We start from the raw sequence: 57,671 nt of genomic DNA, 5'->3' as shown, positions 1-57,671 counted from the left end.
GCCGGCCCGGAAGACCTCGGCGAGGTAGCCGCCGTAGACGAGGACCAGGGCGAGCCCGCCGAGCACCAGCACCGGAGGCGTGCCCTGGAGCCGCAGGCCGGGCACGCCGAGGGTGAAGACGTACAGGACGATGATCAGCGGCAGGCCCCGGAACGTGTACGTGTAGCCGGTGGCCAGGGCCCGGACCGGGAAGAACACCGGCCCGCGTAGGGTCCGCAGCAGCGACACCGCCAGCCCGACGGCGAGCGCGCCCAGGGCGCAGAAGACCAGCAGCCGGACGTTGAGCCAGAGCCCCGCGGCCACCTCCGGCAGCGCGGCGCGGGCGATGCCGGCGTCGAGAAAGGACTGCCGGACGCGGTGCCAGCCGGGCGCGCCGGTCACCGCGATCACCAGCAGGGTGCCGAGGACACCGGTCGAGGCGGCGGCGACCAGCACCGAGCGGACCGTCTGCCGTCGTCGGTAGGCGGCCCGCTGACGCGCGACCGGGGAGGGGTGGTGGTGAGTCGGCCTCACGTGAGCTCGGTGGCGCCGGCCACCTCGGCGAGCCAGGTCTTCTCCAGTTCGGCGAGGGTGCCGTTCTCCCGCAGGGCGTCGACGGCCATGCTGACGCAGCCGGTCAGCGGCGAGTCCTTGTCCAGGACGAGGCCGAACGCCTCCGGCAGCCCGACCTGGGGGAGCTGACCGACGACCGTCGTGTCCGTGAGCTCGCTGGTGATGGAGAAGGCGGTGGGCAGGTCCACCACCAGTCCGTCGAGCTGGCCGTTCTGCAGGGCCTTCTTGGCGTCGTCGTTGCTGTTGTAGACCTGCGGCTTGACCGTGGGCTGGATGATGTCGGTGATCGCCTGGTAGCTCGTGGTGCCCACCTGTGCGCCGAGCTTGGCGTCCTTCAGGGCGGCGAGCGTGGTCTTGCCGGCGATCTTCGAGTCCTTCCCGGCGACGACGGCCTGCCGCACGAGGTAGTACGGCGCGGAGAAGTCGACCACCCGCTGGCGCTCCTGCGTGATCGAGAACTGGTTGATGTCGAAGTCGAACTCCTTCGGCCCCGGCGCGATGGCGTTCTCGAACCGCACCCGGATCCACTGCACGTCGATCCGGGCGAACCCGAGCTGCTCCGCCACCTCGTACGCGACCGCCGACTCGAAGCCCTTGCCGCTGGCCGGCAGGTTGTCGCTGAACCATGGTTCGTACGCGGGCTCGTCGGTGGCGACGGTCAGTTTCCCGGGTGTCTTGGTCTTCAGCTTGTCCTTGGTGCAGGCGTTGTCCTGCACCGGCGTCGGGGCGGGCTGTTGGACGGGCGCGCAGCCGGCCAGGGCCGCGAGCAGAACGGTGGCGGTCGCGAGCGCGACCGACGTCGATCGACGAACCATGGTCGACAGCATAGGCACCCGTCGACGTCGGCCATAGATTTCCGTCGTGTGGATAGGGATTTTCGTCGGCCTGCGGCGATCCGTCGGGACGGTGGGGATTGGTCGGGTATCAGCCGGTCGAGTGGTGTCCGACCGTCGACGGCGGTACACCGGAGACGACGGACGCCGACCGGTACGCGGATCGGAGGCGGCGGCCGGTAAACCGGAGCCGGGGGTGGCGCGTCACCACTGCGTGACGACGCACCTGGTCTCCGACCCGCCCGGCGGGAGGACCATGACGTATCCGGAACCGCGGGAGTGGGCGGCGGACGAGGCGGTCACCCACCTCTTCGTCGCCCACTACCGACCGCTGGTGCGGCTCGCCACGCTGCTGCTGCACGACCAGGGCGCCGCCGAGGAGATCGTGCAGGACGGCTACGTCGCCCTGCACGGCCGCTGGGCGCGGCTGCGCGACGCCGACAAGGCGCTCTGCTACCTGCGGACCAGCGTGGTCAACCGGTGCCGGTCGGCGTTGCGGCACCGCCGGGTGGTCGAGGCGCATCTCGCGACGGCCCGGCCGCGAGCCGACGTACCGAGCGCGGAGATCGGCGCGCTCGACCTGCTCCGGCAGGACGCGGTGATCACCGCGCTGCGGGCGCTGCCGACCCGGCAACGGGAGGCGGTCGTGCTGCGGTACTACGCGGAGCTCTCCGAGGCCGAGACCGCCGCGCTGATGGGGGTCAGCCGGGGCGCGGTCAAGAGCCATACCTTCCGCGGCCTGGCCGCGCTGAAGCAGAGCCTGGAGGCGCAGCGATGAGCGACGAGTGGAACCCGCCGGTCGGCGACGCCACGATGAACCCTCCGAGGGGCGGTGATCGCACGGTGAACGCTCCGCGGGGCGGCGACCCGACGGCCGGCGCTCCGGCCGGCGCGGTCGGGGGAGGGCACGCCGGCGGTCGGCGGCCGGGCGGGGAGACACCACCGCCGACGGACGAGGACGTGCTGCGGCGGGTGCTCGCGGCGTACGCCGAGCGGATCGAACCCCGGCCGGACGCACTGCCGGAGATCCGGCGTCGCATCCGCGGTGGCACGAGAGCCACCAGGCGCCGGCGTGTGCCGCTGGCCGGGCGCTGGTGCGGCTGGTCGCCGGCGGCCGCCGGCCTGGTGACGGTCGCCGTGCTGACCGTGGCCGCCGTGGCGGTCGGGGTAGCCGGTGGCCCGCCCGCGCCGTCCGAGGTGGGTCCGCCCGCCGCCGACGCGCTGCCCTCGCCGGCGGTGAGCCCGTCCGACTCCGCCGGGCCGCGGGTGGTGCCCGCTCCGGCACCCTCGGTCGTGGCCCCCACCCGGCCCGGCGGCACCGGTGCCCCGGACCGCCGGGCCGACCTCGCCGTCTACTACCTCGGCGGCCCGGTTGGACGACCCCGGCTCTACCGCGAGTTCCATCGGCTCTGGCTGCATGACGGGTCCGCCGCGGACCGGATCACCGCGGCGGTACGGAACATGCTCGACGGCCCGACGGGGATGGATCCCGACTACCGCAGCTCCTGGCCGGTCGGGACCGAGCTGCGCGGGGTGAGCGTCAGCCGGGGCATCGCCACCATCGACCTCGGCGGGGTGACCCGCCACGACGTCGACGAGGTCGGGGCACGGCTCGCCGTTCAGCAGCTGGTCTGGACCGTCACCGCCGTCCCCGGCGTCTCCGGGGTCCGACTCCGGCTCGACGGTGCCCCGGCCGACCGGCTCTGGGACCGGGTGGAGGTCTCCGGAGTGCTCCGCCGGGCGCCGGCGGCGGAGGTGCTCGCCCCGGTCTGGCTCGTCTCGCCGCAGCACGGGGATACCGTGTCGGGCACCTTCGAGGTCCACGTGGCGGGGATCCTGCCCGAGGCGACCGCCCGGCTCCGGATCGCGCAGGGCGGCCGTACGGTGCGGGACCAGGTGGTCACGCTGTCGGTCGCCGGGCCGGCCCAGGGGGAGCGACGGCTGACCGTCACCCTGCCGCCCGGGCGGTACACGCTGACGGCGTACGCGATCTCGCCGGCCGACGGCGGCGAGCGGCACCTCGACGACCACCTCGTGACGGTGCGGTGATCCCCGCGACGTACGGACGGCGCCGAGTTGGCCCGCGGTCCACCTGGTGGGCGGCGTCCGGACCCGGCGCCCGGGACCGGGCCGGTGGCTTGCGACAATCCGATGTCGTGAAGACGTTCGAGGAGCTGTTCGCCGAGCTTCAGGCCAAGGCCGCGGCCGGTACCCCCGGTTCGGCGACGGTGGCCGCGCTGGAGCGTGGCGTGCACGCGATCGGCAAGAAGGTCGTCGAGGAGGCGGCCGAGGCGTGGATGGCCGCCGAGCACGAGGGGCCGGAACGGGCCGCCGAGGAGATCTCCCAGCTGCTCTACCAGGCGCAGGTGCTGATGCTCGCCACCGGCCTGGAGCTCAAGGACGTCTACCGACATCTGTGAGTGCCCCGCCGTGTCCCGTCCGCGACGCGGGCGTCAGGTTGATTCGCCGACCGTGGCCGAAACCGTTTGGCCGACAGTCCTGCCACTGACCGCGAGGAGCACTCAGCATGCTGCGTATCGCCATTCCCAACAAGGGCACCCTCTCCGGGCCGGCCGCCCAGATGCTGCGCGAGGCGGGCTACCGCCAGCGCGGCGACGACCGTGATCTGCTCTGCCGAGACGAGGCCAACGACGTCGAGTTCTTCTACCTCCGTCCCCGGGACATCGCCACCTACGTCGGCTCCGGTGACCTTGATCTCGGCATCACCGGCCGGGACCTGCTGGTCGACTCGGGCAGCCCGGCCGAGGAGGTCCTCGACCTCGACTTCGGGGCGGCGACGTTCCGGTTCGCCGCCCGGCCCGACACGGTGGCGACGGTGGACGAGATCGCCGGACGGCGGATCGCCACCGCGTACCCGGGCGTCGTCGAGCGGTACCTGGCCGAACACGGGATCTCCGCGACCGTGATCCGGCTCGACGGCGCGGTCGAGAACGCGGTACGCCTCGGCGTCGCCGACGTGGTCGCCGACGTCGTCTCCACCGGGGCCACGCTGCGGCAGGCCGGCCTGGCGATCGTCGGCGAACCGATCCTGTGCTCGTCCGCGCTGCTGATCCGGCGTACCGGCGCGCCGGGCAACGTCCAGGTCGACCAGCTCGTGCGGCGCCTACAGGGAGTGCTGGTCGCCCGCCGTTACGTGATGCTCGCCTACGACGTACGGGCGGACCTGCTGGAGAAGGCGACCGCGCTGACCCCGGGCATCGAGTCGCCGACCATCTCCCCGCTGCACCGGGAGGGCTGGGTCGCGGTGCAGGCGATGGTGCTGCGGCGCGACGTACACCGGATCATGGACGAGCTGTACGACGTCGGAGCCCGCGCCATCCTGGTCACCGACATCCACGCCTGCCGGCTCTGACCCCGACGGCAGCCTGCCGCCGTTCGGGCCGCCCGGGGTGTGACACCGGACGGCCCGGCGACGCTACCGAGGTGGCGGCCGGGACGGCGTATCCCTCGGTTCCCTATCGTCGAGGTCGGCGTCCCGGCTCGTCATCTCCGCAAAGAGACGACCGGGTCGGCGTACCCTGCCGGGGTGCGCATCGAGCTGGTGACCATCGTCGTCGACGAGTACGACCCGGCGATCGAGTTCTTCACCCGCGCGCTCGGCTTCGAGCTGGTGGAGGACTCGCCCTCGGTGACCAACGACGGCCGCCCGAAACGATGGGTCGTCCTTCGGCCGCCCGGCGCCCAGACCGGCATCCTGCTGGCCCGGGCTGACGGCGAACGGCAGGCGGCCAGCGTCGGTCGCCAGGTCGCCGACCGGGTCGGCTTCTTCCTGCGGGTGGACGACTTCGACGCCGCGTACCGGCGGATGCGCGAGTTCGGGGTCGAGTTCGTGAGCGCGCCGCGGACCGAGCCCTACGGGCGGGTCGTGGTCTTCCGTGACATCGCCGGCAACCGTTGGGACCTGCTCGGACCCCGCCTGACTCGACCCACCACGGGCCGTACCGGACCATCACCTGCGCCGCGCCGGGTCGCCGCCTCCCGGGCGTGGACCGGGGCGGTCAGGAGAGCCCGGCGCGCGCCCGCCGGTTGTACCGGTCGACGCCCGTCGCGGCGAGCAGTGGTCCCGTGACCAGGTAGGCGAGCCAGGTGAGGGGCAGCGTCACCAGGCCGACGGCCAGGAACACCAGCGCCAGGTTGATCCAGAACAGGACCCAGAACGACAGCATCAGCGTGAGCCCGGCGGCGATCCGGCCGGCGTAGAGGTTGCCGACGCCGAAGATGCCGAACAGCCCGAGGATCAGTTCCAGCAGCACCGCGGCGACAGTGGACTTCTGCGGTACGTCGACCCCGACCGGGACCGGCACCGGGTACGGGCCGGCGGGCGGGTACGGGCCGGCGGGCGGGTACGGCCCGGCGGGCGGGTAGGGACCAGCCGGGTACGTGCGGACCACCTCGGGCTCGGCCGAGACCGGCGCCGGCAGGTTCAGCGGAAGGGTGGGCGGCAGCTCCCGGTACGTCGTCTCGTCGGCGCCGTCCCACCGCGGTGGAGAGGGGTTCGTCACGGCCCCAGTGTGAGACCTGCCGCGTCCTCGCTGGTAACCGACCCCTCAGACCAGGGTGGAGCCACCGTCCTGCGGGGTCCGTCTCGGACCCGTGGTGCGGCGCGCGCCCGGCACCGGGAAACCGGCGTGCGTCCGTCCCGGTCGTGGCGACCGCCACTGCCCGCACCCCGGGGTCCGGTCTCGTGTGTGTTGTCGCCCGCCGCGGGTCATTCCGGGGGCGTAGCACCGGATCGCCCGACAGCGGGTGGAGGGCATGGCGAAGTGGTGGGTGTCAGACCGCGTCGGGCCGAGCCAGCGGCCGGTCGAGAGGTGCGGGGTAGGCGCTGCACAGTGCTCCATGTCACGATGAGCACGGCAGAGGGCTCGTTGATACGTCGTGACGGACGCCCGCCGACCATGGCGAGGCGACGGCCGCGTCGGGTGCGACAGGTCTGCGTCCGGCGTACGGGATCGGCGAGTCGGACGTGAGTACGATCACGACATAGAGCCGGTCCAGACCAGAGGGAGACGCCGTGGCGATGACCTGTGGCGCGTGCGGCACCGAGGACGACAGCGGCAGCGCGTACTGTCTCAACCCGGGATGTGGCGCCCGGCTGGCCCCGTCCGAGGAGCTGACGACCCCGCCCGACGCCGCTGCCGACGGCGAGACCGGGACCGTCGCGGCCCCGGCCGTTGCTGACTCGGCCGACGCGCAGACGCCCCCGGACACCGGCGCTGCGGCTGCCCCCGGATCATCGGCCGGTGCCCCGGCGCCAGCCGCCGAGGTCGGTGTCGAGCCGAAGCCTGGTGGGTCCCCGGCGGTACCGACCCGGAAGGCCGGGGAGACGAATCCCGTTACCGCGCCGGCCGCGACGTCCGTCACGACCTCCCCGGCCTCGGGCGGCGAGCGAGCGGCGCCGGCGCCCTCCTCGGCGCCAACGTCTGCGGCCACCTCCGCCTCCGATCCGGCGTCCGCCTCGGCGTCGACGTCCACCTCCACCTCGGCGTCGGGGTCCGCGGCCCCCGCCGCCGGCGTCGCGGCCGGTGGGCGCGCCCTGCTCCGTTCGCTTTCGTCCGCGCTCCGACCCGTCCGGGTCGTGCGCGGTCCCCGGGACGACGCCGACGCGAAGCCGCCCGCACACCCCGGCGCGGAGGCGGCCTCGTCGTCCACGTCGTCGCCTCCCGGCATCCGGTCCCGCTGGTTGCCGGTCGCGGCGGTGCTGGTTCTCATCGCCGCGGTCGGGGTCGCCGTGCCCTGGATGGTGGAGGACGACCCCGGGCGACCCGACCAGCCGGTGCAGGCGATGGTGCCGGCGCCGTCGCTCGCCCCGCTGCCGGCGCCGTCGGTCGCGCCGCTGCCGGCCACCCCCTCGGCGGCACCGACGACGCCCGGAAGGACGACGCCGAGCCGTACCAAGCCGAATCCGCCCGGCGACGCGGGCGCGCCGCGACGGCCGCAGTCGGCACCGCGGACCACGAAGCCCGCCTCGGCACCCCGGCGCACCACCGCGTCGCCCAAGCCCTCCCTGTCGGTTTCGACCAGCGGCAGCCACTGCACGGGCTGGCGCGCGGGTCACGGGTGGACGATCCACGTCGCCGTGACCGTCCACAACGGACGGGGCAGGTCCGCGACCGGAACCCACGGCTACGACCGGAACGTCGGCGGCACCGGGACCTACCGGCTCTCCGGCGGGGGTACGTCGTTCTCCGGCGAACTGCCGCCCGACCTGGGGGACAACCCCGAGCTGACCCAGGCGTCGGTGACCTGGAGCGTGACCGTGCAACTCGAGGGCGGCGGCACGCTCACCAAGTCGGGTACGGCCTACCGACCCTCCTCCTGCTGAGTTCGCGGCCGGGGCGGTCACCGCTCCGGCCGCGAACGGCCGGGCGTTCTACCGCAATCCGGACCGGATCCTTGCCATATCCATAGGCGCCTTCCTATTCTCGCAGTGGAAAGCGCTTTCCCCTCCGTCGTCCGGCGGAGGTGATCATCACTGGTGCCCGCGGCGACCCCGCCCGGGACCGCTCCCGATCCGGCGTGGGCGGGCGTTCACACCCGGGATGTCGAGGCGCCGCGGAACGAAGGGTGTCCGCCGTGACGAGCCGTCGGGCGGCCCGCCGCCGTTCCCGCGTCGCGGCTTCTCGTCGCTTCGCTCGCCCCGGTGTCCGGCCACTCCCACCGGCCTCGTCGGGCCTCGCCCGGCAGCACGGCCGGTGGAGCGGGGCGGAACGCGGTCACGGTGCACTGACCGTACGGCCGACGTGGGACGGGCACGGGCGGTGGCACCCCCGCCGACCCGATTCCGCCCGGCCGGCGCTCCCGAGCCGAGCGGCGACCGGTCCCGCCGGGACAGGCCGGCGGCGCGCCGGACCGCGGGACGACCACAACCGCGACGACATGCGCAGACGAAGGTGAGGCGAGGATGAGACGACCAATCGCGTGGGGACTCCCGGCGGCGCTGGTTACCGCGGCCGTGGCGGTCGCGGCCGGTGCGGTGCTGCCGACGTCCCGGGCGTCCGCAGCGTCCGGTAGCGCCACCGGCTACGCGACCCTCAACGGTGGGACCACCGGCGGTGCGGGCGGGCAGACGGTGCGGGCCACCACGGGAACCGCGATCCACGCGGCCCTGTGCAACCGGCCCAGCAGCAGTACCCCGATCATCATCGAGGTCGAGGGGACCATCAACCACGGCAACACCACCAAGGTGTCGGGCGCGAGCTGCAACACCGCCGCCGACAAGATCGAACTCAAGGAGATCAGCAACGTCACGATCATCGGGGTCGGCAGCGGGGCCGTCTTCGACCAGTTGGGCATCCACATCCGCGACGCCAGCAACATCATCATCCAGAACGTGACCGTCCGGAACGTCAAGAAGTCGGGCTCGCCCACCTCGAACGGCGGTGACGCCATCGGCATGGAGAGCAACGTCCGGAACGTCTGGGTCGACCACGTCACGCTGGAGGCCTCGGGTGGTGAGTCGGAGGGGTTCGACGGCCTGTTCGACCTGAAGAACAACACCCAGTACGTGACGCTGTCCTACAGCATCCTGCGAAACTCGGGTCGCGGTGGGCTGGTCGGGTCCAGCGAGAGCGACCTCTCGAACGGCTACATCACGTTCCACCACAACCTGTACGAGAACATCGACTCCCGTACGCCTCTCCTGCGCGGCGGCATCGCCCACATCTACAACAACCACTACGTGAGCCTCCACGAGTCCGGAATCAACTCCCGGGCCGGGGCCCGCGCCAAGGTGGAGAACAACTACTTCCGAAACTCCAAGGACGTCCTGGGCACCTTCTACACCGACGAGGCCGGCTACTGGGAGGTCAACGGCAACATCTTCGACAACGTGACCTGGTCCAGCCCCGGCAGCGAGAACAACCCCGCCGGCCCCAACCCGCGGTCCAACACCAGCGTCGGCATCCCGTACTCCTACCGGCTCGACGGGGCCGGTTGCGTGCCGGAGGTCGTCCGCCAGACGGCCGGCGCCAACACCGGGCTGCGGGTGTCGGACGGCAACTGCGCGCCGCAGACGCCGACGGCGACCCCGACCCGGCCCACGACAGGGCCGACGACCCCCACCCCGGGGCCGACCCAGCCCGGTGGAACCAACCTCAGCATCGGGGCCGGGGCCGACGGCTCCAGCAAGGCCAGCGGAACGAGCTATGGCAACGTCCGGGACGGCGACCTGAGCACCTACTGGTCGCCGGTCGGCTCGACCGGGGACATCTCGATCAAGTGGGGTTCCGCGACCACGGTGTCCCGGATCGTCATCCGGGAGGCGGCCGGGGCGGTAGGAAACATCGGCTCGTGGCAGGTCATCAACCACGACACGGGTGCGGTCCTGACCTCCGGTAGCGGGGCGGGCACCATCACCTTCGCCCCGGTCTCGCTCAGGAAGATCACCTTCAGGATCGGCAGCGCGACCGGCACCCCGCGGGTCGCCGAGTTCGAAACCTACGCCGGATAGCGGGAGGATCCGCCGCGGTGCGGGCGTAACCCGTCGACAGCGCGGCCACCCCCGGCCAACCGGCGGACGTCGTCCGGGATTCGGCTCCGCCGACCTCGCCCGCTCGACCGGTCGGCCGGACGAGGCCCGCGGGCGCGAGGGAGCGCGCCACGCGGGCCTCGTCGTCGGCGGGGACCCCGTCCGTCAGGGACTGGTGCAACTGGTCGCGGCCGGCGGTGTGTTGCTGCCCGTCCAGCTGGCGAGGAACCCGAAGGTCGTGGTGCCGTTCGCGGGCAGCGAGCCGTTGTAGGGCGCGTTCCGGACCGTCACGTCAGCGCCGGTGGTGGTGAGCGTGCCGTTCCAGAGCTGGCTGATCCGCTGGCCGGCCGGGAAGGTCCACCGGACGGTCCAGCCGTTGATCGGTGTGGGCCCGGCCCGTACCACCACCTCACCCTGGAAGCCGCCGGGCCACTCGCTCACCACCCGGTACGTCGCGTCGCAGGCACGGGCCGGAGAACTGGTCGGCGGTGTCGTGGGCGGTGTCGTCGCGGGTGGGGTCGTCGGAGGGGTGGTCGTGGGTGGGGTCGTCGGGGGCGTGGTGGGCGGCGTGGTCGGGGCGCCGGGGAGACCGAAGGCGTAGAACGTCGTGCTGGTCGGCCCGAGGCGTTCGTAGCCGTTGCCCCAGTACAGCCGCCCGTCGACGATGGCCGGTCCCGCGTTCGAGGCCCCGACGCCCTGGTACTCCCAGAGCAGCTCGCCGGTGGCGGCGTCGAACGCGTACATGTAGCCGTTCAGTGCGCCGTAGTAGACCACGCCGTTGGCCGTGGTGGCCGGACCCACCGCCTGGCCGCCGTGCGGTTCGGGCACCTGCCAGATGATCTCTCCGGTCGCGGCGTTGAGGGCGCCGAAAGAGCGGGGTGCGACGCGGGTGTCGGATCCGTGCGGTCGGCCCGGGTCGGGCGGATCAGGGTCGCTCGCCGACGCCGGTCGCGACCTCCGCCAGTCGCCCGCCGCCGGGCCGGGACGCCAGCGGGGCGGTCGGCAGACCGGCGGTCGCCCGGAGGCCGTCCAGAAACTCCTCGATCGCCTCGCGGGCGCTGTGCCGGGGCGACCAGCCCAACTCCCGCTCGGCCCGCGAGGTGTCCATCACCGGTATCCGGAACACCGCGTCGAGCAGGTGCGGGGCGGCGGGCACCAGGTGCAGGTGCCAGGCGGCGGCCAGGACGGCGCGGACCGGACCGGCGGGCAGCCGTACCGTTCGGGCCCGCAGGCAGTCGGCGAGCAGGCGGGCGTCGACGACCGGCTCCGCGGCGAGGTTGAAGGCGCCGCGGACGTCCCGTACCACCGCCAACCGGTACGCCTCCGCGGCGTCCGCCGCGTGCAGCGCCTGGAACCGCAGACCGGGGAGGTCCGGTACGACCGGCACGATTCCCGGTCGGACCAGCCGCCCGGGCAGCAGCGGACCGGCGAAGAGCCGTCGCTGCTGGCTGGCGGCCTCCCGCTTGAAGATGAACCCGGGGCGGAACCGGACCACCCGGACGTGCGGCTGCTGCTGTTCGAAGGCGTCGAGGGCCCGCTCCAGGTACGCCTTCTCCCGGGTGTAGCCGGCGACCGGCCAGCCGTCCGTCGGCCAACCCTCGTCCACCGGCCGGTCCTTCGGCCCCGGCGAGTACGCCCCGACGCTGGAGGCGTAGACGAACGCCCGTACTCCGGCGCGGGCGACCGCCGCGAAGACCCGCCGGCCGCCGACGACGTTCACCCGCCACGTGGTGAGCGGCTGGTGGGTCGGTTGGAAGAGCCAGGCGAGGTGGACCACGACGTCGGCCCCGTCGAAGATCTCCGCGAGGTCCGACTCCACGATGTCGGCCTCGATCCACTCGGTCTTCGGCACCCGCCAGCGCGGCCGTCGCCGGGCGACCCCGACGATCGTGCCGACCGCCGGATCACCACTCAGCGCCTCGACCAGGCTCGTCCCGACGTTGCCGGTCGCGCCGACCACCACGACCCGCAGACCCGAGCCGGTCCCGCCCACCGCGGTCACCGGTCCGCCCCGTCGTGCCGGTCGCGTCGACCCCGCGTCGTCCTCCGCGCGTCCATGGCGGTGGCCGTTCCCACAAAGCCGCCCGACAAACCGACCGGGACCGGCGTCCGGCCGCCTCGGCCCGGCGTACGCCGCCCGAAAACCACTTGCCGTGCCGGCCCGGGTGCGGCCAGGGTGGGGCCATGACGTTCTGACGGACGACATCCCAGTCCAGCCGAGGCCCCGGCAGCGCCGATCCGCGTCCGGGTGAGCCGTGGCACCCGTCCGTCCCCACCCCTCTACCGGAAAGAGCGTCGTTGTCGCAGCAACACTCTGGGCAGGCGTTCCTGCCCCGGGCCGTCCCCACCACCGGATCGGCCACCGTCACCATCTTTGCCTCCGCCCGTAGCTGGATCGAGTCCGACGCCGTCGCGCAGTGCCACCAGGTGGCGGCCCTCGACGGGATGATCCACGTCGCCGCCATGCCGGACCTGCACCCCGGCAAGGGGGCGCCCATCGGCGCCGCCATGGCGTCGACCGTGCTGTACCCGCACCTCGTGGGGTCCGACATCGGCTGTGGTATCGCCGTGTTTCCGGTCGCGCTCAAACGCGTCGTACCCGAGCAGCTCGCCGCCCGGTTCCCGGACCTCGACCGGGCCCTGGACCCCGAGCGGGACGCCGACGACCCGGCCTGGGCCGTGGTGGACGGCGACATCCCCGCCGGCCACACCGACGGGCTGGGGACGGTGGGCCGGGGCAACCACTTCGTGGAGCTGGCGAGGATCCAGAGCGTCCTCGACCCCGGCCACGCGGCCCGGCTCGGACTCGCCGCCCGGGACGTCGTTCTCATCGTGCACAGCGGCTCCCGGGGCCTGGGCGAACGCATCCTGCGGGAGCACACCGACCGGTACGGCGCCGGCCCGGCCGCCGACCCCGCGGCGTACCTGGCCAGACACGACGCCGCCGTGCGCTGGGGTTCGCTCAACCGGCGGCTGATCGCCGCCCGGGTGCTACACGCGCTCGGGGCCGAGCCCACCGAGCCGGTCGTTGACCGGTGCCACAACCTGGTCGAGATCCGCGACGGGAGGTACCTGCACCGCAAGGGTGCGGCACCCGGGGATGGCGGTGACGTCCTCGTCGCCGGAACCCGGGGGACGTGTTCCTACCTGGTGGCCGCCCACGCCGGGCCGGAGGCCAACTTCTCGGTCGCCCACGGTGCCGGCCGCAAGATGTCCCGCGCCGACGCCCTGCGCCGGGGCCGGGCCAAGCACACGGTCGAGGAGCTGCGGCGGACGCCGCTCGGCTCGATCGTGGTGTGCGGCGAGCGCCAGCTGCTGTTCGAGGAGGCGCCCATGGCGTACAAGCGGATCGAACAGGTGATCGCCGACCTCACCGACCACGGTCTGGCCACCCCGGTCGCCTCGACGGTCCCGCTCGTCACCTACAAGACGGCCGAGCGCGCCGGGGCCGGCTCCGGCGGTACCGGCCGGCGGGAGGCTCCGGCACGCCGCCGGAGCCGGGGGCGGTCGTGAGCGTGACCGGCGGCGAGCGTCACCTGCTCGTCTCGGCCGGGCGTGGCCCCCGGGAGTGCGCCTGGGCCGTCGCGCAGCTGGTGCGCCGGCTGGAGGCCGACGCCGGCCGGCGGGGGATCAGGACCCGCCGGGTCCAGACCGTTCCCGGCGACCGGCCGGGCACCTACCGCTCGGTCCTGCTGGGGATCTCCGGCGCCGGCGCCGAGGAGTTCGTGAGCTCGTGGACCGGGACACTGTGCTGGCAGGCACCCAGCCCCTACCGGGCGCGCGCCGGCCGCAAGAACTGGTACGTCGTCGCCCGGCCGTGCCAGGTCGACCCGCCACGCAGCGGATTCGACGAGGCGGACGTCGAGATCGTCCCGTGCCGGACCGGGGGACCCGGCGGACAGCACCGGAACAAGGTCAGCACCGCCGTCCGGGCGACGCACCGCCCCTCGGGGATCGTCGTCGTGGTCGACGCCGAACGGCGGTTCAGCCAGAACCGTCGCCTCGCGCTGGAGCTGCTGCGACAGCGGCTCGAGCGGAACGACCAGATCGCGAGGCGGGCCGCGGCGACCGCCCGTTGGCGGGTCCACGACGATCTTGTCCGCGGCGATCCCGTCCGGGTCGAACGACCGGGGCTCGGGCCCGGTGCGGCCCGGTCGGGGTAGGCCGGGGGCGTCGCACCCTCCGCGCCGCCGGAGTGTTCGTATACCGTACCGGCGGGCGGTCGTGCGGATAGCCGGGCCGCCGAGTGCACTGGGGGAGGGGACGCGGGATCATGCGTCTGCACGTGGGGTGCGCGATGTGGACGCACCGTTCCTGGCAGGGGCGCCTGGTGCCGCACCCGCTACCGGCGCACGAACGTCTGCGGGCCTACGCGGGGTGGTGCAACGCGGTCGAGGGCAACACCACCTTCTACGCGACACCGTCCCGGGACACCGTCGCCTCCTGGGCACGCCAGACCGATCCGGACTTCCGGTTCGTGATCAAGTTTCCGAAGCTCGTCACCCACGAGCGCCGGCTCGCCGACGTCGACGAGCCGTTGCGGGCCTTCCTGGACGCGATCGAGCCACTCGGTCCGCGGGCGCACGCCCTCTGGATCCAGATGCCGGGATCGTTCACCCCCGCCGAGCTGCCCGCGCTGGCCCGCTTTCTGCGCCGGCTGCCCGGATCCCACCGGTACGCCGTAGAAGTCCGGCACCCCGCGTTCTTCACGGATCCCCGGGCCGCGCGGCTGCTCGAGGGAGTCCTCGCCACGGCGACCGCGGAGTGGGTCCCGTTCGACACGACGGCGTTCTTCCGCAGCCCGCCGACCAGCGACGCCGAACGGGAGGCCTGGACCAGGAAGCCGCGGTTGCCGCTGCGGGCGGTCGCGCTGACCGACCGGCCGATCGTCCGGTACCTCGGCCGCGACGACCCCGCGCGGACGATCGAGGGCTGGCAGCCCTGGATCGAGGTGGTCGCCGGGTGGCTGTGTGAGGGTCGCTCGCCGACCGTGTTCATCCACACGCCGGACAACGCCGAGGCACCCGTGCTCGCCCGCCGCTTCCACGACGACGTCCGGGCCCGGGTGCCCGACCTCGCGGCACTGCCCGAGCCGGCTCCGGTCGAGCCCCTGACCCTCTTCTGACCGCTCGACGCGGCGCCGGCGGCGGCCACTCCACCACCGCGGTCACGGTGTCGAGGCGCCCCGTCGCCGCGTGACACGGTCGCCGCCGCCGACGACGAAGGGCACCCGAGGGGTGGCTCGGGTGCCCTTCGCGCTCGTGCGGTCAGCCGGCGGACCGGCCGGTTGTCACCCGCGGCCCGGCGACCTGACCGTGACGTCGTCCGGTACCACCGTGGTTCCGCGGACGATCGGGCTGGTCATCGTGCTGGTGACGGTGCCCGTACCGGGAAGCAGGCCCCGTACCTTGACGGTGTACGAGACGGAGCCACCCGGGACCGGGTCCGTGCTGGTGACCCGGAGGTCGCCGGTCGGCAGGGTGCCGGCGGGCAGCGAGGCGCCGCCGCTGCCGTCCGCGTTCTCCGCCCCGACCAGGTACGGCTGGTTGTTCGGGGTGGCCGGCAGCGCGGCCGGGTCGTAGGCGAAGACGATGTCCTGGGTACCGTTCAGCCCGATCCAGACCTGGAAGTGCCGGTTGGAGTTGGTGCCCCAGACGTTGACCTGCCACTCCACGACCAGCCAGCGTCGGGTGCCGTCAGTGAGCGTGGCGGCATAGATACCGGGGGCGCCGGTGCCGTCCAGGTCGGTCCAGAACGGCGCCAGGATGTTGTTCGGACGGGCCGGATCTGGCAGGGAACCGGGCAACTGGCAGCAGTTGTTGTCCTCGGCGGTGGCGGGCCCGACGACCAGGTAGCCGTTGGAGTCCACCGAGAGCGAGGTGTACCGCTCCCCGTTGAAGACGAACTCCGGCACGTTGAAGCTGAGCAGATCCTCGTCGCCGACCGCCTGCGGCGGGATGCCGAAGTCGGCGAGTGGGAGCCACTCACCGGCGATGGTGCCGGCACCGAGCGACGGGACCCCCGCCTTGCGGCCGGGGAGCGTGACGCCCTTCCGCTCCGCCTTCAGTGGGTTGGTGACCTTCGCCCCCGAGGCCGACACGATCGGCAGCCGGACCGTCGTGGTGGTGGTCAGGCTCGCCGTCGTCGCCGTGGACGAGTTGTTCTGGGCGGTCACCGTGCAGGTGCTGGTCCCGAGCCAGGACACCGGGTCCGGCGTGCAGGAGGTGGTGAGGCTGACGTCGCCCTGCCGGGGGACGAACGCCACCGGCAGGTGCAGGGTCGGCAGCTTCCTGGTCGCCGGCACCAGCCGGATCTCGCCGAAGTACTGCGCGGTCGGCGCGGTCGACGAGATCTCGATCCGGAGCTTCACCGACCTGCCCGGCTTGACGGTGAACGTACGCGGCGAGACGGTGATCCGGCTTCCGGCCGGCGAGGTGACCTTCACCGTGTACCGCTGGGTCTTGCCGCTGACGTTCGTCGCGGTGCGGACGGTGCTGATCCGGCCCGGCATCACCTTGGCGTCGACCGACGGCAGGTTCAGGTCGATCGCGCGGAGGGGGTCCGCGCCGAGCGCGAGCATCCGGTCGGCGGTCTCGTCGAAGGTCAGGCCGGGCTCGTCGGCCTTGGTCAGGTCGAGGCGACCGCTGCCGTAGTCCAGCGGGTCGGCCGGGGTGGTCTCGTCCTCCTTGACCACGTCGGTCGTCGCCGTGGTCATCATCGCCGACTTGATCTGGCCCGGGCTCCACTCCGGATGCAGCGCCGCCAGCAGCGCGGCGGCGCCGGCGATGTGCGGCGCGGACATCGAGGTGCCGGCGATGGCCTGGTAGTACTGGCCGGCCGGGCCGCCGTCGACCGCGTCCGGCGTCGGCGTGTTGCCGGCGAGGATCTGGACGCCCGGCGCGGTGATGTCCGGCTTGAGGACCAGACCGCCCGGCCCCCGCGACGAGAACGCCGCCATCACGTCACCCTTGCCGCTGTGCGTCTGGCCCGCGGTGAACGACCCGGTCACCTCGGAGTGTTCGGTCATGAAGGCCTTGAACCTGGTGCCGTCGGCCAGGTGCACCGCCGGCAGGAAGTGGTTGTCGGTCTCGACGTCCTGCAGGGTCGGGTTGTAGAGGATCATTCCGACCGCGCCGCCCTGCGCCACGTTGTAGCCCTTCTCGATCCGGCCGTTCACCCCGCGCTGGCACGCCACGATCTTGCCGGTGAACGTCCCGGCCGCCGCGGGGGTCTGGCAGATGGCGCCGCCGGAGTAGCCCGGAACCGACTCTGCCAGCACCACCGGGGTGGCGTCCGGCACGCCGGCGGTGATCGAGGCACCGGTCAGGGTCAGGGTGTCTCCGCCGCTGCGCAGCGTCAGTGTCGAGCTGAACTCGCGGGTCTGGGTGGAGGCCGCGACGGTCGTCACCCACGGAACGTAGTTGTCGACCGTTCCGGCGCCCGGGCCGGAGTTGCCGGCCGAGGCCGCGACGAAGACGCCGGCCGCGTACGCGTCCCAGAACGCCTGCATGCTCGGGTCCGTGGGGCCGCCGCCCCCGCCGCCGATGGAGTAGTTGAGGACGTCGACGCCGTCCTTCACCGCCTGCTGGATCGCGCTGACGATGTCGGAGGTGAAACCGCCCTGCGGGCCGAGCACCTTGTAGACCGAGAGCCAGGCTCCGGGAGCGATCCCGGCCACCGGGCCGCGCTCCACCCCGAAGACCTTCGCCGAGGAGACGACGTTGCCGACCGCGGTCGAGGCGGTGTGCGTGCCGTGACCGCCGCTGTCCCGAGCCGACCGGTAGACGTCGTCACCGGCGACCTGGTCGTACGTGTCGAGGAACCGGGCGCCGCCGATCAGCTTGTTGTTGCACCGGAAGACGTCCACGGCCGGGGTCAGCGGGTTGTCGCCGAAGTCGCAGGTGCGCGGCGTGCCGTCCGGCTTCGGCGGCGGCGCGCCGAGGTTGCCCTGGTCGGCGAAGGAGGGGTGCTCCGGCCAGGCGCCGGTGTCGATGATCCCGACGATGACCCCCTTGCCGGCGTTGCGGGTGCCGCCGAGCCGCGGGTAAACCGAGGTGGCACCGATGAACGCACCGCTGGAGTCGGTGAGAGGCTGGCGCAGGGTGTCCTGCTGGACGGCGACGACGCCGTCCATCTTCAGCAGTTCACCGATCTTGTTGGCCGGCAGGATGGCGGAGACCCCGCCGTACACCGTGCGCAGGCGGTGGCCGACCTTCGCCGTCGGGACCCGCCTGCTCAGGTCCTTGACAAACGCGTTCTCGCGGCTGACCAGGTAGTCGGTGTAGCGTTTCTCGGCCGGGGAGCCGGACAGCTTGCGGCCGGTCGTGCGAGGGCTGGTCGGGGCGTATCCGCTGACGCCGCCGGCGTAGCTGGCCACCGCGTCGTAGTCGAGCTTCACCAGGACCGGGATCGGCGTGGCGTCGGTACGGCCGAGCAGCGCCGGATCGGTGCGGGCGAGGCTGCTGCTCGGGGCCTTCGCACCGCTGACCTTCGCGACGGGGCTGAGCGCGGTGGCGGTGAACGACGGCGGCGGCTCCGCCAGACCCGGGCTGGCGGTGGCGACCAGTGTCAATGGCGGAACCAGGGCTGCCGCCAGTCCCGCACGGAGCCATAGAGGTCGTCTCATGGGGTTTCCTCTCGAGACCTGGGGGTCGAGGCGCATCGTTCCACGCAGTGGATCTCGACGCCAGGTCCGGAGGGACACCCGTCGGCGACGACCAGGCAGTCATTATGAGCGGTACAGAAACCCCGCTCGGCGGTGTGGAACCGGCCGCCGACGACCGGTCGTCGGCGGCCGGTTCGCGGCGGTGCGCTTACTCGCCGTGCGTCGCCAGGTGGACGATCGCGCTGGCCGTCTGGAAGTACTGGCTCCGACCGAGGTCACCGATCGTCTTGATGCCGAGGGCCTCCTTGAGGTGCGTCGCCGCGCGCTCGCTGATTCCGGCGAGGGCGGCGACCGGCGCGTCGACGAGCTCGGCCACGGTCTTGTCCTGGTAATCCTTGTCAACCAGCTTGGCGAGGTTGGCGGTAACCGGCACGAGAACTCCCCATGTCTCCCGGCTCGGCGGGATGCCGAGCGCGGCGTCAGTGTTCCATATTGGACTGACGTCGCCGAGCGCCGCCCGGTCTCCGTCCGGGCGTGCCGCCGCTCCGTCCGGACGCCGCGCCGGGGTCGGGTGTGCCACGTCCTCCCCGGGCCGACCCCGTACGGTTGCCGGGGCCGCCGCCGACGGGCGTTCCGCCCCGGTCGGATGGCCGTGCCGGGATGCCGGCCGACCCTGCGCCGGCCGCGCCCCGGGCGCCATGGCGCGATCTTGGTCACAGACAACCGCCGCCGGCGACGGTGGAGGTGGCACGGTGGATCGCGGGCCGGCCGAGCGGGGCCGCCCTCTGCGGGCGTGCGGACGGAGTGGAGCGGTGGGACGGGAGCCGGGGCGGCGGATGGGAAAGGTGTTGCCAGGCTGGCTGGCGATCGCGCTGACGGTCATCGGCGGCGTGGGCTCGGCCGCCCAGAACCTGGCCAACGCCGAGTTGGGGGAGCGAACCGGTCACCCGGTGGTGGGCGGGCTGGTGAACAACACCGGCGGGCTCCTGCTGGTTCTGGTCGGGCTGGTGGCCCTGCCCTCGATGCGGACCGGGCTGCGGGCGCTGTGGCGGGCTCGGCTGCCGTGGTGGACGTACCTGGGCGGGCTCTGCGGCACCTTCTTCATTGCCGCCGGCACGTACGTGGTACCGGTGCTCGGGGTCGCGGTCTTCACCATCGCCCAGGTCGCCGGGAACAGCGCCGGCGGGCTCGCGGTCGACCGGACCCGGCTCGCCCCGGCAGGCCGGCTCGGGCTGACCGGGCCCCGGCTCACCGGGGCGCTGCTCGGCATCGGCGCGGTGGCGTTGGCGCAGCTCGGGCGGCCGGTCGGCGACCTGGCACTGGGCCTGGTGCTGGTGGGCGTGGTCGGCGGGGCGCTGATCGCCGTTCAGGGGGCGTTGAACGGGCGGCTCTCGGCGACCGGCAACCCGGCCGCCGCCACCGCCACCAACTTCGTGGTCAGCGCCAGCTCGATGGCTGCCCTGGCCGCCGTCACCGGGGTACTGGGCCGGCTCGGCCGGGTTGACTGGCCCGCCGACTGGTACCTCTACGTCGGCGGCGCGCTCGGGGTGGGGATCACCGTCGTGGTGCTGCTCGGGATCCGCTCCGTGGGGCTGCTGCGTACCGGGCTGGCCCTGGTCGCCGGCCAGCTCGGCGGAGCGCTCCTGCTCGACCTACGGCCGGGCGGTCCGGGGGCGAGTCTGGCCGTGCTGGCCGGGGCACTTCTCACCCTCCTGGCCGTCGTGATCTCGGGTCGGGCCGCCCGCGGCGCCCCCGCCGCCACCTGAGCCGCATCCCCGCGGGGCGCCACCCGAGCCGCGGCGCCGCGTCCCGGCCGCCATCCGACCCGTGCCACCGCGGCGCCGCGCCCGCCCCGGTGAGGTGGCGCCGTCGCCAGGTGGCAGACTGGGCGTCGTGACCGACTCCGTCGTGGTCCGCGAGCCCGCCGTACGGGTCCGGCCGCACCGCATCCGGGTGCTCTGCTGGATCGCGGCGCCCGTGCTGGTGCTGCTGTTCACCCTGCTCAGCATCGGCCTGCACGGCTCGACCGGTTCGGGCCAGGCGACGTTTCAGCGGGGCGACCAGTTCGCCATGGCCGGGCTGGGTGTGCTCGGCGCCGCCGTCGTACTGATCTTCACCCGTCCCCGGGTCGAGGCGGACAGCCGTGGGATCCGGGTGCGCAACCTCGTCGGCGGCTATGAGCTGCCCTGGGACGCGGTGCGGGGGATCCGGTTCAACCGGGGCTCCGCCTGGGCCAGCGTGGAGCTGGACGACGATGAGCTGCTGCCGATTCTCGCTCTCCAGGTGGTGGACCGGGAGCGGGCCGTCAACGGGGTGCGCGCGCTCCGCGCGTTGCACGCCGCCCACCAGCGGTCGTCGGGCGGCTCCGCATAGGTCGCCCGAGCGGACCCGATCCGACCCGTCCGGTGGTCCGCGCCCCGGGCTGCCCGTTTTGGCATCGTGCGGGCTGACCTGCTAGTCTTCATCAGTCGACCACTGCTCTCGGGCTGCGCCCGTCGCCGAACGCGACAAACGCACCCGGGCAGTCATCAAGCGGAGCGCCTGCTCCCACCCGAGTCGCTGCGAGATGGCGGCCGGGTCCGGTCACCGGTTCGGTTCCGCCGGGCCGGAGCGTGGTTCTTCGGGATCACCCTGACCGGTCGAGCAGGCCCCGGCGGATGCCGGGGCCTTCTGCTTGTGGTCGACGCACGAAGGACCGGCCGCCGCTGACGCGGGGCCGGTGAAGGATCACCACGAGGAGGCCTCATCAGCGTCGAGCCACGCGTGAACGAGCAGATCCGGGCACGTGAGGTCCGACTGGTCGGCCCTGAGGGCGAGCAGGTGGGCATCGTCCCGCTCGAGCGCGCCCTGCAGCTGGCCGCGGACGTCGACCTGGACCTGGTCGAGGTTGCGCCCATGGCGCGCCCGCCGGTGTGCAAGCTCATGGACTTCGGCAAGTACAAGTACGAGAGCGCACTCAAGGCGCGCGAAGCGCGGCGTAACCAGCAACAGACCGTCATCAAGGAGATGAAGCTCCGCCCGAAGATCGACCCGCACGACTACGAGACCAAGAAGGGCCACGTGGTGCGGTTCCTCAAGGCGGGCGACAAGGTCAAGGTGACGATCATGTTCCGGGGTCGCGAGCAGAGTCGACCGGAGCTGGGCTATCGGCTCCTGCGCCGGCTCGAGTCCGAGATCTCGGACCTGGGGTACGTCGAGGCCGCTCCGAAACAGGACGGTCGTAACATGATCATGGTCCTGGCTCCGCATCGGGCCACCAAGGCCGCTGCTTCGGCGGCGAGGTCGGGTTCGGCGCGCGAGCGGGAGGCTGGTGCCGCCGAGGCACCGCCGGCCAAGGGCGCATCGCCAAACGCGGCCGGATCCGCCGGGACCGCCGGCGAGTAACAGGGGAGAGACGCACCACAATGCCGAAGATGAAGAGCCACACCGGGATGGGCAAGCGGGTCAAGGTGACCGGCCGTGGCAAGATCGTTGCCCAGCAGGTCGGGCTGCGCCACAACCTGGAGAAGAAGGCCTCCACCCGGACTCGCCGGCTCACCGGCACGGTCGAGGTGGCCAAGGCCGACTACAAGCGGATCAAGAAGCTGCTGGCCCGCTGACGCGCGCCTGATCTGAGAAGGAGTAGTTGAGATGGCACGCGTCAAGCGGGCAGTAAACGCTCAGAAGAAGCGCCGTACCGTGCTGGAGGCCGCCAGCGGTTACCGGGGCCAGCGCTCCCGGCTCTACCGCAAGGCCAAGGAGCAGGTGCTGCACTCGATGCAGTACGCCTACCGGGACCGGCGTGACCGCAAGGGCGACTTCCGGCAGCTGTGGATCACCCGGATCAACGCGGGCGCCCGGGCCAACGGGATGACCTACAACCGGCTCATCCAGGGCCTCAAGCTCGCCGGGGTGGAGGTCGACCGCAAGATCCTGGCCGACCTCGCGGTCAACGACCCGACCGCCTTCGCGGGCATCGTCAAGGTCGCCCGCGCCGCCGTGGCGGCCGAGGGCACCGGCGGCGCCTCGGCGCAGGCCGCCTGACCTTGCACCATCCGATCGAGGCGTCCCACGTGCCGGTCCATCCGCGGGTGGGGCGCCTCGACCGTGTCTGCACCAGGGAGCATTCGCTGTTCACCCCCCGTACCCCGCGGGTCGTCGCGGCCCGGCGGCTGCACCGTCGCCGGGAGCGGGACCAGACCGGCCGGTTTCTCGCCGAGGGGCCGCAGGCGATCCGGGAGGCGCTGGCCAGCCCCGGCGTGGTGGTCGAGCTCTTCGGCACCCCCACCGGCCTGGGCCGGTACGCCGACCTGGCGGCGACCGCCGCGGGCGCCGGGATCCCGGTCTCCGCGCTGACCGACGAGGCACTCGCCGGGCTCACCGAGACCGTCACCCCGCAGGGGATCGTCGCCGTCTGCCACCGGGTCGACGTCCCGCTCGCCGAGGCGGTACGCCGCCGACCCGAGCTGGTCGCCGTGCTCGCCGAGATCCGGGACCCGGGTAACGCCGGCACGGTGCTGCGGACCGCGGACGCGGCCGGGGCGCAGGCGGTCATCTTCGCCGGCGAGGCGGTCGACCCGTACAACGGCAAGTGCGTGCGCGCCTCCGCGGGGAGCCTGTTCCATCTCGACGTGGTCCGAGCCCCCGACCCGGCCGAGGTGGTGGCGGTGCTCCGCGCCGCCGGCCTCACCGTGCTGGCCGCCTCCGGCTACGGCGAGACCGACCTGGACGACCTCACCGACCGCGGAGGCCTGGCCGGCCCCACCGCCTGGCTCTTCGGCTCCGAGGCACACGGGCTGCCGGCCGAGCTGGCCGAGGCGGCCGACGCCCGGGTCCGGGTGCCGCTGCACGGGCGTGCCGAGAGCCTCAACCTGGCTGCCGCCGCGGCGGTTTGCCTGTACGCTTCCGCCAGAGCATTGCGTTCCGGGCGGCGCCCCGTCCCGGAGACGCGGACCACGACCGGGGAGATGTCGACCTGATGACCGGGTGCGGTGCGTCGGACGTGCGACACGCGCGACGCCACTCGTTTAGCCAGCCCGCCGGTGTCGGCGGGCGGCAGGGCTGACCCACACCTCCCTGCGGACCTTCCCACCGGCGGGCTGCGGCCGAGCCGCCCGTCCGTAGACTCTGATGGCCGCCCGTGAGGGCCGCCCACCGGCCTGTCCGTACCGTCGCCGCTGCCGGGTGTTCCGTACCGGCCGGGTCGCCGTGCCGCCGCGGCACCGTACCGCGTGACCCGGGGACCGGACCGGCCGCCGGGGCAGCCCGCAGGGGCATCCACCGCGACGCGGCCGGAGATCCGACGCGCCAGGCCGCGGGGACCGCCCGCGACGCAGAGGGAGTAGCTGCACGCCATGACCTATCGCAACGACCCGTACGACCCTAAACAGGTCGCCCTGCTCGCCCCGGAGGCGCTGGCGGCGGCGGTCACCGACGCGAAGGCCGCGTTCGACGCCGCGGCCGATCCCGAGGCCCTCGCCGAACTGCGCCGGCGGCATCTCGGCGACCGGGCACCGGTCTCGCTGGCCCGCCGGGAGATCGGCGCCCTGCCGCCGGCGGCCAGGGCCGACGCCGGCAGGCGGGTCAACGAGGCCCGCCGGGAGATCGAGGCCGCGTACGCCGAACGGCTCGCACTGGTGCAGGCGGCCCAGGCCGAGCGGATCCTCGCCGAGGAGCGGGTGGACGTCACCCTCCCGTACGACCGGCGGCCGCGCGGGGCCCGGCACCCGGTGAGTACGCTCGCCGAGCGCATCGGCGACCTCTTCGTCGGCATGGGGTACGAGATCGCCGAGGGTCCCGAGGTCGAGTTGGAGTGGACCAACTTCGACGCCCTGAACATCGGCCCGGACCACCCGGCCCGGGGCACCATGGACACCTTCTACCTGGACGTGCCGGGGATCGTGCTCCGTACCCACACCTCGCCGGTGCAGGCCCGGACGATGCTCGCCCGCAAGCCGCCGATCTACGTGGTCTGCCCGGGCCGGGTCTACCGCACCGACGAACTGGACGCCACCCACAGCCCGGTCTTCCACCAGGTGGAGGGGCTGGTCGTGGACGAGGGCATCACCATGGCCCACCTGCGCGGCACCCTGGATCACTTCGCCAAGGCACTGTTCGGGGCCGAGGCGCGGACCCGGTTCCGGCCGCACTACTTCCCGTTCACCGAGCCGTCCGCCGAGTTCGACATCTGGTTCCCCCAGCACCGCGACGGACCGCGCTGGGTCGAGTGGGGCGGCTGCGGCATGGTGAACCCCCGGGTGCTCACCGCCTGCGGCATCGACCCGGACGTCTACTCCGGGTTCGCCTTCGGCATCGGAATCGACCGGAGCCTGATGTTCCGGCACGGGATCGGCGACATGCGCGACATGGCCGAGGGGGACGTGCGGTTCACCCGTGCGTTCGGGGTCGAGGTGTAGCGGAGATGCGCGACGGCGTAACGGACGCGGTGGACGACGGAACGGATGCGGTGGTCTGAGTCATGCGAATTCCCCTTTCCTGGCTGCGGGAGTACGTCGAGCTCCCGGCCGAGCTGAGCATCGAGGAGCTGGACCGGGCACTGGTCAACCTCGGCATCGAGGTCGAGTCCATCGTGGACCTCCGGGAGACGGTCACCGGGTCGCTGGTGGTCGGCGAGGTTCTCGAGATCGAGGAGCTGACCGGGTTCAAGAAGCCGATCCGGTTCTGCCGGGTCGACGTCGGAGCCGCCAACGGCACCGGTGAACCGCAGGAGATCATCTGTGGGGCGACCAACTTCGCGCCCGGCGACCGGGTGGTGGTGATCCTTCCCGGTGGGGTTCTCCCGGGCGGCTTCGCGATCTCCGCCCGGAAGACGTACGGGCGGATCTCCCACGGGATGATCTGCTCGGCCCGGGAACTCGGCATCGGTGACGACCACTCCGGGATCCTGGTGCTGACCGAGGACGTCCCGGCCAAGCCGGGCGACGACGCGCGCCCGGTGATCGGGCTCGACGACGTGGTGGTCGAGGTCGAGATCACCCCGGACCGGGGGTACGCGATGTCGGTCCGCGGGCTGGCCCGGGAGCTGTCGCACGCCTTCGACGTACCGTTCCGTGATCCGGCCCAGCTGCCGGCGCCGGGGGCGACCGCCACGCCGGCGTACCCGGTGCGGGTGGTCGACACGGTCGGCTGCGACCGGTTCGCGGCCCGGGTGGTCCGGGGTATCGACCCGCTCGCCGAGTCTCCGCGGTGGATGCGGCAGCGGCTCACGGTCGCCGGCATCCGGAGCATCTCGCTCGCCGTCGACATCACCAACTACCTGATGCTGGAACTCGGTCAGCCGATGCACGCGTACGACCTGGACGCGCTCCGGGGCGAGCTGGTGGTGCGCCGCGCGGTGGCCGGGGAACGGCTGACCACGCTGGACGGGGTGGTACGGGAGCTGCATCCCGAGGACCTGGTCATCTGCGACGCCGGGCTGCCCGACTCGCTCGCCGGCCCCGACGGCGGGGTGCCGATCTCGCTCGCGGCGGTGATGGGGGGCGAGAGCAGCGAGGTCGTCGCCACCACCACGAACGTGCTCTTCGAGGCGGCGCACTGGGATCCGGTGACGGTCGGCCGGACCGCCCGGCGGCACCGGTTGTTCAGCGAGGCGGCGAAGCGCTGGGAACGGGGCGTCGACCCGGCGCTGCCGCTGGTCGCGCTGGAGCGTGCGGTGACGCTGATGACCACGTACGGCGGCGGCACCGTCGGGGACGAGGTGCTGGACATCGACCACACGACGCCCCCGGGTCGGATCGTGATCGACGCGGACCTACCGGCCCGACGGGTCGGCGTGGCGTACGAGCCGGAGCGGGTGGTCGAGCTGCTGGAACGGGTCGGGTGCGCGGTGTCCCGGACGGACGCGCGGAGTGCCGCCGCCAGCCTCGCCGGTGGGCGGCACGCCAGCGGGCCGCCGACCCTGGTGGTGACCCCACCGACCTGGCGGCCGGACCTCACCGACCCGGCCGACCTGATCGAGGAGGTCGTCCGGCTGGACGGCTACGACCGGGTACCGTCGGTCCTGCCGCTCGCCCCGCCCGGGCGCGGACTCACCCCGACGCAGCGGCGACGCCGCTCGGTCAGCCGCGCGCTGGCCGAGAACGGCTTCGTGGAGGTGCTGACGCACCCGTTCGTGGCGGCCGAGATCTTCGACCGGCTCGGCCTGCCGGCCGACGATCCGCGGCGTCGGACGATGCGGGTCGCCAACCCCCTCTCCGACACCGATCCGCTGATGCGGACCATGCTGCTCCCGACCCTGCTTGGCGCGCTGCGCCGCAACGTCAGCCGCGGCCAGCGGGATCTCGCGCTCTACGAGATCGGCCTCGTCTTCCTGCCCCGGCCGGAGGCGGGGGAGCCTCCGAAGATGGGGGTGGCCCACCGGCCGAGCGACGCCGAGTTCGCCGCCGCCGACTCGGTCCTGCCGGAGCAGCCCTGGCACGTCGCCGCCGTCCTCACCGGCGAGGTCGAGCCGACCGGGTGGTGGGGGCCGGGCCGGCCGGCGGGCTGGGCCGACGCGATCGAGGCGGGACGGGTGGTGCTCGCCACCGCCGGCATCCCCGAGCAGCGGATCGTCGTGCGCCAGGCCGCGTACGCCCCCTGGCATCCGGGCCGCTGCGCCGAGTTCCTCGTCGACGGCGTCACGGTCGGGTACGCCGGCGAGCTGCACCCGGCGGCGTTGTCGGCGCTGGAGCTGCCGGCCCGTACCAGCGCGATGGAGATCGACCTGGACGCGTTGCCCGTCGCGCCGGTGGTGCCGGCGCCCCAGATCTCCGGATATCCGCCGGCGCTGATCGACGTGGCGCTGGTCGTGGATGCGGGGGTCCCGGCGGACGAGGTTCGACGGGCTCTCACGGACGGCGCCGGCGAGCTGCTGGAATCGGTCCGGCTCTTCGACGTCTACGAGTCGGCGCAGCTGGGTGAGGGGCGGAAGTCGCTGGCGTACAAGCTGGTCTTCCGGGCCCCGGATCGCACCCTGACCGGCGAGGAGGCGGTCGCGGCCCGAGACGCCGCAGTGGCCGAGGCCGCCCGCCGCTGTGGCGCGGTCCTCCGCGGCGCCTGACGGCCGGCGCTCACCTGGGGCCGAGGGTCGGCCCGCGGGTCCGGGTACCGGCCACCGATTCCGCCGGGAACGGCGACGGCCGCCGCACACCTGTGCGGCGGCCGTCGCCGTCGAGCGTGCTATGCCGGTGTGACGTGGGTGCCGCCCGAGTGCCGTCGCCTGTCCGGTGTCTGGACCCGCCGACCGTCGGGCGCCCACCACGCGGCTGCCGGTTTGTGCGGTCATGATAGGAAGAACGATCATGAGTCCGCATCCACTTCGGATCTCCAGCCCGACGAGGTGGCTCCGGACCTGGGGGCCGGTAGCGGCGCTGCTGGTGGTCGTCGCGGTGGCCAGCATGATCATCGTCACCGGGCTGCGCTCGTCGCCCACCCCGCCGGCCCGGCCGCTCCTGGTCTCCAGCGGGGACTGGGCCCCGTTCGTCGGCCCGGAGCTGCCCGACGGAGGGCCGGTCACCAAGTTGGTCGTGGAGGTCCTGAGCCGGTCCGGCTATCGCCCCGAGATCTCGTACACCTCGTGGACGCTGGCGGAGGAACGGGTCCGGTCCGGCGCGTCGCTCGGCATGTTCCCGATGGTGGCCAGCGCATCCCGGCGTGCCGACCTGCTGCTCTCCGATCCCCTCATCGACTTCGAGTACGTGCTGTTCTACCACCGCCGTGCCGGTGCCCCGGCGGTCTCCACCCCGGCCGACCTCGCCGCACTGCGGGTCGGCGGTATCGCCGGCTACGACTACTGGGCGGAGCTGGACGCGGCGGTCGGCGAGCTCGTCGAGTTTCCGTCGACGGCCGACGGTTTCCAGGCCCTGGCCGACGGCCGCGTCGACCTCCTCGCCGAGGGGCTGCTCTCCGGCCGGGCGGCGCTGGCCGATCCGACGTTCGCGGGGGACGCCGCCGACTTCGGCTACCTGCCCGGCGACAACCCGCTGGTGCATTCCGTGCAGGGACTCCACTTCATGATGGCGGACACCCCCGAGGCCGCCATCGTGATGCGGAAGTTCAACCGGGCGCTGGCCGAGATGCGCCGGACGGACGAGTACGCGGACCTCGTCGCCGACCTGGTGCCCGCCGCGAGCCGAGAGGTCACCCTCACCCCGGTCGGCGACACCGGTCTGGTGGAGTTGCGGGACGCGGCGGGCCGGTTGGTGCTGCTCGCTCCGCGCGGCACCCGGGCCCAGGTGCTCGCCTGGCCGGACGCGTTCCTCGACGCGGCCAAGGAGCCGACCGGACGGATCCTCGTCCGGGTGAAGGTGTCCAACGGGCCGGCTCAGGGCCGGGTGCTGTACGTCGACGCCCGGGCGCTGCTGCTGACCGAGGAGGGATCGTGACCGGATCGGGTGGCATCCGCGACCGGTTCGGTCGGTCCGGCGGTGGCGGCGTCCGGGGTATCCGGGAGGTGGCGTGACGCAGCTTCGGATCCTCGCCCCGGTGGTGGTGGACTACTACGCCGTGCCGGGGGCGTCCCTGCGTGACCCGGTGTCCCACGCCCGCTTCTGGCGCGAACGGCAACCCGAGCTGGACGACCTGCTCCGACGGCTGGACCCCGCGACGACGGCGTCACCCGCCGAGGCACCGCCGGCCGGGGGACCGGGATCGGCGCCACCGCCCGACCCGGGACCGCCGCCCGCGATCGAGCTGAAGCACACCCGCCCCCGCAGTTCGCTGAACCTCTACCGAACGATCAGCTACCACGGGGACGAGCGGACCCTGCACGTGCTGACCGGCACGCTGCGCCCGGCACACCTGCCGGACGAGTTCACCGGGGCCACCGACGCGTTGCACACCGGCGTCACCGAGATCAGCTTCCGCCTCTACGACCACGGTCTGATGCTGCTGGAGATGCTGTCCGATGTCGACGGATGGCTCGCCGGGCACGCGGGGGAGCTGACCACCCGGCTCGACGAACTGCAGGCCGCGGCGGTGGCGATGGGTGAGCGGGTTGCCCGGGAGGTCGTCCGACGCTACCTGGATCCGGTGCTGGCCCTGCTTCGCGCCGCCGACCCGGACGAGCGGGTGCTGCTCGCGGCCACCCCCGCCGACGACCCGGTCCGGGCCGAGTTCGGCGAGGTGCTCTGGGTCACCCGCAGCCTGCTGGTGAATCCCGAGGCGCCGGACGCCGCCGAGATGATCCGGCACTGGGTCAAGGACGTGACGGTCAGGGACGGCGACCGGCCACCCGCCGAGCGGCTGATCGAGGGCGAACTGAGCCACCTCGTGCGCTGGCTGAACTACATCTTCCTCGACCGGACCGGCGCCGGGGGTCGGATGCTTCCCGGCGACCCGTTCCGCGACCAGTGGGAGGCACTGCGCTACGCCCAGGTGTTCTACGGGGTCCTGGAGCGGATCGACACCCGGCTGTCCACGATCCTCGCCGACACGGCCGCGGCGCGTTCCCGGTGGGAACTGGAGCAGCTGAGGGGAGAACTGACCCGGCTGAGCCAGCGTGCCGAGCTCATCATCATGGAGCGCCAGAACGTCTCGAAGTACCTCAAGCGCGGGGTACGGGTGGAGATGGACGCGATCCTCGACTTCTGGGACTGCGAGCGGCTGCTGGAGCAGCCGGTGCTGTTCAAGGTCGAGCTCTGCAGCCGGCGGCTGGCCGAGCTGGCCGCACGGCGTACCGCACGGTCGGCCATGTTCACCGACCTCATCCTGCTCGGTATCGCGATGACCTCGATCCTCGGCACCGCGTTGGCGGTGACCGAGTTCGGGCGGTCAGTGGCGACCGACCCGGAGATGTCCGTCTACGACCTGGGCCGCTCCTCCATCGTGGAGTGGGTCGCCGCGCAGCCGGCGGACGCGGTCGTGATCAGCTCCGGCGTGCTCTCCGTGCTGTTGGTCGTCATCTACCTCTTCTTCCGCCGGGACCGCAGCACGTGACGGGACGGCGCGACGGATGAGACAGGCGCTCCGTAGCCGATCCATCCGGGTCTTCACCCTCGCGCAGTTCCTGCTCGAGGTGCAGTTCTGGTTTCCGGTCTGGCTGATCTACCTCCGGGATCTGGGCTTTCCGCTCACCACGGCGGTGCTCGCCGACGCGGTGTTCCGGATCGTGGCGGTGGTCTGTGAGTTCCCCGCGGGGGTGGTGGCCGACCTGCTCGGCCGGCGCCGTACCTACCTGGTGCTGGCCGGCGGGTCGGTGCTGACGTTCGTCACCATCACCCAGATCCGCGGTGTCGGGCTCCTCTTCGCCGCCTGGGTGCTCTGGGGCGTGCTCTGGGCGTTCACCTCCGGCGCGGCGAGCACCTACCTCTACGAACTCTGCCAACAGGACGAACTGGAGATCAGTCCGGCCCGCGCCTTCGGGCTGGTCCGCGCGGTCGGCAGTGTCTCCGTGCTGCTCTCGCTGCTGGCCGCCGGATACCTGTACGAGGTGGATCCGCGGCTGCCGTTCGCGGTCACCGCCGGTCTGGCCGGGGTGGCCTTCCTGCTCGCGCTCACCCTGCCCGAGATCCGCGGATCCCGGGTGGTCTCCAGCCTCTCGGGGATCCTGCGCGACGTGCGGGGCGCGATCGCGGACATCCGGGTGCGCCGCGCGGTCTGGCTGGGGATCCTGCTGCTGCTCTTCGGCTGGAGCGCACGGATCCTGTTCCAGCCGCTGGCCCTGGAACTGGGGCTGTCCACCCGGGCCACCGGCTGGATGTACGGCGCGTTCGCGGCCGCCTCGGTGCTGGGCGGCCTGGCCGCCGGGTACGTCGGCCGGCGCCGCGGGGCGGCGTTGGCCACCGCGTTCGGCCTGATCCTCGGCTCCCTGGTCGCCGTCAGCCAGGTGGCCTGGCTCGGACCGTTCGTCTTCCTGCCGGTGATGGGCTTCGGGTACGCGCTCGGCACCACCGTCCTGGAGGTCCTGACCAACGAGGTCACCCCACGACCGGTGCGCGCCGCGATCGTCGGTGTGGTCACCTGCCTGGGCGGAATCGGCATCGCGGTCGCCCGGCCCGGGCTCGGGATGCTGGCGGACGTGCGGTCCACCCCGTTCGCGGCCGGGGTGTGGGCCGGGGTCGGGGTGGTCCTGGTCGGATTGGCGGTGCGGACGATCCGGCGGCTTCAGCCCGCCACGTCCGGCGGTCGGGCCGTTACGCTCGACTGAGCGGCGGTCGCGGCCGGTGCCGGGCAGCGGCGCCGGGGACCGCGCCGAAGGTCCGCACGGCGTCGGCGGGTCGGGAGTGCGGGTGGAGAGACGCGGAACGGTGCTCATCGACCTCGGTGAGGATCACGGTCGGTTGGCGGACGAGCCGGCGCCGTCGCCCGGATCGCGGCGGGTCGCCATCCGGTGGCGGGCCGGGGTCCTGGTCACCCTCCTGGTCCTGTTCTGCCTCACCGCGGCCGGTCCGCCGGACGGGCGGCTGCGCGCCACCGGCACTCTCGCCGTACCGGCCGGGAGCACGTTCTTCGTCGCCGGTGACCTGCTCCTGGTCTCCGTGGCTCGGGCCGGTCCGGGCGGGCGTACCGGCACGCTGACGGCGTACGAGCTCTATGGCGGTGCCCGGCGCTGGAGCGTGCCGGCGGAGCCGGCTGGCCGGTACTCCGCGGACCTGGTCGGAGACGTGCTCCTGATCGCCGAGGTCAGCACGGTGGGGCGGGGCACCGTCACCACCGCCCGGTCGGCGGCGACGGGTGCGGTGTGGTGGAGTCGGCCGGGGCGCGTGCTGCGGATGCCGGACAGCACCATCGGGCTCGGCGTCTGGGAGGTCCGCAGCCTCTCCGGGGCGGGACGGCGGTTGGAGGGCGCCGTCGAGGCGGTCGAGCTCGCCACCGGCGCGGTCCGTTGGCGGCTGCCGCTGTCGTCGACGGCGGTGGTGCAGCCGGTACCCGGCGATCCGCCCCGGGTTCTGGTCGTACACGACACCGTGGCGGCCGAGCTGTACGACCCGGCCACCGGTCGTGTCGTCGGCACCGGCCAGCTGCCGCCCGCGGACTACGCGCAGCACAATCCCCGGGTGATCGCCGGCCGGCTGGTGCTGCGGCACCCCGACCGGGCGGGCTTCTCGGTCACCGGGTACGACCTGCCGGACCTGACCCCGCGGTGGAGCCGTCCCGGCAGCGGGTCCGGTGAGGCGATCCGGGACTGCGGCGGTCTGGCCTGTCTGGACGGTGAGTCCCAGGTGGTCGCCCTCGACCCGGACACCGGCGCGGAGCGCTGGACCCGGAGCCGGCCCATCGGCTGGCACTCGATCGTCTGGTCGCCGGACATCCTGCTCCGGCCCGAGGCGTCCGGCGGGCGTACCCTGCTCGCCGTGGCCCGCGGCGCCTCGCTGGAGATCATCGGCGCCCTGCCCGCCGGCGTGGTGGACTGCCGGGCCGGCCTCACCGTCCTCGTCTGCCGGACCGCACCCGACCGGCTCGGCCTCTGGCGGTTCCGGGGCTGACGGACACCGCGGGGACGTGTCCCAGCACGGCGTCTCCTATCGCGGCGCCCAGGACAACGACGAGTAGAGGTCTGATAAAACCCGTTGCCGGTTTTGTGGTGATAATCTCCCACATCCGCTGCGTGACGTTGCGGCCCAAAACGAATGGTGATACCGTCCTCTGCATAGACATGCGGAGGTGGGCATGGGGTTTCGTGTCGCGGTGGCGGGGGCCAGCGGCTACGCGGGGGGCGAACTGCTCCGGTTGATCGCCGGACACCCGGAGTTCGACCTCGTCGCGGCCACGGCACACAGTCAGGCCGGCCAGCCGGTCGCCTCCGTGCATCCGCACCTCGCCGGACTGGATCTCCCGTTCGCTCCCACCGAGCCGGGCGTGCTGGCCGACGCGGACCTCGTCTTCCTTGCTCTGCCGCACGGCGAGTCGGCGGCCCTCGCCGCGCGTCTGCCGGAGTCGGTCCGGCTGGTGGACCTCGGCGCCGACCACCGGCTGACCGACCCCGGCGCCTGGACCCGCTACTACGGCGGCACGCACGCCGGCGCCTGGACGTACGGTCTGCCGGAACTTCCCGGGCAACGGGCGGCGATCGCGGGCGCGACCCGGGTCGCCAACACCGGCTGCTACGCGGTGGCCACGATCCTGGCGCTCGCGCCGCTGCTCGCGGCCGGGGTCGCGGCGCCCGACGACGTGGTGGTGGTCGCCGCCTCCGGCACGTCGGGCGCCGGTCGGGCCCCGAAGCCGCACCTGCTCGGCAGTGAGGTGATGGGGGACCTCGCGCCGTACAGGGTCGGCGCCCACCAGCACGTGCCCGAGATCAAGCAGGCCAGCGGCGCACGGAGCCTGTCCTTCACCCCGGTGCTGGCGCCGATGCCGCGCGGGATCCTGGCCACCGTCACCGCCGTGCCGGCGGCGGCCGGCGTCGACCCCCGCGCGGTGCTCGCCGAGGCGTACGCGGAGGCGCCGTTCGTGCACGTCCTCCCCGAGGGGCGCTGGCCGCACACCGCCGCCACCCTCGGCAGCAACTCCTGCCACCTGCAGGCGACCGTCGACGTCGACTCGGGTCGGCTGATCGTGGTCAGCGCCATCGACAACCTGGGCAAGGGAGCCGCCGGCCAGGCGGTGCAGTGCGCGAACCTGATGGTCGGGCTGCCGGAGACGACCGGCCTGTCGGCGTACGGCGTCGCGCCGTGACCAGCGCAACCGCGACCAGCGGACAGAGGAGACACGCATGAGCGTCACCGCGCCCCGCGGGTTCCGGGCGTCCGGAGTCGCCGCCGGGCTCAAGGCCAGCGGCGCGCCCGACGTCGCCGTGGTGCTCAACGACGGGCCGGCGACCGCGGCGGCCGGCGTCTTCACCACCAACCGGGTCAAGGCCGCCCCGGTGCTCTGGAGTCAGCAGGTGCTCCGCGGCGGGCGGGTCCGGGCCGTGGTCCTCAACTCCGGCGGCGCCAACGCGTGCACCGGTGCGCCGGGCTTCCAGGACACCCACCGTACGGCGGAGCATCTCGCCGCCGCGCTCACCCGGGCCGGCGGGCCGGAGCCGGTCGGCGCCGGTGAGGTGGCGGTCTGCTCCACCGGGTTGATCGGCGAGCGGCTGCCGATGGACCGGCTGCTGGCCGGAGTGGACGCGGCGGTCGCGGCGCTGGCCACCGACGGCGGTGCGGCGGCGGCCGAGGCGATCATGACCACCGACACCCGGCCGAAGACGACCACGGTCGCGGGCGCGGGCTGGACCGTCGGCGGCATGGCCAAGGGCGCCGGCATGCTGGCGCCGGCGCTCGCCACCATGCTCTGCGTCCTCACCACCGACGCGGTCGCCGAGCCGGAGGTGCTCGACGCAGCCCTCCGGGCCGCCTGCCGGGTCAGCTTCGACCGGATCGACTCCGACGGCTGTCTCTCCACCAACGACACGGTGCTGCTGCTGGCCAGCGGTGCCGCCGGGGTCACGCCGAGCAGCGCCGAGCTGACCGAGGCGGTCACCGCGGCCTGCCGCGATCTTGCCCGACAACTGGTCGCCGACGCCGAGGGCGCCACCAAGGACATCGCCATCGAGGTGACGGGCGCCGCCGACGAGGACGACGCGGTCGAGGTGGGGCGGGCGGTGGCCCGGAACAACCTGGTCAAGACGGCACTCTTCGGCAACGACCCGAACTGGGGTCGCATCCTGGCCGCCGTCGGCACCACCACCGCGGTCTTCGAGCCGGATGCCCTCGACGTCGCGATCAACGGCGTCTGGGTCTGCCGGGCGGGCGCCGCCGCCGAGGACCGGGCAAAGGTCGACCTCTCCGGCCGGGACGTGACCATCCGGATCGACCTGCACGCCGGTTCCGCCGCCGCGACCATCCTGACCAACGACCTGTCGCACGCGTACGTGCACGAGAACTCGGCGTACTCGACATGAACCTGACCCGTGACCTGACCGAGGCGCAGCGGAAGGCCGCCACGCTGATCGAGGCGCTGCCGTGGCTCGCCCGCTTCTCCGGCGCCACCGTCGTGGTGAAGTACGGCGGCAACGCGATGACCGATCCGGAGCTGCAGCGCGCCTTCGCCGCCGACATGGTCTTCCTGCGCTACGCCGGCCTGAAGCCGGTTGTCGTCCACGGCGGCGGCCCGCAGATCTCGGCGATGCTGAACCGCCTCGGCATCCCGAGCGAGTTCCGGGGCGGCCTGCGGGTGACGACGCCGGAGTCGATGGACGTGGTCCGGATGGTCCTGGTCGGCCAGGTCGGGCGGGAACTCGTCGGCCTGATCAACGAGCACGGCCCGTTCGCGGTCGGGCTCTCCGGCGAGGACGCCCGGCTCTTCACCGCCGTCCGCCGCCCGGCGTACGTGGACGGGAAACCGGTCGACGTCGGCCAGGTCGGTGACGTGGACCAGGTGAACGTCTCGGCGGTCGCCGACCTGATCACGGCCGGCCGGATCCCGGTGATCTCCACGGTGGCGCCGGACGCGGACGGGGTACTGCACAACCTCAACGCGGACACCGCCGCCGCCGCGCTGGCGGTGGCGCTCGGGGCCCGCAAGCTCGTCGTGCTGACCGACGTACCCGGGCTCTACGCCGACTGGCCGGACACGTCGAGTCTGATCTCGGAGATCACCGCCGACCAGCTCGCCGAGCTGCTGCCGACGCTGGAGTCGGGGATGGTGCCGAAGATGGAGGCCTGCCTGCGCGCGGTGCGGGGCGGGGTGCCGGCGGCGCACGTGGTGGACGGTCGGGTGGCGCACTCGACCCTGCTGGAAGTTTTCACGTCGGAAGGATTCGGCACGATGGTGGTTCCCGAGCCCGGAGCGGTTGAGTCATGAGCGAGTGGAGCGAGCGCGTCAGGTGGCTCGGTGCGGGTGCTTCGCGGGGCGGCGCGGAGCGGGGCGGAGTGCCGGCATGAGTTCCCTCCTGGACCGCTGGTCGCAGACCATGATGGAGAACTACGGGCCCCCGCAGCTGGCGCTGGTCCGGGGTCGTGGCGCGGTCGTCGTCGACGAGGCCGGCCGGGAGTACGTCGACCTGCTCGGCGGCATCGCGGTGAACGCGCTCGGGCACGCCCACCCGGCGGTGGTGGAGGCGGTCTCCACGCAGGTCGCGACCCTGGGGCACGTCTCCAACCTCTTCGTCGCCGAGCCCCCGGTGGCCCTCGCCGAGCTGTTGCTGGCGCTGGCCGGCCGGCCGGGGCGGGTCTTCTTCGCCAACTCGGGCGCGGAGGCGAACGAGGCCGCGTTCAAACTCTCCCGGCTCACCGGGCGGACCCGGATCGTCGCCGCCGAGGGCGGCTTCCACGGCCGCACCATGGGGGCGTTGGCCCTGACCGGGCAGCCGACCAAGGCGGACCCGTTCCGCCCGCTGCCCGGCGAGGTGACCCACGTCCCGTACGGTGACGTCGATGCGCTGGCCGCCGCGGTCGACGACGAGACCGCGATGGTGATCCTGGAGCCGATCCAGGGGGAGAACGGCGTGGTCGTGCCCCCGCCCGGCTACCTTCGCGAGGCCCGCCGGATCACCGCCGAGCACGGCGCGTTGCTGGTGCTCGACGAGGTCCAGACCGGGATCGGCCGGACCGGGCACTGGTTCGCCCACCAGGCCGAGGGCATCGAGCCGGACGTGATCACGCTGGCCAAGGGGCTCGGCGGAGGGCTGCCGATCGGCGCCTGCCTGGCCTTCGGCCGAGCGGCCGAGCTGATGCGTCCGGGTCTGCACGGCACCACCTTCGGCGGCAACCCGATCAGTTGCGCCGCCGGCCTCGCGGTGATCTCGACGATCGCCAACGAAGGGCTGATCGACCACGCCAAGCGGGTCGGCGAGCGGATCCGGCGGGGGATCGAGGCCCTCGACCACCCGCTGGTCGCCGGGGTACGCGGCGCCGGGCTGCTGCTCGGCATCGTCCTGCGCGCCCCGGCCTCCGGCGCGGTCGCCGGCCTGCTCCGGGACGCCGGCTTCCTGACCAATCCGGTGCAGCCGACCGTGGTCCGGCTGGCTCCGCCGCTCATCCTGACCATGGAGCAGGTCGACGCCTTCCTCGCCGCTCTTCCCGGGGCGCTGGACGGAGCCGACCCGGCGGGAGGCGGCGGACCGCCGGCCGTCCAGGCCGCCGCGTCCGTCGGACACGACCTCGCCGGCTCGTCGGGGGGTGGCCACTGATGGTCCGGCACTTCCTGCGCGACGACGACCTGACCCCCGCCGAGCAGGCGGCCGTCCTCGACCTGGCCGCCCAGATGAAGGCGGACCGGTTCGCCCACCGGCCGCTGGCCGGACCCCGTTCCGTCGCGGTGCTCTTCGACAAGCCGAGTCTGCGGACCCGGTTCTCGTTCGACGTCGGCATCGCCGAGCTCGGCGGCCACCCGGTGGTGGTCGACACCCAGGTGACGCACTTCGGCCGGGGCGAGTCGCTGGTCGACGCGGCCCGGGTGCTCTCCCGGTACGTCTCGGCCATCGTGGTGCGCACCTTCGGCGACGAGCGGCTCGCCGAGATCGCCGCCGGGTCGGACGTACCGGTGGTCAACGCGTTGACCGACGGCTTCCACCCCTGCCAGCTCCTGGCCGACCTGCTCACCGTCCGCGAGCGCTGCGGCGGCACCGCGGGCCGGACCCTGGCGTACGTCGGCGACGCGGCCAACAACATGGCCCACTCCTACCTGCTCGCCGGGGCCACCGCCGGGATGCACGTCCGGGTCGCCGGCCCGTCCGGCTTCGACCCGTCGGCGGCCGTGGTCAGCCGCGCCGCCGAGATCGCGGCCTGGACCGGCGGTTCGGTGCAGGTGCTGCGCGACCCGCTGGAGGCGGTGGACGCGGCCGACGTGGTCGCCACGGACACCTGGACCTCGATGGGGCAGGAGGACGACGGCCGGGACCGGGTCACGGTGTTCCAGCCGTACCAGGTGAACAAGACGCTGTTGGCCGCGGCCCGGCCGGATGTGGTGGTGCTGCACTGCCTGCCGGCGCACCGCGGGGAGGAGATCACCGACGAGGTCTTTGACGGGCCGCGCAGCGCGATCCTCGACCAGGCGGAGAACCGGCTGCACGTCCAGAAGGCGCTGCTGGCCTGGCTCCTGGCGCAGGAGCCGCGATGACGGCGCCGGTGACGCGTACCGCCCGGCACGCCCGGATCGTCGACCTGATCCGGACGCGCCCCATCCGGTCGCAGACCGAACTCGCGGAACTGCTCGCCGCCGACGGCGTGCAGGTCACCCAGGCCACCCTCTCCCGTGACCTGGAGGAGCTGGGCGCGGTCAAGGTGCGCGGCGGTGACGGGCCGGCGGTCTATGTCATCCCCGAGGACGGCCAGCGGCCGCTGCGGGACGCCGAGCAGGCCCCCGCCCGGCTGGTGCGGCTGCTCCGGGAACTCCTCACCGGGGTCGACTCGAGTGGCAACATCACCGTGCTGCGTACCCCACCCGGTGCGGCCCAGTATCTGGCCAGCGCGTTGGACCGGGCGGGCCTGCCGGAGGTCGTCGGCACCATCGCCGGTGACGACACCGTCCTGGTGGTGGCCCGGGAGGCCGTCGGTGGGGCGGTGCTGGGAGCGAAACTCTCCGCCTGGGCCGGTCGGGAAGAGCGCGGCGAGGGGAGGACGTCGTGACCGGGCCCACCGTCCCGGCGTACCTGGGGGCGGTCGAGGGGCCCGACGCCCGCGTGGAGTCCGTCACCGGCCCCGGCGAGTCAGCGAGGGACGCCCGGTTGGGAGGCTGCCCGACATGACCTTCACAATGGGCGGCGTGGACGACAAGAGCCTGACCGAGAACAGCGCCGGGACCAACCGTACGAGTCTGTGGGGCGGTCGGTTCGCCGGCGGTCCCGCGGAGGCGCTGGCCAGACTCTCGATCAGCGTCCAGTTCGACTGGCGGCTCGCCCCGTACGACCTGGCCGGCTCCCGGGCGCATGCCCGGGTGCTCGCCGCCGCGGGCCTGCTCGACCCCGACGAGCTGGGGCGGATGCTGGCCGCCCTCGACGACCTGGAGGCCGCGGTCCGGACCGGCACGTTCCGGCCGACGGTCGAGGATGAGGACGTGCACACCGCGCTGGAACGCGGCCTGCTGGAGCGGCTCGGCGCCCTGGGCGGCAAGCTGCGGGCCGGTCGGTCCCGCAACGACCAGGTCGCCACCGACCTGCGGCTCTACCTGCGGGACCACGCCCGTGGTCTGGCCGGGCGGATCGTCGGCCTGGCCGACGCCCTGATCGAGCAGGCGGCCCGCAACCTGGAGACGCCGGCTCCGGGGCTGACCCACGTGCAGCACGCGCAGCCGGTCACCTTCGGCCACTGGCTGCTGGCACACGTCCAGCCGCTGCTGCGGGACCTGGAGCGGCTGCGCGACTGGGACCACCGGGCCGCGGTCAGCCCGCTCGGCGCGGGTGCGCTGGCCGGCTCCGGGCTGCCGCTGGACCCGGTGGCGGTCTCCAAGGAGCTCGGCTTCCGGACCTCGTTCGCCAACTCGATGGACGCGGTCGCCGACCGGGACTTCGTCGCCGAGTTCCTCTTCGTCACCGCGCTGCTCGGCGTGCACCTGTCCCGGCTCGGCGAGGAGGTGGTGATGTGGACCTCGCAGGAGTTCGGCTGGGTCGAGCTGGACGACTCCTTCGCCACCGGCTCGTCGATCATGCCGCAGAAGAAGAACGCCGACGTCGCCGAGTTGGCCCGGGGCAAGTCCGGCCGGCTGATCGGCGGGCTGGTCAGCGTGCTGACCATGCTGAAGGGTCTGCCGCTGACGTACGACCGGGACATGCAGGAGGACAAGGAGCCGGTCTTCGACGCGATCGACACCCTCGACCTGGTGCTGCCCGCGTTGGCCGGGATGATCTCGACCATGACGGTCCGGGCGGACCGGCTCGCCGCCGCCGCCCCGGCCGGCTTCTCCCTCGCCACCGAGGTCGCGGACTGGCTGGTCCGCAAGGGTGTGCCGTTCCGGGAGGCGCACGAGGTGACCGGCCGGTTGGTGGCGCTCTGCGTGGCCCGGGAATGCGAACTCGACGAGGTCTCCGACGAGGACCTGCGGCTGGTCAGCGAGCACTTCGACCCGAGCGTCCGGGACGTGCTCTCGGTCCGCTCCGCGTTGGCCGCGCGGACCACGCCGGGCTCGACCGGTCCGGGACCGGTGGCCGAGCAGCTCGCCGCCGCCGCCGACCAGCTCGACAGCTGGCGGGAGTGGTCCACCGAGTCGGTGCTGCCCCGGTGACGGCCTCCGCCGGCCGCGGCCGGCCGGGTGGCGGAGCGACGCGCGGCTCCGGCGGGTCGGGTGCCGCCCCGGTCCGGCGCCCGACATCGCCGGAACGGCACGAGGGGTACGCCGCCCTCACCGATTGGCCGACCGTCGGTGTCCCCTCGCCCGCCCCGTCGCCGCGCCGTTCCCGTGGGACGTGCCGTTCCCGCGGGAGGCGCCGTTCCCGTCGGTCGTCGGCCCGCCGGGGAGCGCCGCGACCCTGACCAGCGCGTCCAGGTGCCCCAACGGGGAACCGTCCCGGGCCAGTCGCTGCCCGCTGATCCAGACCCACTCGTTGTCGTAGTACCGGGACAGGTCGAGGCGGACGAACTCCACCATGAGCCGCAGCCGCTGGTCGCCGTACCGCCAGTCATCCGCGCCGAGGTCGAGGACCGTCCCCGGCGGCAGGTGCGGCACCTCCCGCCCGTCGCTCATCGGAACCGCCGTGCCGGGGTGTTCCGGCGTACGCCGGCGGTGGCGCAGGCCGGGCAGCTCAGGCCGCCGCCACAGGTGGCGCACCAGCGGCGGGATGTCCGGTAGGTGCAGAGGCCGGCGACGAAGCCCAGGGTCATCCCGGCGACGGCTGCCGCGGTGACGTACATGGCAACCCTCCATTTCGGTGACTGCACGTAACCATCGCGTCGCCCGTGGGGAGCCGCAAGGCCGGCGACCGAGATCTCTCGCGAGTGAGTGACTGAACGGGTGGTGAATCACAGACTTCTGTGCATGGATCGCTGCTCCCCGCCGGACGGGCCCGCCGTCGTTCGTGATGTGCTTGACGCATGCCTCTGACCACCACGGAGTTCGCCGCGCTGCTGGCCGGGCCGGTGCTGCCCGCGGCCCGGGGACTGCTCGGCAGCACCCTCGCCGCGAACGGCGTCACGGTACGGATCACCGAGGTCGAGGCGTACGCGGGCAGCGGCGGCGATCCCGCCTCGCACGCGCACCGGGGACGGACCCCGCGCAACGCGGTGATGTTCGGCCCGGCCGGGTACGCCTACGCGTACTTCACCTACGGCATGCACTGGTGCATGAACGTCGTGACCGGGCCGGCGGGGGAGGCGTCGGCGGTCCTGCTCCGGGCGGGCGAGGTGGTCGACGGGATCGAGGTCGCCCGGGCGCGGCGGACCGCCGTACGTCGGGACGTGGACCTGGCCCGCGGACCCGCCCGGCTCTGCGCGGCGCTCGGGCTGGACGGGTCCGTCTACGGCCGTTACCTGCTCGGGGACGGGCCGGTACGGCTGCGCCCGCCGGCCAGCCCGGTGCCCCCGGCGGCGATCGCCGCCGGTCCCCGGGTCGGGGTGACCGGTGCCCACGACCGGCCGTGGCGGTTCTGGATCGCCGGAGACCCGACGGTGAGCGCCTACCGCCGGCACGTCCCACGCCGGCCGAAACCGACCGGCTCCGAGTGACGGGCGGACGCGGCGCGGTCCGCGTCCCGGCGCGGGGCCGGGGACGCGGACCCGAGACGTGTGCGGAAGGTGGTTCCGTCGTTACGGATACGTGGTCAGGTAGCGGACCTGGTTGGCGGTGTTGGCCGGCTCGCCGGCGTTGTTGATGATCCGGTTGATCGTGCCGACCCCACCCAGTGAGACGGTGACCATGTTGGTGAACCGGACGCCGGAGGTGACCGGGACCTCGAACGCCCGCTCGTTGACCACGGAGGGGTTGACGTTGAAGTAGCAGTAGCTACCCAGTCCCCAGGCCTCGTGGCTGGTCACCGGGTCGGCCACCTTGTACGCCGCGTACCCCCGGGTCGACCCGTTCATCCAGGCCGCCTGGTTCGGCGGGTCGTACGGCTTCTCGTTCTGGAAGAAGTACGTCCGTCCGCCGTTGCCGTTCCAGATCACCTCGTACTTCTGGTAGTGCTCGACGAAGAGGCCGTACATGGTGACGTTGTTGCCGTTCACCACCAGCCCGGTGTCGGCCGGGTTGACGGTCCAGCCGTAGGTGCCGGGGTCACCGTGGTCGGCCCGCCACAGCCACATGTGGTCGCCGATCACGTTGTGGCTGTTGATCCGCAGGGTGGTGGTGGCCTTGCCGGCGACGGCGCCGCCGATCCGGAAGAAGACGTCGTGCAGCGAGGTCGGGTTGGCGGCGTGGTTCGCCGACGACCCGGCCGGGCCCACCTCCAGCAGCACCGGGGAGTTGGTGACCCCGGCCTCGAACATGAGGCCGGCGATCTTGACGCCGTCCACGTCCGCGACGGTCATCGCGACGATGCCGTTCTGCGGCTCGAGGGTGGCCAGGCCCAGGCCGAGCACGACGGTGTCCGGCCGGGTGACCCGGATCGTCTCGTCGATGCGGTAGAGGCCCGGCGTGAAGAGCAGGTTCTTGCCCTGGGCCAGCGCCGCGTTGATGGTCGCCGCGGTGGTGCCCGGCCGGACGACGTAGAAGGTGCTCAGCGAGAGCGAGGAGCCGACCGGCGTCTTGTTGTACCAGCTGGTGCCGGCCGAGTTGGTACGCAGTCCGGGGACGAAGACCCGGTACTCGCCGTTGCCGGCGATGTACAGGAAGGGCTTCTCCCGGACCACCGGGGTCTGTGGGATCACCGTGTGCGAGGGGTTGGGGAAGTGCGGCGGCGGCGCCCCGGTCACCCCCTGGAACACCATGTTCCACACCGACCCGTTCCAGCTGCCGAACTCGCTGTTGCGCGAGTACCACTGCTGCTGCGAGCCGGAGACGACCATCCCGTCGATCTTGGTATCGGCCATCAGGCCGCCGCTGGACCAGCCGTCGCCGCCGTTCCAGAGCTGGATCTGGTTCTGCGCGCCGCGCAGGTGCATCCGGCGGTACGGCGCCGCCTGCGACACCGCCCAGCGCTCGACCGTCACGCCGGGGGGCAGGGTCACCGAGAGGTTCTCGGCCGCTCGCCAGAAGTTCTGGGTGGCGTTGCCGCCCATCCAGAACGCCTCGACCCGGACGTGCCCGTTCAGGTTGACGTCGTCCGGTGACATACCGAGCCCGGCGACCTGGGTGAAGAAGCCGAGGTTGACGTCGGCGGTGTAGGTGCCGGGCTTGAACAGCACCGCGTAGCGCCGGGGCGCGAACTGGGCCGTCTCCTGCTGCGCGAAGATCGAGTCGAGCCGGCTCTGTATCGCCGACGTCGGCGTCGAGGGGTCGAAGACGAAGGTGTTCGGGCCGAAGTTCGGGTTGAACGGGTCGGTGGGCTCGACCGTACCCGGGTCGCCGCCACCGGCGTACTCGCCGATGACCTGGAACTCCCAGAGTGAGTAGCCCCAGCCGGTGGCCCGGGTCGTGCCGTACATCCGGACGTACTGGCCGGTGCCGGAGACGGTCAGGGTCTGGACGCCGCCGGTGCCGGTGGTGGTGCTGTAGATGGTGGTCCAGCCACTGCCGTCGGCCGAGGTCTGGATCTGGAAGGCGCTTGCGTACGCGGTCTCCCAGTGCAGGACGACCTGGCTGATGGTGGCGGTGGCGCCGAGGTCGACCTGGAGCCACTGTGGATCACTGAAGGCGCTCGACCAGCGGGTTCCGGTGTCGCCGTCGACCGCCGCGGAGGCCGGGACGCCGGCGTGTTCGGTCGAGGAGGCGGTGGCCGGACGTCCCTGGGAGAGCAGGGTCGGCGCGGCCTGCGCGGCGGGCACCGGTCCGGCGAACGGGGTCAACGCGAGCAGGAGCGCGGTGGCGACGCCGAGGGCGACGCCCCGGCGTCGGGGTGCGGTCGGGCCGGCGAGCCGGCCAGGCGGAGACTGACGGGAAAAAGGATGAGAAATCATCACGGTACCTGTCCAGGAGGGCACGCCCGACGTGGCCTCGGCACGGGGGGAGAGAGAACCGCGCCGGTACGCCGGTGGCGGCTGCGGTGGGGTGAGACGGCCGGCGATGCGGCGGGGTGTTCCGGTCCGGACCGGGCGTGGGGGTGTGGTGGGGGTCGACTCCAGTGTCGGGTGTAGACGGTGAAGAGAGCGCTCTCTCGGGAACCCGAGTCTGGCGCCCGCCTTCCGTCGGCGTCAAGACATCAATCTATTACGACGTAATTTATCCCGGATGTCCGGGTGGGCCGGTCGCCGGGCACGAGCGGCGGGCCCCGGCGGCGCGGGTGCTGCCGGGGGTACGGGCAGCGGGAAATCCGGGGCCGCGGACGCGTTCCCCGGCCGGGCGGCGGACGCGTCCCGGTCAGGTGCGGGTACGGACGCCACCCGCGGCGAGCAGTTCGGCGATCGGCAGGGTCGCGGCGCCCAGGGCCACCGCGTCGACCCCGAGCTGCCCCAGTTCGATGCGGGCCTGCTCGTACGGCTGACGTAGCGCCTGGCCAGCCGCGGCCGACCGGATCGAGGGGAGCAACCGGGCACCGAGGGCCATTCCGGCCCATCCGCCCAGCACCACCCGTTCCGGGTTGAACAGGTTGATCAGATTCGCCACCCCCGCGCCGAGGTAGCCGGCCGTCTCCTCCAGCACCCGGCGGGCGGTGGCGGAGCGCTCGGCGTCCTCGAGCAGCGCGTTGAGCTGGGACTCCTCGTCGGCGCCGGGAACCTCCCGGCCGTGCCGGGCCTCGCGGTAGCGGTCGAGGATCCCCTCGGCGCCGACGTACGCCTCCAGGCAGCCCCGAGCCCCGCACCGGCAGGCGCGTCCGCCGTACACCAGGGTGGTGTGCCCCCACTCGCCGGCGCTGCTCGACGAACCCCGGTACATCACCCCGTTGGTCACCACGGCGGCGCCGACGCCGGAGCCGACCAGCGCGAAGACGGCGTGTCGGCTGCCCCGGCCGGCGCCGAACCACATCTCCGCCTGGCCCAGCGTCTTCGCGCCGTTGTCGATGTGCACCGGAAGGTCGATCTCGGCCCGGAGCAGCCGCTCCAGCGGCACCCCGTGCCAGCCGAGGGTCTGGGCGTGCACGATCGCCTCGTCGCCCTGGACCACCACGCCGGAGACGCCGATGCCGACGCCGAGGATGTCCGACCGGGCCACCCCGGCCTGCGTGGTGACGGCCTCGATCCCGGCCAGGATGTGCCGGACCACGGCCTCCGGCGCCGGCCCGTCCGCGTCGAGCGGGTAGTCCGCGCTGGCCAGCAGCGTCATGGCCAGGTCGAAGAGCTCGACCCGGACCCGGGTCTCCCCGACGTCGACCCCGGCCACCAGGGCGAACCGGGGCTCCACCCGGAGCATCATGCTGGGGCGCCCGCCGTCGGACTCCACCGCGCCGGCCTCGACCACCAGGCCGGCGCTGATCAGGTCGCCGACCACGTTGCTGACCGCCGGCTGGCTCAGGCCGGTGCTCCGGGCCAGGTCCTGCCGGGTCAGCGGCCCCTCGAGGAAGAGCTTCGACAGCAGGGCGGACCGGTTGCGTTGCCGCACGATCCGGTTCGTCGTCCGTTCCAGGTCCACCCACCGCCTCAGATAAACCCGGCGCTGCCGGGAGCCACTGTACGGCCAGTCCTTGACGGCCCGGCCGCCGCACACTTTAATAACGACGTTAATTAAGCCTTGATGGAACCCCCGGCAGGATCGTTCTGGCACCTCCGGGCAGATCGTGCCCCACCGCTCCACCACCTCCGGCCGTCCGGACCCCCGCCGCGGCGCATCCTGCCAACGGACTCCGGGCGGCCGCCGACGCAGAAGGGCAGACCGTGTCGAAGAGACACCTCGCAGTACTTGCCGCCGCCCTCGTGACGACCGCCTCGCTCGCCGCCTGCGGCGACTCGGGCGGATCCGCGGGCGAGGCCGCGAAGACGCTCACCTACTGGGCGAGCAACCAGGGCGCCAGCATCGAGTTCGACAAGCAGACGCTGCAGCCCGAACTCGACAAGTTCGAGAAGCAGACCGGCATCAAGGTCAGCCTTGAGGTGGTGCCCTGGTCGGACCTGCTCAACCGGCTGCTGGCCGCCGCCACCTCCGGCAAGGGCCCCGACGTGGTGAACATCGGCAACACCTGGTCGGCGTCGCTCCAGGCGACCGGCGCGTTCGTGCCGTTCGACGACGCGACCCTGGCCGCCGTCGGCGGCAAGGACCGGTTCGTGCCGGCCGCGCTTGCCGCCGCGGGAGCCCCGGGCAAGCCGCCGACCGCGGTGCCGCTGTACAGCCTCGCGTACGCGCTCTACTACAACAAGAAGATGTTCGCCGACGCCGGCATCACCAACCCGCCAGCCACCTGGGAGGAGCTGGTCGAGGTGGGCAAGAAGCTGACCAAGGGCGACCAGTGGGGGCTCGCGATCGAGGGTGCTAACCCCTCGGAGAACTCCCACCACGCCTTCACCTTCGGCCAGCAGTGGGGCGGCGAGTGGTTCGACTCGTCGGGCAGGCCGACCTTCGACACGCCGCAGAACGTCGCCGCCGTCAAGCGGTACATCGACCTGATGGCGGCAGACAAGATCGTCAACCCCAGCAACGCCGAGTACGCGCAGAACCAGTCCGTCGCCGACTTCGCCAACCGCAAGGCGGCGATGCTGCTCTGGCAGGCCGCCGGCAACAACTTCAAGGCCCAGGGGATGAGCCCCGACGAGTGGGGGGTCGCCCCGGTGCCGTTCCCGGCCACCACCCCGCCGGGTGGCAAGCGGATCAACAGCATGGTCGCCGGCATCAACATCGCGATCTTCAAGCACACCAAGAACAGGGACGGCGCGCTCCAGTTCGTCAAGTTCATGACCAGCGACGAGGAGCAGATCATCCTCAACAAGACCTACGGCTCGTTGCCGTCGGTCACCACGGCGGGCGCCGACCCGGCCTTCCAGGCCCCGGAGCAGAAGGTGCTCCGGGAGGTGCTCACCACCACGGCCGCGCCGTTGCCCCAGGTGCCGAACGAGAGTCAGTTCGAGACGCTGGTCGGCGCCGCGATGAAGGAGCTCTTCGCCGACGCCGCGAGCGGTAAACCCATCACCGAGGCGCTGGTCAGGGAGAAGCTCAGCGTGGCCCAGCAGAAGATGGGCAGCTGAGCCCGGACAGCCCCGACGGGCGCCGACCACCGGCGTCACGACACCGACGTGGACCGTGGAGGGGGACGACGCGCCACCCCTCCACGGTCCACCTTGACGGGACCGGTCGGACCGGCCGGCCGGTCCGGACCCAGACCGGCCGGTCGCGACCGGTCCGGATTCGAGAGGACCGGTCCGACGGCCGGTCCGGCTCCGAGAGGACCTGATGGCCACCACCACCGCACCCGGTCCGGTACGGCCCACCGGCCCGCCGGCCGTGCCCGCCGCGGCCGGCCGCCGTGCCCGTCGCCGTAAGAGCCGGCGACTTCTCCTGCCGTACCTGCTGCTCGTCCCGGCGCTCGTGCTCGAACTGGGCGTCCACATCGTCCCGATGCTCGTCGGGGTCTGGATGAGCCTGCTGGAGCTCACCCAGTTCCACATCCGGGACTGGTCCACCGCGCCCTTCACGGGCCTGGAGAACTACCGGGTCACCCTCGACCTCGACTCCGCCACGGGCAAGGACCTGGTCCACTCGTTCTGGGTGACCGTGGTCTACACGGTGGCCTCGGTCGGGCTCTCCTGGGTCCTCGGCCTCGCGGCGGCGGTCTTCCTGCAACGGCCGTTCCGAGGTCGGGCCCTGCTGCGGACCCTCTTCCTGACCCCGTACGCGTTGCCGGTCTACACCGCCGTGATCACCTGGAGCTTTCTGTTTCAGCGGGACACCGGCCTGGTCAACCACGTCCTGGCCCAGCTCGGGCTGGTGGACGAGCCACCCTTCTGGCTGATCGGCGGCAACAGTTTCTGGTCGCTGCTGGTCGTCTCGGTCTGGCGGTCCTGGCCGTTCGCCTTCCTCTGCATCATGGCCGGCCTGCAGAACGTCCCCGCCGACCTCTACGAGGCGGCTGCGATGGACGGCGCCGGATTCTGGCGGCGGCTGGGCAGCGTCACCCTGCCGCTGCTCCGCCCGGTCAACCAGGTCCTGTTGCTGGTCCTCTTCCTCTGGACCTTCAACGACTTCACCACCCCGTACGTCCTCTTCGGCGGCGCCGCGCCGCGAGAGGCCGACCTCATCTCGATCCACATCTACGAAAGCTCCTTCGTGACCTGGAACTTCGGGCTCGGGTCGGCGATGTCCGTGCTCCTGCTGCTCTTCCTGCTCGTGGTCACGGCCGTCTACCTGCTCGTCACGAACCGCAGGAGAGCGTATGCGTGAGACCACCGGTGAACGCTGGGCCCGTCGGATCGTGCTCAGCCTGCTGACTCTCTTCGTCGTCACGCCGCTGTACGTGATGGTCACCTCGGGTCTGAAGCCGCTACGCGACGTGCAGGGCGACTTCACCTGGCTGCCGACCCGGCCGACGATCCAGCCGTTCCTGGACATGTGGCGGACCGTGCCGCTCGGCCGGTACATGGTCAACAGCCTGCTCGTCGCCAGTGTCGCCGCGATCGTCTCGGTGGCGATCGCGATCTTCGCCGCCTTCGCGGTGAGCCGCTACCGGTTCCGAGGGAGGCAGCTCTTCTCGGTCACGGTGCTGTCGACGCAGATGTTCCCCGGCATCCTCTTCCTGCTGCCGCTCTTCCTCATCTACGTCAACCTCGGCACCCTCACCGGGATCGAGCTCTACGCGACCCGGCTCGGGCTGATCATCACGTACCTGACCTTCTCGCTGCCGTTCTCGATCTGGATGCTGGTCGGTTACTTCGACTCGATCCCGCGCGGGCTCGACGAGGCGGCCCAGGTCGACGGCGCCGGCCCGATGCGGACGCTGTTCCGGGTCATCCTGCCGACCGCGATCCCCGGCATCGTCGCCGTCACGGTGTACGCGTTCATGACGGCCTGGGGCGAGGTGCTCTTCGCCTCCGTGATGACCGACGAGAACAGCCGCACCCTCGCCGTCGGGCTCCAGGGATACGCCACCCAGTACAACGTCTTCTGGAACCAGGCCATGGCGGCCTCGGTGGTGGTGAGCATCCCGGTGGTCGTCGGCTTCCTGGCCCTGCAGCGGTACTTCGTCGCCGGCCTGACCGCCGGCGCGGTCAAGTAGCCGCCGTGTATCGCCCCGTCCCGCGTCCCGCCGCTCGCCGGCGCGTCCGCGATCCCACCCGGCGGCCCGTCCCGTCCCTCAGTCGTGCCACCGCCCGGTAGGGCCGGAGCGCGCCCCGAAGCGTCCGCAAGAACCAGGAGGAGAGTCGACCCGTGTCGGACCTGTCCAAGTTGCCGCCCAACTTCACCTGGGGCGTCGCCACCGCGGCGTACCAGATCGAGGGTGCCGTCGCCGAGGACGGCCGCAAGCCGTCCATCTGGGACACCTTCTGCCGGGTGCCCGGCGCCGTCGACAACGGCGACACCGGGGACGTGGCCTGCGACCACTACCACCGGTGGCCCGAGGACGTGGAGCTGATGCGCCGGCTCGGCGTCGGGGCGTACCGGTTCTCGGTGGCCTGGCCGCGGATCGTGCCGGACGGGACCGGTACGGTCAATCCGGCCGGGCTCGCCTTCTACGACCGGCTGGTCGACGCGCTGCTGGCGGCGGAGATCCGACCCCTGGTCACGCTCTACCACTGGGACCTGCCACAGGCGCTGCAGGATCGGGGCGGCTGGCCGGAGCGGGCCACCGCCGAGGCGTTCGCCGAGTACGCCGCCCTGGTCGCCGGCCGGCTGGGGGACCGGGTCACGGACTGGGTGACGGTGAACGAGCCGCTCTGCATCTCCTGGATCGGGCACCTGGAGGGGAGGATGGCCCCCGGCGAGCGGGACCTCACCCGGGCGGTCGCGACCTCACACCACGTCCTGCTCGGGCACGGCCTCGCCACCGCGGCGATCCGGGCGGCGGCGTCGCGGCCCGCCGCGGTCGGCATCGTGCTGAACCCCAGTCCGTGCCAGCCGGCCAGTGACCGGCCAGAGGACGTCGCGGCGGCGGTCCGCGCGGACGGGCACGTCAACCGGTGGTGGCTGGATCCCCTGTACGGCCGGGGCTACCCGGCCGACATGATCGCCACGTACGGCCAGGAGCCTCCGGTCCGCGCCGGTGACCTGGAGACGATCGCGACACCCACCGAGTTCCTCGGGCTGAACTACTACTTCCGGCAGCTGATCGTGGACGATCCGGACGGGCCGGTGCCATACGCCCGGCAGATTCCGGTGCCGGGCGCGGTGCAGACGGCGATGGGCTGGGAGGTCTACCCGTCGGGCCTGGAGGAACTGCTGGTCTCGGTGCACCAGACGTACGCCCCGCCCCGGATCATGGTCACCGAGAGCGGCTCGGCCTGGTACGACGAGGTCACCCCGGAGGGCGGGATCGAGGACAAGGAGCGGACCGCCTACCTGGAACAGCACATCGAGGCCTGCGCGGCGGCGGCCGCCCGGGGCGTGCCGATCGACGGCTACTTCGTCTGGTCCCTGCTGGACAACTTCGAGTGGGCGTACGGCTACGACAAGCGGTTCGGCCTGGTCCACGTCGACTACGCCACCCAGCGACGCACCATCAAGGCGAGCGGGCTGCGCTACGCCGAGTTGATCCGCGAGCACCAGCGGCGCGGCGGGCTGGCCGACCGGTCGGCGCGCTGACCGGAGTCGGCGTTGTCCCTGGGACGCCGCCGTGGATGCCTCGCACGGGTATCCACGGCGGCCGTTCTGTGGCTCCCGCCGTTCGCCGCCCCGGTGGGCACGGGGATGGCCCCGACCGCCCTCCGGCCGGGCGTGGGCGGGGCCGGCGGCTCGGCCACCGGACGGGGAACCACCGGCCAGGACCGGACCGGGCCGACGCGGGTACGGTGTGCAAAGCCCTTCGATGGGCGACCGTCCCGCCTACTCCCACGATCCACCGAGGAGTCCGAGATCAGATGAGTGATCGGGTCCAGGCCACCGAACAGCCGGGGTCGACGAGCCAGCGGCGGCCGACCAAGCAGGAGCGGCGGGCCGCCGCCGAGGCGGCCGCGGCACGCGCGGCGGCGATCCGGGCACGCCGGCAGCGTCGGGCCGGCGCCACCGCCGGGGCCGTACTGGTCGGGTTGGGGTTCGCCGCGCTCATCGTGCTCGGCGACGACCGCGACGACCGGTCGGAGCCGACGCCGGCGGCGGCCGGCACCCCGGCCGCGACGCCCAGCGCCGCGCCGACCGTACCCGCCCCGACACCGGCCGGGAACACCCCGACCCCCGGCGCCTCTCTCGACCCGCGGCTGTCCGAGCGGCCGGTCGTCGAGGCTGGTCGCGGGGAGCTGAGCACGCTCGAGGTCACCACGCTGATCGAGGGGACCGGGCCGGAGGTGCGCCGCGGTCAGACCATCGTGGTGAACTATGTCGGCGCTTATTACGGTAGCGGCGAGGAGTTCGACTCCTCCTGGCGTAGCGGTCAGCCCGCGCGGTTCCGGATCGGCGTCGGCGACGTCATTCCCGGCTGGGATCAGGGGCTGGTCGGGGTCAAGGTCGGCAGCCGGGTCCAGCTCGACATCCCGACCGACCTGGCGTACGGCCAGAACCCGCGCCAGGGCCAACCGGCCGGGCCGCTGCGCTTCGTCGTGGACGTCCTCGACGCGCGGTAGTCCGTGCCGCGGTCGGTGCCCCGGCCGGGGAGTGGTCGTAGCAGGGGCCGTCCGGTGCGGGAAGCGCACCGGACGGCCGCCCGACGGATCGAGGCGGTGAGGTGAACGCCGCCGGCCCGGGCACAGGCCCACGACCAGACTGGCCCCGGCGTGGGCGTCAGGCGACGATCGGGGTGGACGCGACCCCGCGCCCCTCGGCGTGGCTGGCGCTCTCGACCGCTTCCACGGTCTCGCGGTCCCGGTACGCCCGGTACTGCCAGATGCTGTACACCAGCGCGAGCGCCCAGATGAGGTAGAGGACGGCGTACACGGGGTAGCGGACGTTGTCGGGGGCGTCGATCCAGTCGCTGCGGAGCAGGGACCGAACGTTGGTGACGACGATGATGCCGCCGACCGCCGACCCGAGGATCCGCGGTGGGATGTGTCGAACCAGCCAGGCCGCGATCGGTGCGGCGACCACCCCGCCGAGGAGCAGCACCGCGACCCAGGCGAAGTTGATGTTCTCGCGGCCCAGCCCGGCCAGGAAGCCGATGCTCGCGGCCACCGCGATCAGGAACTCGCTGGTGTCGATGGAGCCGATGACCTTGCGTGGGGACATCCGCCCGCTGGCCAGGATCGCGGGCGTGCCGACCGGGCCCCACCCGCCGCCGCCGGTCGAGTCGACGAAGCCGGCGACCAGGCCGAGCGGGGCGAGGAACCGCTTGCGTAGCGGCCGCCCGAGCCGCTCCCGGGGGATGCCGGCGACGGTGAACCGGACCAGGATGTAGATCCCGAGGGCGAGCAGGATCAGCGCCATGACCGGAGCGGCGACCTCGGTGGAGAGGCGGGACAGGACGGTCGCGCCGGCGAACGCGCCGATCGCGCCCGGTACGCCGATCTTGGCCACCACCTTCCAGTCGACGTTGCCGAACCGCCAGTGCGCGGCGCCGGAGGCCAGCGTGGTGCCGATCTCGGCAAGGTGGACGGTGGCGGAGGCGGCCGCCGGGTTGGTGCCGATGGCCAGCAGCAGGGTGGTGGAGGTGACGCCGTAGGCCATGCCGAGGCTGCCGTCGACGAGTTGGGCACCGAGCCCTACCAGGGCGAGGAGCAGAAGTTTCCGCACGGGGATTCCTTCCCGAGATGGTCGAAGCCTGTCCGGCCGACGACGGAACAGGCGGGACGGGTACCGGCCGGCCGACGGTGACGGTCGCGGTATGGGCGGCGCTGGTGACGTACGGGATGGTGGCGCTCCGCTGCGCTATTCCCCACCTAACCCATAGGGATTGTCGATCAGGTGTCCCGGGGGAGTCAAGGCGTAATCCACGCTGCTGACGGAGCGGACCGGTCATCGCGGCGGCACCCCGTGGGCCGCGGTGCCGTGGTGGGTCGTCGCCTACCCGACCGACCCGGTTCGCCGACACCGGACCGGCCCGGTCACGGAGCCACCCCCGCTGATCCGGCTACCGCCCGGTGCCATCCGCGGCGAGGTGCAGCAGGACCAGTTCGCCCGGACGCAGCGGCGGCGCCTGCAGGCCGGCGGTGCCGAGGACCCGGCCGGAGAGGTGTACCCCGCCGTCGGTGAACCAGGCCGGCGCGGCGGCGAGCGTGGTCGTGGCCGGCTCGGGCGCGATCGGGCGCACGGTGTACCGGTATCCGGGGTCCAGCCCCGGCAGTCGGACTGCTCCGGGGCTGCTGACCGTCCCGGTCTCGACCCCGACCAGGGCGATGAGCGCGGCGCGCCGGTCCGGCGCGACGACCCCGTGCACCCACAGCGCCGGGTCGGGGTGGTCGGCCCGCACCACGGTGCCGCCGTGGATCAGGTCCCGATACCGCCGGTACAGCGCCACCCAGCCCGCCAGCTCCCGCTCCTCCTCGGGCGAGATCGTGGAGATGTCCCACTCGACGCCGAAACTGCCGAAGAGGGCCGTTCCGGCCCGGAACGCCAGGCTGTGGGTCCGCCCGGTGTGGTGCGACCGGGGCTTGCCGACGTGCGAACCGACCAGCTCGGGCGGCACCAGCAGTTGGGTCCAGCGCTGGATCGACTGCCGTTCCAGCGGGTCGAGGCAGTCGCTGCCCCAGATCCGGTCGGTCCGGGCCAGGATGCCGAGGTCGACCCGCCCGCCGCCGGAGGCGCACGACTCGATCTCCAGCCGCGGGTGGCGCTCCCGCACCGTGTCGAGCAGCCGGTAGACGGCCTGGGTCTGGGCGTGGACGCCCGGCCGCCCCGACGGCGGGAGTCCCGCGTCGAGGAGATCCCGGTTGTGGTCCCACTTCAGGTACGCGATGTCGTACTCGTTGAGCAGCGCGTCGAGCCGACCGAGGACGTACGCGTACGCCTCCGGGTTGGTCAGGTCGAGAACCTGCTGCCAGCGGGACGGACGGGGCAGCCGTCCACCGGTGCTGAGGAGCCAGTCCGGGTGGTTGCGGGCCAGCTCCGAGTCGGGGTTGACCATCTCCGGCTCGACCCAGAGCCCGAACTCCAGGCCGAGTCCGCGTACGTGGTCGACCAGCGGATGGAGCCCGGTGGGCCAGACGTCCGGGTCGACGTACCAGTCGCCGAGGCCGGCCCGGTCGTCCCGGCGGCCCCGGAACCACCCGTCGTCCAGCACGAACCGTTCCGCCCCGATCCGGGCGGCCGCGTCCGCGAGGGCCATCAACCGGTCCAGACGGTGATCGAAGTAGACGGCCTCCCAGGTGTTCACCACCACGGGACGAGGCCGGCGGCGCGGGCTCGCCATGCGGCGTAGGTGGGCGTGGAACCTCCCGGACATCTCGTCGAGTCCGCGCCCGTACGAGCCGTAGACCCACGGCGTGCGGTAACGCTCACCCGGCGCGAGGACCAGCTCGCCCGGGAGCAGCAGTTCGCCACCGCCCAGGACCGTCTCGCCCTCCGGCGTCCGCTCGACGAAACTGCGGTGGTTGCCGCTCCAGCCGACGTGCAGACCCCACACCTCGCCGGAGCGGAAGCCGAAGCCGGAGGTGCCGGCGACGAGCAGCAGGGTGGCGTCGAGACCAGACCGGCCGCGACGACCCTCACGCAGCCAGGTACCGACGGTGAGCGGACGGCGCTGCGGCGCCCGCTCCCGGCACCACCGACCGGTGAGGTCGAGCACCTCGGCGGCCTGGGACGGTACCGGCAGGCTCACCAGCAGCCCGTCAAGCTGGTACGGGTCGGCGGGCGCAAGGTTCCGTACCCCGGCGCGGAGCCGGACGAGTCCGGCCTGGTCGAGTTCGAGGGTGATCTCCAGCTCCAGGGCGGCGTGCTCGTCCCGGGCCGTCACCACCGCGCAGGCCGGCGCCGTCTCGACCTCGTCCACCACCCGCAGGTCGGTCCGGACGAACCGGGGCGACCAGGCGCGTCCGGCCCGGTGCCCGGTGAGGCCCGGCAGGCCGAACCACGCGTGCGTGTGCTCGGGCACGACGCCGACGGGTCGTCCGTCCGGTGCGCCGCGCCGGACCGGTCGCCGCAGCGCCGTGCCGAGGTCGGCGAGGTCGGGGTCGGTCAGCGGACCCAGATCGCCGCCCCAGTGGAGCACCACGGGCAGCCCTTCGTCGACGACCCCCAGGAGGAGGCTGACCCCGGCCCGGCGCAGGTGGACGAAACCGTCGGTGGTGCTACCCCGCGTCGCCGGGCGGGTCTGCTGGGGAACGGTCACGACGGATACCTCCGGGCGCGGGAGATCTGTCACCTCCGGTCCGGGTAGCGTGCCGCCGGCCCTCCTGTCCCGTCAACGGTCGGCTCGGGCGGCGACGGGTCCGCCGTCGCCGCCCGAGCCCCGGTGTTTCCGGCGCCCCGGCTCGCGCCGCCTCTGTCGAAAACCTCGGTGGGGGCCGCCCGCGGGCGATGCCGGGGAAGGCGATGGTGGAGAATCGGGACCGTGACGGATAGCAGCAGCCTTCCCCCCGCCATCCCCGGAAGCCGGGAGTCCGTGCTGGATGACCTGCGGTGGCGTGGCCTGATGTACGACTCCACCGGTTTCGACGAGCTGCGGGCGCACCTCGCGGCCGGCCCGGTGACGTTCTACGTCGGCTTCGACCCCACCGCTCCCAGCCTGCACATCGGTAACCTGCTGCAGGTCCTCACCGCGCGCCGACTGCAGCTCGCCGGGCACCGTCCGTTGCTGCTGGTCGGCGGCGCCACCGGCCTGATCGGCGACCCGAACGAACGGGGCGAGCGGACCCTGAACAGCCCGGAGGTGGTCGCCGGCTGGGTGGAGCGGATCCGCGACCAACTGGCGCCGTTCGTCTCGTACGAGGGGGAGAACGCGGCCCGGCCGGTCAACAACCTGGAGTGGACCGGCACGATGTCGGTGGCCGAGTTCCTCCGCGACGTGGGCAAGCACTTCCCGGTGAACCGGATGCTGGCCCGTGAGATCGTGAAGGCCCGCCTGGAGACGGGGATCAGCTACACCGAGTTCAGCTACCAGCTTCTGCAGGCCAACGACTTCTTCGAGCTGCACCGCCGGTACGGCTGCACGCTCCAGTTCGGCGGCTCCGACCAGTGGGGGAACATCACCGCGGGGGTGGACTACGTCCGACGCCGCGGCGGCGGGCCGGTGCACGCCTTCGTCACACCGCTGGTCACCAAGGCGGACGGCACCAAGTTCGGCAAGACCGAGAGCGGGGCGGTCTGGCTCGACCCGACGATGACCAGCCCGTACGCCTTCTACCAGTTCTGGGTCAACAGTGACGACCGGGACATCAGCCAACTCCTGAGGTACTACAGCTTCCGCAGCCACGAGGAGATCGAGGAGCTGGAGAAGGCGACGGCGGAGCGGCCCGCCGCCCGGGCCGCCCAGCGCGCGCTGGCCGAGGAGCTGACGACGCTGGTCCACGGCGCCGAGGAGGCGCGGCAGGCCGTGGCGGCGAGCCAGGCGCTCTTCGGTCGTGGATCGCTCGACGAGCTGGGTCCCGAGACGTTGCGCGCGGCGCTGGCCGAAGCCGGACTGGTCCGGCTGGACTCACTGCCGCCCGTCGCGGTGTTGTTCCGGGAGGCGGGCCTGGTGAGCAGCCTCAACGAGGCGCGCCGGGCGATCGCCGAGGGTGGCGCGTACGTCAACAACCAGCGGATCACCGATCCGGAGGCACCGATCGGTCCGGAGATGCTCCTGCACGGGCGGTTCCTGGTCCTCCGCCGAGGCAAGCGCACCTTCGCCGGAGTCGAGGTGGGCACGGTCGGGTGACGGCTGACCCGCACCGTTGATCGGCACCCGGGCCAGGGAGACGGTCGGGAATGCGCCGGTCGGATGGGGTGTTGTGCACCTGCGCGCGCACGATTCCGGCCCGTTCCCGCCGGACCGCGCAGTCCCGCGCATGAGCAACAGCCTGACCGAGCAGCGCGGACAACGCACCGCGGACGAGGTATGGGCCGTGGGTCCGGGGCGGCGTCCCGACGCCGTGTGCCTGGTCGGGCATGGTGACCGGCACCGCCCTGCGGCGATTTGGCGCCGCGTTCCCGACCGGGTAGAGTGGCGAGTCGGCAGTGCGCCGGGCGAGCGCGTGGGTGACTTCGCGAGCGGCCGGTCTGCCGAAATCCTCGGTCAATGGTTTCGGTTGTCGAACTGTGCCGTGATCGGGTGACCGTACGGGTCGATCGATTCGGTGAAAGCCGATTTGACGCGACGAAAACGGTCGGCTAACGTACGAAAGCGCCGGACGGGAGACGTGCGGCGAGGAACAGAAGCCCCGAGGGGTTGGTCTTCGGACTCATCGCT

General features: G+C 72.8%; 48 protein-coding genes and 2 pseudogenes (1 of these 50 running past the window's edge). 36 read left to right on the top strand and 14 right to left on the bottom strand.

What is annotated here, in order from left to right:
* Both EF879_RS25090 and EF879_RS25085 read right to left on the bottom strand, forming a co-directional pair.
* Positions 1 to 513: the 5' portion of an amino acid ABC transporter permease gene (locus EF879_RS25090; RefSeq protein WP_123562813.1), read on the bottom strand. 333 nt of this gene lie to the left of the window's left edge; 513 of the gene's 846 nt are visible here — the first part of the coding sequence; it begins with the start codon at positions 511 to 513; the stop codon falls past the left edge of the window.
* The gene (locus EF879_RS25085; protein WP_123562896.1) at positions 510 to 1,367 is read right to left on the bottom strand and encodes an ABC transporter substrate-binding protein; all 858 of its coding nucleotides are present in this window, start codon (positions 1,365 to 1,367) and stop codon (positions 510 to 512) included. Before EF879_RS25085 ends, EF879_RS25090 begins: the two co-directional genes overlap by 4 nt.
* A gap of 274 nt (positions 1,368 to 1,641) precedes the next feature.
* On the opposite strand from EF879_RS25085, the gene EF879_RS25080 reads away from it, so the two are divergent.
* The 5 genes and pseudogenes from EF879_RS25080 to EF879_RS25060 all read left to right on the top strand — a co-directional run.
* Positions 1,642 to 2,163, top strand: a complete 522-nt coding sequence (locus EF879_RS25080; RefSeq protein WP_123562894.1) for a SigE family RNA polymerase sigma factor — start codon at positions 1,642 to 1,644, stop codon at positions 2,161 to 2,163.
* A complete protein-coding gene (locus tag EF879_RS25075) occupies positions 2,160 to 3,434 on the top strand; it encodes a GerMN domain-containing protein (RefSeq protein ID WP_123562811.1) in 1,275 nt (424 codons plus the stop codon). The genes EF879_RS25080 and EF879_RS25075 overlap by 4 nt, the downstream gene beginning before the upstream one ends.
* Positions 3,435 to 3,541: 107 nt before the next feature.
* Positions 3,542 to 3,805, top strand: coding sequence for a phosphoribosyl-ATP diphosphatase (locus EF879_RS25070; RefSeq protein ID WP_101366712.1), 264 nt, complete (start codon positions 3,542 to 3,544; stop codon positions 3,803 to 3,805).
* 107 nt (positions 3,806 to 3,912) lie between these two features.
* Complete coding sequence (hisG, locus tag EF879_RS25065; RefSeq protein WP_123562809.1) at positions 3,913 to 4,758, top strand: ATP phosphoribosyltransferase; 846 nt, start codon at positions 3,913 to 3,915, stop codon at positions 4,756 to 4,758.
* Between the two features lie 174 nt (positions 4,759 to 4,932).
* Positions 4,933 to 5,319: pseudogene (locus EF879_RS25060) on the top strand (VOC family protein); the annotation flags it as partial.
* Positions 5,320 to 5,404: 85 nt separating this feature from the next.
* On the opposite strand, the gene EF879_RS25055 reads toward EF879_RS25060, so the two are convergent.
* A complete protein-coding gene (locus EF879_RS25055; protein ID WP_123562805.1) occupies positions 5,405 to 5,908 on the bottom strand; it encodes a hypothetical protein in 504 nt (167 codons plus the stop codon).
* A 1,076-nt stretch (positions 5,909 to 6,984) separates the two neighbouring features.
* Here EF879_RS25055 and EF879_RS27055 point away from each other — a divergent pair.
* Both EF879_RS27055 and EF879_RS25040 read left to right on the top strand, forming a co-directional pair.
* Positions 6,985 to 7,731 carry a hypothetical protein gene (locus tag EF879_RS27055; RefSeq protein ID WP_148086550.1) on the top strand — a complete coding sequence of 249 codons (747 nt, stop codon included), beginning with the start codon at positions 6,985 to 6,987 and terminating at the stop codon, positions 7,729 to 7,731.
* Positions 7,732 to 8,310: 579 nt separating this feature from the next.
* Positions 8,311 to 9,858, top strand: coding sequence for a polysaccharide lyase family 1 protein (locus EF879_RS25040; RefSeq protein WP_123562799.1), 1,548 nt, complete (start codon positions 8,311 to 8,313; stop codon positions 9,856 to 9,858).
* Positions 9,859 to 10,041: 183 nt separating this feature from the next.
* Here the strand turns inward: EF879_RS25040 and EF879_RS25035 are convergent, their stop codons facing one another.
* The 3 genes and pseudogenes from EF879_RS25035 to EF879_RS25030 all read right to left on the bottom strand — a co-directional run bounded on the left by EF879_RS25035 (position 10,042) and on the right by EF879_RS25030 (position 11,878).
* Complete coding sequence (locus EF879_RS25035; RefSeq protein ID WP_370375560.1) at positions 10,042 to 10,527, bottom strand: cellulose binding domain-containing protein; 486 nt, start codon at positions 10,525 to 10,527, stop codon at positions 10,042 to 10,044.
* Between the two features lie 6 nt (positions 10,528 to 10,533).
* A pseudogene (locus EF879_RS28545) lies at positions 10,534 to 10,728 on the bottom strand (PQQ-binding-like beta-propeller repeat protein); the annotation flags it as partial.
* 73 nt (positions 10,729 to 10,801) lie between these two features.
* Entirely contained in the window at positions 10,802 to 11,878 is a 1,077-nt protein-coding gene (locus EF879_RS25030; RefSeq protein WP_233604739.1) for an NAD-dependent epimerase/dehydratase family protein, read from the bottom strand.
* A 296-nt stretch (positions 11,879 to 12,174) separates the two neighbouring features.
* Between EF879_RS25030 and EF879_RS25025 the strand changes: the two genes are divergently transcribed.
* The 3 genes from EF879_RS25025 (at position 12,175) to EF879_RS25015 (ending at position 15,001) form a co-directional block, all read left to right on the top strand.
* Positions 12,175 to 13,389, top strand: a complete 1,215-nt coding sequence (locus EF879_RS25025; protein ID WP_370375557.1) for an RNA ligase RtcB family protein — start codon at positions 12,175 to 12,177, stop codon at positions 13,387 to 13,389.
* 2 nt (positions 13,390 to 13,391) lie between these two features.
* Positions 13,392 to 14,039, top strand: a complete 648-nt coding sequence (prfH, locus tag EF879_RS25020; protein WP_123562793.1) for a peptide chain release factor H — start codon at positions 13,392 to 13,394, stop codon at positions 14,037 to 14,039.
* Between the two features lie 134 nt (positions 14,040 to 14,173).
* Positions 14,174 to 15,001, top strand: a complete 828-nt coding sequence (locus EF879_RS25015; RefSeq protein WP_199736603.1) for a DUF72 domain-containing protein — start codon at positions 14,174 to 14,176, stop codon at positions 14,999 to 15,001.
* A 165-nt stretch (positions 15,002 to 15,166) separates the two neighbouring features.
* Here EF879_RS25015 and EF879_RS25010 read toward each other — a convergent pair whose 3' ends face one another.
* Together EF879_RS25010 and EF879_RS28390 are read right to left on the bottom strand one after the other, a co-directional pair.
* Positions 15,167 to 18,502 carry a S8 family serine peptidase gene (locus EF879_RS25010; protein ID WP_123562789.1) on the bottom strand — a complete coding sequence of 1,112 codons (3,336 nt, stop codon included), beginning with the start codon at positions 18,500 to 18,502 and terminating at the stop codon, positions 15,167 to 15,169.
* Between the two features lie 187 nt (positions 18,503 to 18,689).
* Positions 18,690 to 19,061, bottom strand: a complete 372-nt coding sequence (locus EF879_RS28390; RefSeq protein WP_233604738.1) for a hypothetical protein — start codon at positions 19,059 to 19,061, stop codon at positions 18,690 to 18,692.
* Positions 19,062 to 19,293: 232 nt separating this feature from the next.
* Here EF879_RS28390 and EF879_RS25000 point away from each other — a divergent pair, with 232 nt between their 5' ends.
* From EF879_RS25000 to argH, 19 genes are all read left to right on the top strand, one after another.
* Positions 19,294 to 20,247: a DMT family transporter gene (locus EF879_RS25000; protein ID WP_233604737.1), complete on the top strand. Its 954-nt coding sequence runs from the start codon at positions 19,294 to 19,296 to the stop codon at positions 20,245 to 20,247.
* Between the two features lie 127 nt (positions 20,248 to 20,374).
* Entirely contained in the window at positions 20,375 to 20,854 is a 480-nt protein-coding gene (locus EF879_RS24995) for a PH domain-containing protein (RefSeq protein ID WP_233604736.1), read from the top strand.
* 390 nt (positions 20,855 to 21,244) lie between these two features.
* Positions 21,245 to 21,865 (top strand): translation initiation factor IF-3, encoded by a 621-nt coding sequence (infC, locus tag EF879_RS24990; RefSeq protein WP_123562783.1) that lies wholly within the window; start codon positions 21,245 to 21,247, stop codon positions 21,863 to 21,865.
* Between the two features lie 20 nt (positions 21,866 to 21,885).
* Positions 21,886 to 22,080, top strand: coding sequence for a 50S ribosomal protein L35 (gene rpmI / locus EF879_RS24985; protein WP_123562781.1), 195 nt, complete (start codon positions 21,886 to 21,888; stop codon positions 22,078 to 22,080).
* 31 nt (positions 22,081 to 22,111) lie between these two features.
* Positions 22,112 to 22,504, top strand: coding sequence for a 50S ribosomal protein L20 (gene rplT, locus EF879_RS24980; RefSeq protein ID WP_123562779.1), 393 nt, complete (start codon positions 22,112 to 22,114; stop codon positions 22,502 to 22,504).
* A gap of 86 nt (positions 22,505 to 22,590) precedes the next feature.
* On the top strand, positions 22,591 to 23,439 hold the full coding sequence (locus EF879_RS24975) for an RNA methyltransferase (RefSeq protein WP_233604743.1): 849 nt from the start codon (positions 22,591 to 22,593) through the stop codon (positions 23,437 to 23,439).
* Positions 23,440 to 23,814: 375 nt separating this feature from the next.
* Positions 23,815 to 24,876 (top strand): phenylalanine--tRNA ligase subunit alpha, encoded by a 1,062-nt coding sequence (gene pheS / locus EF879_RS24970; RefSeq protein ID WP_123562777.1) that lies wholly within the window; start codon positions 23,815 to 23,817, stop codon positions 24,874 to 24,876.
* A gap of 62 nt (positions 24,877 to 24,938) precedes the next feature.
* Positions 24,939 to 27,518: a phenylalanine--tRNA ligase subunit beta gene (pheT, locus tag EF879_RS24965; protein WP_123562775.1), complete on the top strand. Its 2,580-nt coding sequence runs from the start codon at positions 24,939 to 24,941 to the stop codon at positions 27,516 to 27,518.
* A 241-nt stretch (positions 27,519 to 27,759) separates the two neighbouring features.
* A complete protein-coding gene (locus EF879_RS24960) occupies positions 27,760 to 28,842 on the top strand; it encodes an ABC transporter substrate-binding protein (RefSeq protein WP_158624290.1) in 1,083 nt (360 codons plus the stop codon).
* A gap of 73 nt (positions 28,843 to 28,915) precedes the next feature.
* Positions 28,916 to 30,394, top strand: coding sequence for a hypothetical protein (locus tag EF879_RS24955; protein WP_123562771.1), 1,479 nt, complete (start codon positions 28,916 to 28,918; stop codon positions 30,392 to 30,394).
* 16 nt (positions 30,395 to 30,410) lie between these two features.
* Positions 30,411 to 31,604: an MFS transporter gene (locus EF879_RS24950; RefSeq protein WP_123562769.1), complete on the top strand. Its 1,194-nt coding sequence runs from the start codon at positions 30,411 to 30,413 to the stop codon at positions 31,602 to 31,604.
* 82 nt (positions 31,605 to 31,686) lie between these two features.
* Positions 31,687 to 32,883 (top strand): PQQ-binding-like beta-propeller repeat protein, encoded by a 1,197-nt coding sequence (locus EF879_RS24945; RefSeq protein ID WP_148086549.1) that lies wholly within the window; start codon positions 31,687 to 31,689, stop codon positions 32,881 to 32,883.
* Positions 32,884 to 33,067: 184 nt separating this feature from the next.
* Positions 33,068 to 34,072, top strand: coding sequence for an N-acetyl-gamma-glutamyl-phosphate reductase (argC, locus tag EF879_RS24940; protein ID WP_123562765.1), 1,005 nt, complete (start codon positions 33,068 to 33,070; stop codon positions 34,070 to 34,072).
* Positions 34,073 to 34,109: 37 nt separating this feature from the next.
* Positions 34,110 to 35,282, top strand: a complete 1,173-nt coding sequence (gene argJ / locus EF879_RS24935; protein ID WP_123562763.1) for a bifunctional glutamate N-acetyltransferase/amino-acid acetyltransferase ArgJ — start codon at positions 34,110 to 34,112, stop codon at positions 35,280 to 35,282.
* Positions 35,279 to 36,184: an acetylglutamate kinase gene (gene argB, locus EF879_RS24930; RefSeq protein WP_123562761.1), complete on the top strand. Its 906-nt coding sequence runs from the start codon at positions 35,279 to 35,281 to the stop codon at positions 36,182 to 36,184. The genes argJ and argB overlap by 4 nt, the downstream gene beginning before the upstream one ends.
* A gap of 76 nt (positions 36,185 to 36,260) precedes the next feature.
* Positions 36,261 to 37,511, top strand: coding sequence for an acetylornithine transaminase (locus EF879_RS24925; RefSeq protein WP_123562759.1), 1,251 nt, complete (start codon positions 36,261 to 36,263; stop codon positions 37,509 to 37,511).
* Positions 37,511 to 38,440, top strand: coding sequence for an ornithine carbamoyltransferase (argF, locus tag EF879_RS24920; RefSeq protein WP_123562757.1), 930 nt, complete (start codon positions 37,511 to 37,513; stop codon positions 38,438 to 38,440). The genes EF879_RS24925 and argF overlap by 1 nt, the downstream gene beginning before the upstream one ends.
* Entirely contained in the window at positions 38,437 to 38,949 is a 513-nt protein-coding gene (locus tag EF879_RS24915) for an arginine repressor (protein ID WP_123562755.1), read from the top strand. Before argF ends, EF879_RS24915 begins: the two co-directional genes overlap by 4 nt.
* 127 nt (positions 38,950 to 39,076) lie before the next feature.
* Positions 39,077 to 40,540, top strand: a complete 1,464-nt coding sequence (gene argH, locus EF879_RS24910; protein ID WP_123562753.1) for an argininosuccinate lyase — start codon at positions 39,077 to 39,079, stop codon at positions 40,538 to 40,540.
* A 117-nt stretch (positions 40,541 to 40,657) separates the two neighbouring features.
* Here argH and EF879_RS24905 read toward each other — a convergent pair whose 3' ends face one another.
* Positions 40,658 to 40,999: a hypothetical protein gene (locus EF879_RS24905; RefSeq protein ID WP_123562751.1), complete on the bottom strand. Its 342-nt coding sequence runs from the start codon at positions 40,997 to 40,999 to the stop codon at positions 40,658 to 40,660.
* Positions 40,996 to 41,166, bottom strand: coding sequence for a hypothetical protein (locus tag EF879_RS27400; protein ID WP_158624288.1), 171 nt, complete (start codon positions 41,164 to 41,166; stop codon positions 40,996 to 40,998). Before EF879_RS27400 ends, EF879_RS24905 begins: the two co-directional genes overlap by 4 nt.
* Positions 41,167 to 41,346: 180 nt before the next feature.
* Here EF879_RS27400 and EF879_RS24900 point away from each other — a divergent pair, with 180 nt between their 5' ends.
* Positions 41,347 to 41,976 (top strand): DNA-3-methyladenine glycosylase, encoded by a 630-nt coding sequence (locus EF879_RS24900; RefSeq protein WP_123562749.1) that lies wholly within the window; start codon positions 41,347 to 41,349, stop codon positions 41,974 to 41,976.
* An 81-nt stretch (positions 41,977 to 42,057) separates the two neighbouring features.
* Here EF879_RS24900 and EF879_RS24895 read toward each other — a convergent pair whose 3' ends face one another.
* Positions 42,058 to 44,304, bottom strand: a complete 2,247-nt coding sequence (locus EF879_RS24895) for a discoidin domain-containing protein (protein WP_123562747.1) — start codon at positions 44,302 to 44,304, stop codon at positions 42,058 to 42,060.
* A gap of 400 nt (positions 44,305 to 44,704) precedes the next feature.
* Entirely contained in the window at positions 44,705 to 45,913 is a 1,209-nt protein-coding gene (locus EF879_RS24890) for an ROK family transcriptional regulator (RefSeq protein WP_123562886.1), read from the bottom strand.
* 242 nt (positions 45,914 to 46,155) lie between these two features.
* Between EF879_RS24890 and EF879_RS24885 the strand changes: the two genes are divergently transcribed.
* From EF879_RS24885 to EF879_RS24865, 5 genes are all read left to right on the top strand, one after another.
* Entirely contained in the window at positions 46,156 to 47,457 is a 1,302-nt protein-coding gene (locus EF879_RS24885) for an ABC transporter substrate-binding protein (protein WP_123562745.1), read from the top strand.
* Between the two features lie 205 nt (positions 47,458 to 47,662).
* On the top strand, positions 47,663 to 48,649 hold the full coding sequence (locus tag EF879_RS24880) for a carbohydrate ABC transporter permease (protein WP_123562743.1): 987 nt from the start codon (positions 47,663 to 47,665) through the stop codon (positions 48,647 to 48,649).
* Complete coding sequence (locus EF879_RS24875) at positions 48,642 to 49,481, top strand: carbohydrate ABC transporter permease (RefSeq protein ID WP_123562741.1); 840 nt, start codon at positions 48,642 to 48,644, stop codon at positions 49,479 to 49,481. The genes EF879_RS24880 and EF879_RS24875 overlap by 8 nt, the downstream gene beginning before the upstream one ends.
* A gap of 152 nt (positions 49,482 to 49,633) precedes the next feature.
* A complete protein-coding gene (locus EF879_RS24870; protein WP_123562739.1) occupies positions 49,634 to 51,004 on the top strand; it encodes a GH1 family beta-glucosidase in 1,371 nt (456 codons plus the stop codon).
* 275 nt (positions 51,005 to 51,279) lie between these two features.
* On the top strand, positions 51,280 to 51,978 hold the full coding sequence (locus tag EF879_RS24865) for an FKBP-type peptidyl-prolyl cis-trans isomerase (protein ID WP_123562737.1): 699 nt from the start codon (positions 51,280 to 51,282) through the stop codon (positions 51,976 to 51,978).
* A 157-nt stretch (positions 51,979 to 52,135) separates the two neighbouring features.
* Here EF879_RS24865 and EF879_RS24860 read toward each other — a convergent pair whose 3' ends face one another.
* Both EF879_RS24860 and EF879_RS24855 read right to left on the bottom strand, forming a co-directional pair.
* The gene (locus EF879_RS24860; protein ID WP_123562735.1) at positions 52,136 to 53,080 is read right to left on the bottom strand and encodes a sulfite exporter TauE/SafE family protein; all 945 of its coding nucleotides are present in this window, start codon (positions 53,078 to 53,080) and stop codon (positions 52,136 to 52,138) included.
* A gap of 337 nt (positions 53,081 to 53,417) precedes the next feature.
* Complete coding sequence (locus tag EF879_RS24855; RefSeq protein ID WP_123562733.1) at positions 53,418 to 55,613, bottom strand: alpha-galactosidase; 2,196 nt, start codon at positions 55,611 to 55,613, stop codon at positions 53,418 to 53,420.
* A gap of 222 nt (positions 55,614 to 55,835) precedes the next feature.
* Here EF879_RS24855 and tyrS point away from each other — a divergent pair, with 222 nt between their 5' ends.
* A complete protein-coding gene (gene tyrS, locus EF879_RS24850) occupies positions 55,836 to 57,140 on the top strand; it encodes a tyrosine--tRNA ligase (protein ID WP_123562731.1) in 1,305 nt (434 codons plus the stop codon).
* The last annotated feature ends 531 nt before the right edge of the window (positions 57,141 to 57,671 follow it).

Origin of the sequence: Micromonospora sp. HM5-17, assembly GCF_003762835.1 — a bacterium.
Lineage (GTDB): Bacteria > Actinomycetota > Actinomycetes > Mycobacteriales > Micromonosporaceae > Plantactinospora.
This window is presented reverse-complemented; position numbering and strand designations above follow the sequence as displayed.

What these genes read in the sequence shown, in the direction of transcription:
- EF879_RS25085 (WP_123562896.1), bottom strand. Translation starts at nt 1,367, where the DNA reads ATGGTTCGTCGATCGACGTCGGTCGCGCTCGCGACCGCCACCGTTCTG.
- EF879_RS25080 (WP_123562894.1), top strand. Translation starts at nt 1,642, where the DNA reads ATGACGTATCCGGAACCGCGGGAGTGGGCGGCGGACGAGGCGGTCACC.
- EF879_RS25075 (WP_123562811.1), top strand. Translation starts at nt 2,160, where the DNA reads ATGAGCGACGAGTGGAACCCGCCGGTCGGCGACGCCACGATGAACCCT.
- hisG (WP_123562809.1), top strand. Translation starts at nt 3,913, where the DNA reads ATGCTGCGTATCGCCATTCCCAACAAGGGCACCCTCTCCGGGCCGGCC.
- EF879_RS25040 (WP_123562799.1), top strand. Translation starts at nt 8,311, where the DNA reads ATGAGACGACCAATCGCGTGGGGACTCCCGGCGGCGCTGGTTACCGCG.
- EF879_RS25015 (WP_199736603.1), top strand. Translation starts at nt 14,174, where the DNA reads ATGTGGACGCACCGTTCCTGGCAGGGGCGCCTGGTGCCGCACCCGCTA.
- EF879_RS25010 (WP_123562789.1), bottom strand. Translation starts at nt 18,502, where the DNA reads ATGAGACGACCTCTATGGCTCCGTGCGGGACTGGCGGCAGCCCTGGTT.
- rpmI (WP_123562781.1), top strand. Translation starts at nt 21,886, where the DNA reads ATGCCGAAGATGAAGAGCCACACCGGGATGGGCAAGCGGGTCAAGGTG.
- rplT (WP_123562779.1), top strand. Translation starts at nt 22,112, where the DNA reads ATGGCACGCGTCAAGCGGGCAGTAAACGCTCAGAAGAAGCGCCGTACC.
- pheS (WP_123562777.1), top strand. Translation starts at nt 23,815, where the DNA reads ATGACCTATCGCAACGACCCGTACGACCCTAAACAGGTCGCCCTGCTC.
- pheT (WP_123562775.1), top strand. Translation starts at nt 24,939, where the DNA reads ATGCGAATTCCCCTTTCCTGGCTGCGGGAGTACGTCGAGCTCCCGGCC.
- EF879_RS24960 (WP_158624290.1), top strand. Translation starts at nt 27,760, where the DNA reads ATGAGTCCGCATCCACTTCGGATCTCCAGCCCGACGAGGTGGCTCCGG.
- EF879_RS24950 (WP_123562769.1), top strand. Translation starts at nt 30,411, where the DNA reads ATGAGACAGGCGCTCCGTAGCCGATCCATCCGGGTCTTCACCCTCGCG.
- argC (WP_123562765.1), top strand. Translation starts at nt 33,068, where the DNA reads ATGGGGTTTCGTGTCGCGGTGGCGGGGGCCAGCGGCTACGCGGGGGGC.
- argJ (WP_123562763.1), top strand. Translation starts at nt 34,110, where the DNA reads ATGAGCGTCACCGCGCCCCGCGGGTTCCGGGCGTCCGGAGTCGCCGCC.
- argB (WP_123562761.1), top strand. Translation starts at nt 35,279, where the DNA reads ATGAACCTGACCCGTGACCTGACCGAGGCGCAGCGGAAGGCCGCCACG.
- EF879_RS24925 (WP_123562759.1), top strand. Translation starts at nt 36,261, where the DNA reads ATGAGTTCCCTCCTGGACCGCTGGTCGCAGACCATGATGGAGAACTAC.
- argF (WP_123562757.1), top strand. Translation starts at nt 37,511, where the DNA reads ATGGTCCGGCACTTCCTGCGCGACGACGACCTGACCCCCGCCGAGCAG.
- EF879_RS24915 (WP_123562755.1), top strand. Translation starts at nt 38,437, where the DNA reads ATGACGGCGCCGGTGACGCGTACCGCCCGGCACGCCCGGATCGTCGAC.
- argH (WP_123562753.1), top strand. Translation starts at nt 39,077, where the DNA reads ATGGGCGGCGTGGACGACAAGAGCCTGACCGAGAACAGCGCCGGGACC.
- EF879_RS24905 (WP_123562751.1), bottom strand. Translation starts at nt 40,999, where the DNA reads ATGAGCGACGGGCGGGAGGTGCCGCACCTGCCGCCGGGGACGGTCCTC.
- EF879_RS27400 (WP_158624288.1), bottom strand. Translation starts at nt 41,166, where the DNA reads ATGTACGTCACCGCGGCAGCCGTCGCCGGGATGACCCTGGGCTTCGTC.
- EF879_RS24900 (WP_123562749.1), top strand. Translation starts at nt 41,347, where the DNA reads ATGCCTCTGACCACCACGGAGTTCGCCGCGCTGCTGGCCGGGCCGGTG.
- EF879_RS24895 (WP_123562747.1), bottom strand. Translation starts at nt 44,304, where the DNA reads ATGATTTCTCATCCTTTTTCCCGTCAGTCTCCGCCTGGCCGGCTCGCC.
- EF879_RS24880 (WP_123562743.1), top strand. Translation starts at nt 47,663, where the DNA reads ATGGCCACCACCACCGCACCCGGTCCGGTACGGCCCACCGGCCCGCCG.
- EF879_RS24875 (WP_123562741.1), top strand. Translation starts at nt 48,642, where the DNA reads ATGCGTGAGACCACCGGTGAACGCTGGGCCCGTCGGATCGTGCTCAGC.
- EF879_RS24865 (WP_123562737.1), top strand. Translation starts at nt 51,280, where the DNA reads ATGAGTGATCGGGTCCAGGCCACCGAACAGCCGGGGTCGACGAGCCAG.